Source organism: Pseudomonas sp. NBRC 111133, assembly GCF_001320605.1.
Lineage (GTDB): Bacteria > Pseudomonadota > Gammaproteobacteria > Pseudomonadales > Pseudomonadaceae > Aquipseudomonas > Aquipseudomonas monteilii.
Genome location: NZ_BCBJ01000081.1, coordinates 1 through 56,000, shown reverse-complemented (window position 1 = coordinate 56,000; position 56,000 = coordinate 1). Strand labels below are relative to the sequence as shown.

Sequence of the window (56,000 nt, the reverse complement as noted above, 5' to 3'; positions counted from 1 at the left end):
CGGGCGTTTGCAGCTATTGCTGATTTTGCTGGTGGTGCTCGGGCCGATGATTCTGGCCACCAGCATGTACAAGCTCAAGTTCTGGGTACCGGAAGGCCGCAGCTACCACGGCGCCATGATCGGCAATGGTGAAAGCCGTGCCGATATCGGCGTGGCAGGTGAAGACGAGCGCTGGCAGCTGCTGGTCAGCGCGCCCGAGGCCTGCGCCGAAGACTGCCAGCGCCTGGTGTACCTGGCCCGGCAGATCCAGGTCGGCCTGGGCCGCGATGCCAGCCGCGCCAGCCATGCGTTGGCCGCCGCCCAGCCGCTGAGCGCCGACTACCAGGCGCTGCTTGGCCGTGAGTACCCGCAACTGCAACGTTACCCGCTGGATGCCCGGCACTACTCGCAGAAGGTTGGCGAGCCTGGCCCGCAGCTGTGGATCGTCGACCCGCACGGCAACCTGGTGCTGCGCTACGACGGCAAGGTCAACGGCAAGCATGTGCTGGACGACCTGCGCCACCTGCTCAAGCTGTCCAACATCGGCTAGGAGCCTGCCATGGCCAGACCTGGATTCCGCTTGGCTGTATTCGCCACCCTTCTGGCACTGCTGGTCGTCCTGCTCGGCGCCTATACCCGCCTGACCCACGCTGGCCTGGGCTGCCCGGACTGGCCGGGTTGCTACGGCTTCATCAGCGTGCCCAAGAGCGAGGCCCAGTTGGCCCATGCCGAGTTGCACTTCCCTGATCACCCCGTGGAAGAGGCCAAGGGCTGGGCCGAGATGGTCCACCGCTACTTCGCCGGCACGCTGGCCGTGGTGATTGCCCTGCTCGCCTTCCAGGCGGTGCGCCGGCATGCCCGCGATGGCCAGCCCTATCGCTTGCCTGTGTTGCTATTGGGTGTGGTGCTTGCCCAGGCGGCTTTCGGCATGTGGACGGTTACCCTGAAGCTGTGGCCACAGGTGGTCACCGCGCACTTGCTCGGCGGGTTCACCACGTTGAGCCTGCTGTTCCTGCTATCCCTGCGTCTATCCCGGGCTTTTGCGCCATTGCCCAAGTTGCCGTTGAGCTTGCGCCGGATCGCTGCATTGGCCCTGCTGGTAGTGATCGGCCAGATCGCCTTGGGCGGTTGGGTCAGTGCCAACTACGCAGCGGTCGCCTGCATTGACCTGCCCACTTGTCATGGCCAGTGGTGGCCGGCGGCGGACTTCAGCAACGGCTTTCACCTGACCCAGCATGTGGGCCCCAACTACCTGGGCGGGCAACTGGACAGTGATGCACGCACGGCCATCCACATCAGCCACCGGCTGGGGGCATTGTTGGTGACTTGCGTGCTTTTGATGCTGAGCTGGAAGCTGTACCGCTGTGGCCTTCCCGGCCTGGCGCGGCTGGTGCTGCTGGCGCTGGCCTTGCAAGTGGGCCTGGGCATCAGCAACGTGTTGTTCCACCTGCCGCTGGCGGTGGCCGTGGCACACAACGCGGGTGGGGCGCTCTTGCTGTTGAGCATGGTGCTGGTGAATTACCGCATTCGCGTGGTCGACAAGGTGCGCGTGGGTGTCGGCCACGGCTGGCGCCTGCGGCCGGTGGCCGGCGTGGGCACTTCCCATCACATGAGGAATGATTCGTGGCGACGCTTCTGAGCGCACGGCGGGCCAGCTGGCGCGATTACCTGGAGCTGACCAAGCCCAAGGTGGTGGTGCTGATGCTGATTACCTCGCTGGCTGGCATGTTCCTAGCCACCCGCGCGGGCGTGAGCTGGAGCGTGCTGCTGTTCGGCAACCTGGGCATCGGCTTGTGTGCAGGTGGTGCAGCGGTGGTCAACCATGTGGTGGATCGGCGCATCGATGCGCTGATGGCCCGCACCCACAAGCGGCCGCTGGCCCAGGGCCGGGTCGAGCCACTGCCCGCACTGTCGTTCGCCTTGGCGCTGGCACTGCTGGGCATGGCGCTGCTGCTGGTGTTCACCAACGCCCTGACCGCCTGGCTTACCCTGGCGTCCTTGCTCGGCTATGCGGTGCTCTATACCGGCTTTCTCAAGCGTGCCACGCCACAGAACATCGTTATCGGTGGCTTGGCCGGCGCCGCCCCGCCGCTGCTCGGCTGGGTGGCCGTGAGCGGCCATGTCAGCGCCGAACCCTTGCTGCTGGTGCTGATCATCTTCGCCTGGACGCCACCGCACTTCTGGGCCTTGGCCATCCACCGCAAGGAAGAATACGCCAAAGCCGATATCCCGATGCTGCCGGTGACCCACGGCGAGCGCTACACCAAGTTGCATATCCTGCTGTATACCCTGGTATTGCTGGCGGTCAGCCTGTTGCCGTATGCCATCCACATGAGCGGCCCGCTGTACCTGGCCTGTGCCCTGGCACTGGGCCTGCGCTTCCTGCAATGGGCCTGGGTGTTGTACCGTGGCAGCCGGCCGCACGCGGCGATCGGCACCTTCAAGTACTCTATCGGCTACCTGTTCGTGCTGTTCATCGCGTTGCTCCTCGACCACTACCTGTTGCTGAACCTATGACCCGAACCCAGAAAACCGTCTTCATCCTCGTTGCCCTGGTCGCGCTGATCATGGGCCTGACCGTCAACAAGGTGCTCAATGGCCGCGACCAGCCCAACCCTACCGAGCTGATCGACGCCGGCATCATCCTGCTGCCGCAGAGCCGTACCGTGGCGGATGTGACCATGACCAACCAGGATGGCCAGCCAGTGCAACTGGATGACCTGAAGGGCAAATGGTCGCTGCTGTTCTTCGGCTACACCTACTGCCCGGACATCTGCCCGACTACCTTGGCCCAGTTGCGCCAGGTGAAGAGCGAGCTGCCCAAGGAAGCCGTTGACCGGCTGCAGGTGGTATTGGTGAGTGTGGACCCGAACCGCGACACGCCGAACCAGCTGAAGCAGTACCTGGGCTATTTCGACAAGGATTTTGTCGGCGTGGCCGGGTCGATCGAGGATACCCAGAAGTTGGCCAATGCCTTGAGCATTCCATTCATTCCGGCGGATACCAGCAAGCCGGGGTATACCGTGGATCACAGCGGTAACCTGGCGGTTGTGGGGCCGGATGGGCGTCAGCGCGGGTTCATTCGTGCGCCGTTCAACAACCAGAAGCTGGTGGCGCAGTTGCCCGGGCTTGTGAAGCGGGATTGAGTGGGCCCCAAAAGCTTCGCGGGTAAACCCGCTCCTACAACGATTTGTGTAGGAGCGGTTTTACCCGCGAGGAATCCAGCGCGATGTTCGGCTTAGAACGCCGGAACCACAGCGCCCTTGTACTTCTCGACGATGAACTGCTTCACCTCAGGCGAGTGCAGCGCAGCTGCCAGCTTCTTCATGTCTTCCGAGTCCTTGTTGTCCGGGCGGGCAACCAGGATATTCACGTAAGGCGAGTCGCTGCCTTCGATGGCCAGCGCGTCCTTCTCCGGGTTCAGCTTGGCTTCCAGCGCGTAGTTGGTGTTGATCAGGGCGGCATCGACCTGGGTCAGCACGCGCGGGATGGTGGCCGCTTCCAGCTCACGGAACTTGATGCTTTTCGGGTTCTCGGCCACATCCTTCACGGTGGACAGGATGTTCTTGTTGTCCTTCAGCTTGATCACACCGGCCTTGTCCAGCAGCAACAGGGCGCGGCCGCCGTTGGTGGCGTCATTGGGGATGACCACGGTGGCGCCGGAAGACAGCTCGTCCAGCTTCTTGATCTTGGTCGAGTACACGCCCAGCGGCTCGATGTGCACGCCGGCTACGCTCACCAGTTGGGTACCCTTGGCCTTGTTGAACTCATCCAGGTACGGCTGGTGCTGGAAGAAGTTGGCGTCCAGGCGCTTTTCGGCCACCTGCACGTTCGGCTGGATGTAGTCGGTGAACTCCTTCACCTTCAGCTCCACGCCCTCTTTCGCCAGCTGTGGTTTGACGAAGTTGAGGATCTCGGCGTGCGGCACCGGTGTGGCGGCAACGGTCAGGGTATCGGCGTGGGCCGAGAAGGCCGCGACAGCGGCAGCAACAGCAAGCAGCTTCTTCATCAATCACTCCTTGTGAGGGCCGCGACGGCCCCCGAACGGGTCGGCCGGGCCGACCCCATTGGGGTTACTTACGGGAAAAATGCACGACCAGTTTGTCGCCCACGCTCTGCAGTACTTGAACCAGTACCAGCAGCAGTACCACGGTCACCACCATTACATCGGTCTGGAAGCGCTGGTAACCGAAGCGGATGGCCAGGTCGCCCAGGCCACCGGCACCGACCACACCGGCCATGGCGGTGTACGACACCAGGGTGATGGCGGTGACGGTGATGGCCGCGAAGATGCCCGGGCGGGCCTCGGGCAGCAGCGCGCTGGTGATGATCTGGCGGGTAGTGGCGCCCATCGACTGGGTAGCCTCGATGATGCCGCGGTCCACTTCACGCAGGGCGGTTTCCACCAGGCGCGCGAAGAACGGCGTGGCACCTACCACCAGCGGCGGAATGGCGCCGGCAACGCCCAGCGAGGTGCCGGTGATCAGCACGGTGAACGGGATCATCACGATCAGCAGGATGATGAACGGCAGCGAACGCAGGATGTTCACCACCAGCGACAGCAATGCATACACGCCCTTTTGCTCGAACATCTGCTTAGGCCCGCAGAGGAACAGCAGCACGCCCAGCGGGAGGCCCAGCAGCACGGTGAAGAACAGCGAGCCGAACAGCATGATCATGGTATCGACGGTGGCCAGCCAGATTTCGGCCCAGTCGACGTTGGCAAAGAAATTCAGGGCGTCCATCAACGCAGTACCTCCATATGTACGTCAGCTGCCTTGAAGCGGGCGAATGCCGCTTCCATGTCACCGCCGATCAGGGCGAGGGTGAGCTGGCCATAGGGGACATCCTTGATGCGGTCGATACGCCCGGCGAGGATGCTGTAGTCCACACCGGTTTCGCGGGCTACGGTGCCCAGCAGCGGCGCGTAGGTGGCGTCGCCCTGGAAGGTCAGGCGCACGATGCGGCCCGGTACGTGAGCGAAGTCGTCGCGCTGCTCGCCTTCGTCGACTTGCTCGTCTTCCTGGACAAAGCGCTTGGTGGTGGGGTGCTGCGGGTGCAGGAACACATCGGCCACCGAGCCTTGCTCGACGATCTGGCCGGCGTCCATCACTGCCACGCGGTCGCAGACACGGCGGATCACGTCCATTTCATGGGTGATCAGCACGATGGTCAGCTTCAGCTCACGGTTGATCTCGGCCAGCAATTGCAGGACCGAGGCCGTGGTTTGCGGGTCGAGGGCACTGGTGGCCTCGTCGCACAGCAGGATCTTCGGGTTGGTGGACAGGGCGCGGGCGATGCCGACACGCTGCTTCTGGCCGCCAGACAACTGCGCCGGGTACTTTTTGGCGTGGTCTTGCAGGCCGACACGGGCCAGCAGCTCGGTCACGCGTTTGTCGATTGCGCTGCGCGACAGCTCGCCGGCCAGGGTCAGTGGCAGGGCGACGTTGTCGGCGACCGTCTTGGAGGCCAGCAGGTTGAAGTGCTGGAAAATCATCCCGACCTGCTGGCGGAAGCCGCGCAGCTGGCTGGCGTTGAACGCGGTGACGTCTTCGCCGTCGACGATGATCTTGCCGCCGGAAGGTTCTTCCAGGCGGTTGATCAGGCGCAGCATGGTGCTTTTGCCAGCGCCGGAATGGCCGATCAGGCCGAACACCTGGCCATCTTCGATGGTCAGGCTGGTCGGATTCAGTGCGGGGATTTCCCTACCGGCAACGCGGTAGGTTTTATGTACCTGTTGGAACTCGATCACGTAGCGAACCTTGTGGGGCGCATGAAATTTGGGTCAGCGGTTAGCTGGGGTCGCGCATTTTAGCCTTTTCCCATAGCTGTTCTTAGCATTTATTTCGTAATGCACCAATCCATCGGGCATATCGCGACAACCGGTAATCCTGATTGAACGCTCGGCAAAGCCTGCCAGTCACTAGTTGAACACGCCCGCAACGGGCACGCCTGAAGACTGATGAGGAGAGCCGACCATGCCCAGCAAGAAAACGGACGCGCCCAAGCAGAGTGAAGCCGCTGGCACCCAGACCCCGGACCGGGCCAATACCAATGCCAAGTTGCAGAGCCTGGAAACCTTCCGCAGCGACGCTACCGGCCAGGCCCTGCGCACCAATCAGGGGGTGAAGATTGCCGACAACCAGAACAGCCTCAAGGCTGGCGCACGCGGGCCTTCGCTGCTCGAAGACTTCATCATGCGCGAGAAGATCACCCACTTCGACCATGAGCGCATTCCGGAGCGCATCGTGCATGCCCGTGGTACCGGGGCGCACGGCTACTTCCAGAGTTATGGCAAGCATGCGGATCTGACCAAAGCCGGTTTCCTGCAAGACCCCGACAAGATCACACCCGTGTTTGTACGCTTTTCCACCGTGCAGGGGCCCCGTGGTTCGGGGGATACCGTGCGTGATGTGCGCGGCTTCGCGGTCAAGTTCTATACCGACGAGGGCAATTTCGACCTGGTCGGCAACAACATGCCGGTGTTCTTCATCCAGGATGCCATCAAGTTCCCCGATTTTGTGCATGCGGTCAAACCCGAACCGCATAACGAGATTCCTACCGGTGGCTCGGCCCACGATACGTTCTGGGATTTCGTTTCACTGGTGCCGGAATCGGCCCACATGGTGATGTGGGCCATGTCAGACCGGGCTATCCCGCGCAGCTTGCGCATGATGGAAGGCTTTGGGGTGCATACCTTCCGGCTGATCAACGCCGAGGGCGTGGCCAGTTTCGTCAAGTTCCACTGGAAGCCGCGCCAGGGCGTGCATTCGCTGCTGTGGGACGAGGCGCAGAAACTGGCGGGCAAGGACACTGACTTCCAGCGCCGTGACTTGTGGGAGGCGATCGAGACCGGCGATTATCCGGAATGGGAACTCGGCGTGCAGATCGTGCCGGAGGCCGACGAGCACAAGTTTGACTTCGACTTGTTGGACCCTACCAAGATCATCCCGGAAGAGCTGGTGCCCGTAACGCCCTTGGGCAAGATGGTGCTGAACCGTAACCCGGACAATTTCTTTGCCGAGGTCGAACAGGTGGCGTTCTGCCCAGGCCATATCGTGCCGGGAATCGACTTTACCAATGACCCATTGCTACAGGGCCGGCTGTTCTCGTACACCGATACCCAGATCAGCCGCCTGGGCGGGCCGAACTTCCATCAGATCCCGATCAACCGCCCGGTAGCGCCTAACCACAACAACCAGCGTGATGCCCTGCACCAGCATGTCGTGCACAAGGGGCGGGCGTCCTACGAGCCAAACTCGATCGACGGTGGTTGGCCAAAGGAAACCCCGGCAGCGGCGCAGGACGGGGGTTTCGAGAGCTACCAGGAGCGTATCGATGCGCACAAGATCCGTCAGCGCAGCGAGTCGTTCGGTGATCACTTCTCGCAAGCCCGGTTGTTCTTCCAGAGCATGAGCCCGACCGAGCAGCAGCACATCATCAAGGCTTACAGCTTCGAGTTGGGCAAAGTGGAGCGCGAACATATCCGCGCCCGGGAAGTGAATGAAATTCTCGCCAATATCGATTTGAAGCTGGCGGCGGCGGTTGCAGCGAACCTGGGCCTGCCTGCGCCGAAAGCGGGTACGGTGCAGGTGAAGGGCAGCCAGCTGGCGCAATCACCGGCCTTGAGCCAGATGAACCACCCAGGTTCAGTGGGTATCAAGGGGCGCAAGATTGCCGTGCTGGTGGCTAATGGCGTGGACGCTGCAAGCGTGGACAAATTGGTCAAAGCCCTGGAGGCGCGCAGTGCCCGGCCGATGCTGTTGGGGCCGACCTCGGCGCCGGTAACGGCGACGGATGGCAAGCAACTGCCGGTGGATGCATCGATGGAGGGGATGCCATCGATCATGTTCGACGGGATTGTCGTGCCATCAGGTAAGGCTTCGACGGATGCCTTGGCAGCTAGCGGGCTTGCCAAGCACTTCTTGCTGGAAGGCTACAAGCACCTGAAGGCGCTGGTGTTGACCAAAGAGCTGGCGACTGGTCTGGGGCTCAAGGAGGACAAGGGGTTGCTGCTGGGGGATGACCAGAAAGCCGTGGATGCCTTTGTCAAAGCCGTTGAGGGGCATCGGGTCTGGGAGCGGGAGGCAGCTGCGGAATCTATTCCTGCCTGATAGGGCCCTTTCGCGGGTAAACCCGCTCCTACAGGGATAACGCTAACCCTGTAGGAGCGGGTTTACCCGCGAAGTTTTTTACTGCTGGTGCGGTACCAATACCACTTGGGCCGGCAGCGAACGCTGGATTTCATGTTTCTGCTTCAGCTCGTACTCGCTGTCGATCTTGCGCACGCGCTTCTCCAGCAAGGTCTTCAGCCACGGCGCGTCGCCGGTGCGCGGTACCTGGAACACCACCTCGCAGTCATAGCTCACAACATCGGCCGCAATGTCATCGAGTTGGCGGCGCATGGCCCGGCTATCGGTGGTCTTCAAGGCCACCACCGTGCTTGGCGCTGTCGGGTCGATGATGCGTGCCTTGGGCCTGGCTTCGGCGGCTTTCAAGGCAGCCTCTGCCTTCTCCAGTTCGGCCTTGCGTGCCTGGGACAGTGGGTCGCCACCGGTTACTGCCGGGGCTTGTGGCATCAATGCGCGGGCGCGAGCCAGGGCGGTAGCTGCTGCGTTCACATCGCCCTTTTGCAGGACGATTTGGCTGCGTTGCAGATAGGCTTCGGCCAGCTGACGCTGGTATTGCTCCAGGCGCGCGTCATCAGGCGACTGGGCCTGCAGGGCTGCCAGCTGGTCTTCGGCGGTGGCCAGCTCATTGCTGGCGATGTTTTGTTGCAACTGCTGCCATGCATCGGCTTGGGCAGGTACCGCGGCCTGTTCGACCGGCGCGCTGGAGCAGGCAGCCAGGAACAGGGAAAACGCGGCAACAAGCAGATAACGGGAGGCGAACGGCTTCATTCCTGCGACTCTCTATTTGCGCAAAAAGCGAGCAAGTCTACACCCAGGTGCGCACGCTCGAAAACAGGTCTTACAAACCCTTTACCCGGCAAAAGGTTGCAAGGCGTGCCATCACACGCCCTGTCTTTCAGCGTTTTGGCAGGGCCAGGCTCAGCAAGAATAGCACCGCCGCGCAGACCACGATCGACGGGCCGGCGGGGGTATCCTTGAACCAGGACATGGCCAGGCCACCGCAGACGGCGGTGACGCCCAGTAGGCTGGCGCCCAGGGCCATCTGCTCGGGGGAGCGGGCGTGACGTTGCGCCGCAGCGGCGGGGATGATCAGCAGCGAAGTGATCAGCAACACGCCGACGATCTTCATGGCCACGGCAATGACCACTGCGATCAGCAGCATCAATGCCATGCGCAGGCCGGCAACGGGCAGGCCTTCGACCATGGCCAGTTCCTCGTGCACGGTGACCGCCAGCAGCGGCCGCCACAGCACGGCGAGCAGTAGCAGGACCAGCGCACTGCCGCCGAGAATCCAGGCCAGGTCTGTGCTGCTGATGGCCAGCAAGTCGCCGAACAGGTAGGCCATCAGGTCGATGCGCACATCGTGCATGAAGCTCAGTACCACCAGGCCCAGCGACAGGGTGCTGGGGGCGAGGATGCCGAGCAGGGTGTCGGAGGCCAGCGGTTGGCGTTGCTGCAGGGTCACCAGCAGGATCGCCAGCAGCAGGCAGCCGACGGTTACCGCCAAGGCTGGGCTCACGTCCAGCACGAAACCCATTGCCACGCCCAGCAACGCGGCGTGGGACAGGGTATCGCCAAAATACGCCATGCGCCGCCACACCACGAAAGAACCGAGTGGGCCCGCAACTACTGCCAGGGACAATCCCGCAAGCAAGGCGTAAAGAAGAAAATCAGCCATGCTTGCAGTGCTCTCCGTGAACATGGGTGCCGGGGGCGACGACCGAGCCGTGCAGGTCGTGGCTGTGGTCGTGATGGTGGTGGTAAACGGCCAGGCTCGGGGCGTTCTGGCCGAACAGTTCGACGAAGGCCGGGTCGTTGCTGACTTGCTCCGGGTGGCCCGAGCAGCACACATGGCGGTTCAGGCACACCACCTGGTCGGTGGCGCTCATCACCAGGTGCAGGTCGTGGGACACCATCAGCACGCCGCAGCCGTGGCGGTCGCGCAGGCGGGTGATGAGGTTGTACAGCTCGGTCTGGCCGACCACGTCCACGCCCTGCACCGGCTCGTCGAGTACCAGTAATTGAGGTTCGCGCAGCAAAGCACGGGCCAGCAGCACGCGCTGCATCTCGCCACCGGAAATGGTCTGGATCGGGCTGTCGATGACCTGCTCCGCGCCCACTTCCTGCAACGCCGACAAGGCTGCCGCGCGGTCTACGCCGGGCACCAGGCGCAGGAAGCGCAGCACCGACAGCGGTAGCGTGGCGTCGACCTGGATCTTCTGCGGCATGTAGCCAATGCGCAGTTTCGGCTTGCGCCATACCTTGCCGCGGTGCGGCTTGAGCAACCCTAGCACGGCGCGCACCAGGGTGGTTTTGCCCGCCCCGTTGGGGCCGATCAGGGTGACGATCTGGCCCGGTGCGACCGACAGGTCGATGCTGTCGAGCACTGCCTCGCCGCCAAAGGTAACGCCCACCTGTTCCAGGCGGATCAGCGCATCGCTCATGCCGCGCTCCGGCAATTGCCGCACAGGCCGACCACTTCCACGGTCTGGGTCTCGACCGTGAAGCCCACGCCCTTGGCGCTGTTGATGATGGCTTCGCTGATGCTGCTTTGCTCCAGCTCGATGGCCACATGGCAGGCCCGGCAGATCAGGAACTGGCCCTGGTGCACGTGCTCGGGGTGGCTGCAGCCGATGAAGGCGTTGAGCGAGGCGATGCGGTGCACCAGGCCGTTTTCCAGCAGGAAGTCCAGCGCGCGGTATACCGTAGGCGGGGCGGCGCGGCGGCCGTCCTGCTCGCTGAGCACGGCGAGGATGTCGTAGGCGCCCAGCGGCTTGTGGCTTTGCCACACTAGCTCCAGCACACGGCGGCGCAGCGCGGTCAGGCGCAGGCCCTGGCGGGTGCACAAGGCGTCGGCTTCAGCCAGTGCGCTGTGTACGCAATGGGAGTGATCGTGAGGACGGTTGGCCAGCGGCGTGATGGACATGGGCAGCGACGGTTCTGGATGGAGACGTTATTATGTTACCTGTTTCTGACGACTCGAGTATCCACCGTGTCCCGATTCCTAGCTCTGTTTGTCGCTTTCATCGCATTTTCCGCTCAGGCCGATGTGCGTGTGCTCACCAGTATCAAGCCCCTGCAGCAGATTGCCGCCGCTGTGCAGGATGGCGTTGGCAGCCCTGATGTGCTGTTGCCGCCAGGCGCTTCACCCCACCACTACGCGCTGCGCCCTTCCGATGTGCGGCGGGTAGGCGATGCCGACCTGCTGTACTGGGTCGGCCCGGACATGGAGAACTTCCTGCCGCGGGTGCTGGGCAGCCGCAGCAAGCCCACGGTGGCGGTGCAGTCGCTGACGGGCATGAAGTTGCGTCATTTTGGCGAGGACAGCCACTCCCATGAGGAAGAGGATCACGACGATCATGACCACGATCACCGCCCAGGTAGTCTCGATGCACATTTGTGGCTGTCGTCGGTCAATGCGCGGGTAATCGCGGCGAAAATGGCTGCGGACCTGGCTCAGGTAGACCCGGCCAACGCTGCCCGCTATCAGAGTAACCTCAAGGCGTTCGATGAGCGCCTGGATGCGCTGGATGGTCGTATCAAGGCCCGTGTGGCGGGTATCACCGACAAACCGTACTTCGTTTTCCACGAAGCGTTCGACTACTTCGAGGCCGAGTACGGCCTGAAACACACGGGCGTGTTCAGCGTGGCCTCCGAGGTACAGCCGGGCGCGCAACATGTTGCTGCTATGCGTAAGCGCTTGCAGGAAGTGGGTAAAACTTGTGTGTTCAGCGAACCGCCGCTGCGGCCGCGGCTGGCCGAGACCCTGACCGCCGGGTTGCCGGTACGCCTGGCCGAGCTGGATGCGCTGGGCGGGACAGACCCGGTGGATGGCAAGGGCTATGAGCGCTTGCTGGAGAAGCTGGGTGGTGACCTGGCTGGGTGTCTGGAGCAGTTGTAAGCCTGTTCCGGCCCTTCGCGAGCAAGCTCGCGAAGAAGCAGACGCGGTCTAGAGAGCGAACGGCAGGTGCAAAGCCACCTGCTGGCGCTGCGCCAGACGCACCTCGAACTCGCTCGGGTCATGGATCATCACATCCATCCCGGCAAACGATTCCGCCGCAATCAAGCGCGACAGCCAGAAGCGCACACACCCTACCCGCAACATCTCCGGCCACAGCTCGGCCTCGGCCGCCGTGAACGGCCGCAGCGCCGCATAGGCCGCCAGCAGCGCCTGTGCGCGTGGCACATCGATCGCGCCGTGTTCATCCAGGCACCAGTCGTTCACGGTAATGGCGATGTCATACAGCATCGGGCCGGAGCAGGCGTTGTAGAAGTCGATCACACCGGTCAGGTGGGTGCCTTCGAACATCACGTTGTCGCGGAACAGGTCGGCATGCAGGTTGGCCCGTGGCAAGGCCAGGATCTGCGCCTTGTGCGCGGTTATCTCATCCAGTGCCGGCTGCAGCAGTGCGGCTTGTTGGGCAGTCAGGCGTGGCAGCAGCTCGGCACCCGAGGCCAGCATCCAGTCCAGGCCCCGGTCGGTGCGGCGCTCGATGATGTGCTCGCGGGTGGCCAGGTGAATATGCGCCAGCAGTTCGCCTACCTGGGCGCAGTGCTGGTTGTTCGGCGCCTTGATGTGCTTGCCCGACAACCGTGGCTGCAACAGCGCAGGCTTGCCACACAGTTCGCGCAGGCCGTTGCCGTCGCGGTCACGAAGGGCATAGGGCACCGGCATGTCGGCAGCGTGCAGGGTGTCGAGCAGCTCGATGAAGAACGGCATGTCTTCGCTCGGCCCACGCTCGATCAGCGTCAGGACGAACTCCCCCTGTTCGAGGCTGACGAAGAAATTGCTGTTCTCGGTGCCGGCGGCAATGCCCTGGAAGTCGAGCAGACGGCCCAGCTCGTACGGCGCCAGAAAGGTTTCCAGCTCAGGCCGGGTCACGGGGGTGAAGACTGACATGATGAAAAATTGCCCATACGGGCACTTCCGCCGGGAAGTGCCGGGTTGATGTGAACGGTGCGCGTCAGATTACCACTCGAAGATCTTCCAGGACGGAATCAGCATGTCCGGCTGGTCGGAACGAATGAAATTGCCATCAGAGCCATCGGCGCGTACCAGGAAATAAGGCTTGCCGTTTTTCGGCGTGATCTTGATCGCATACAGGAAGCCGTTCTGCCGGTATTCCTGGATGGTTTTGTCGCCTTCCGTGCGAATGGTCACCTCGGGATCGGCCGAGGGGGCGTCGTCCGCCGCCAGGGTAACGACAGGCATGGTTGCCAACAGGCCGAGCAGTAACAGGCGATTGAGTGTACGCATGATAACCTAGTCCCTTTGTCGTCAATGATTCTGGCTATTCTAGCGCCGGACCCGTCGAAAAGGTTGATTCTGCTCATGAGCCAAGCGCCCCTCGTCCTGGTGGACGGTTCCTCCTACCTGTACCGCGCCTTCCACGCGCTGCCGCCGCTGACCACGTCCAAGGGCATGCCGACCGGTGCGGTGAAGGGTGTGCTGAACATGCTCAAGAGCCTGCGCAGGCAATACCCCGACAGCCTGTTCGCGGTGGTGTTCGACGCCAAAGGCGGCACTTTCCGCGATGCCATGTTCGCCGAGTACAAGGCCAACCGCCCCAGCATGCCGGACGACCTTCGGGTGCAGGTCGAGCCGCTGCATGCCAGCGTGAAGGCGCTGGGCTACCCGTTGCTGTGCGTCGAGGGTGTCGAGGCTGACGACGTCATCGGCACCCTGGCCCGCAGCAGCGCCGCACAAGGGCGCCCGGTGATCATCTCGACCGGTGACAAGGACATGGCACAGCTGGTGGACGGGCACATTACCTTGGTCAACACCATGACCGGAAGTGTGCTGGACGTGGCTGGCGTGCACGAGAAATTTGGCGTCGGCCCGGAACATATCATCGACTTCCTGGCCCTGATGGGCGACAAGGTCGACAACATTCCCGGCGTGCCGGGCGTGGGCGAAAAGACCGCCGTGGGCCTGCTGACCGGCATCGGTGGTGGCCTCAGCGACTTGTACGCCAACCTGGACAAGGTGCCGGCGCTGGCCATTCGGGGCGCCAAGACCTTGCCGACCAAGCTGGAAGAGCACCGCGATGCGGCGTTTCTGTCCTATGAGCTGGCCACCATCAAGGTCGACGTGCCGCTGGATGTCGAAGTGGATGCACTGGTGTGTGGCGAGCCGGACCGTGAAGCGCTGCTGGCGCTGTACACCGAGATGGAGTTCAAGAGCTGGGTCGCCGAGGTGCAGCGTGACGCGGCCAAGGCCGGTGATGACGTGGCACCGGTCGAGGTGCCAGCCGCCAAGGCCGAACCCAAGTACGAAACCATCCTCGACCAGGCCCGTTTCGATGCCTGGCTGGAAAAGCTGCGCCAGGCGCCGCTGTTTGCCTTCGACACCGAGACCACCGGCCTGGACGCCCAGCAGGCGCAGCTGGTTGGCCTGTCGTTCGCCGTCGAGCCACATGAAGCAGCCTATGTGCCCTTGACCCACGATTACGAAGGCGCGCCGGCCCAGCTGGACCGCGAGGCCGTGCTGCTGGCCCTGAAGCCGTTGCTGGAAGACCCGGCCAAGGCCAAGGTCGGGCAGAACGCCAAGTACGACATCAACATTCTGGCTAACGGCTCGCCTGCCATCGAGATGCGCGGCGTGGCCTACGACACCATGCTCGAGTCGTATGTGCTGAACTCCACGGCTACCCGCCACGACATGGACAGCCTGGCGCAGAAGTACCTCGATCACACCACCATCGCCTTCGAGGACATCGCCGGCAAAGGTGCCAAGCAGCTCACCTTCAACCAGATCCACCTGGACAAGGCCGGCCCCTATGCCGCCGAAGATGCCGACATCACCCTGCGCCTGCATCACGCACTGCAAGCGCGTCTGGCGCAGACGCCGAGTGTGCAGCCGGTGCTGATGGACATCGAAATGCCGCTGGTGCCGGTGCTGGCCAAGATCGAGCGCCAGGGGGCGTTGGTCGATGCCGCACTGCTGCAGGTACAAAGTGGTGAGCTGGGTGTGAAGATGGCCGAACTTGAACAGCGCGCCTATGAGCTGGCCGGTGAGGAATTCAACCTCGGCTCGCCCAAGCAGCTGGGCTCGATCCTTTACGACAAGCTGGGCATGCCGGTACTGAGCAAGACGGCCAAAGGCCAGCCATCCACCGCCGAAGCTGTACTCGACGAGTTGGCCGAGCAAGGCTACCCGCTGCCTGAGGTGCTGATGCAGTACCGCAGCCTGAGCAAGCTCAAGAGCACCTACACCGACAAGCTGCCGGGCCAGATCAACCCGCGCACCGGGCGTATCCACACCTCCTACCAGCAGGCAGTGGCAGCCACTGGCCGGCTGTCGTCGAGCGACCCGAACCTGCAGAACATCCCGATCCGCACCGCCGAAGGCCGCCGCATCCGCCAGGCGTTCATTGCCAGCCCGGGCTACAAGCTGCTGGCGGCGGACTACTCGCAGATCGAGCTGCGCATCATGGCCCACCTGGCCAAGGACGAAGGCTTGTTGCATGCCTTCCGCAATGACCTGGACGTACACCGCGCCACGGCGGCGGAAGTGTTCGGTGTGGCCCTGGAAGACGTCACAACCGACCAACGCCGCAAGGCCAAGGCCATCAACTTCGGCCTGATCTATGGCATGAGCGCCTTTGGTCTGGCCAAGCAGATTGGTGTCGACCGCAAGCAATCGCAGGACTACATCGACCGTTACTTCGCCCGCTACCCGGGCGTACTGGCCTACATGGAGCGCACCCGCGCCCAGGCTGCCGAGCAAGGCTTTGTCGAAACCCTGTTCGGCCGCAGGCTGTACCTGCCGGACATCAACGCCAAGAACCCGGCCCTGCGCAAAGGCGCCGAGCGCACGGCGATCAACGCACCGATGCAGGGTACCGCAGCCGACATCATCAAGCGGGCCATGGTCAATGTGGACAACTGGCTGAGCGAGAGCGGGCTGGATGCCCGGGTGATCCTGCAGGTACACGACGAACTGGTACTTGAGGTGCGTGAGGACCTGGTTCAGCAGGTGAAAGATGAAATTCGCCAGCACATGAGCAAGGCGGCGGAACTGGATGTGCCGCTGCTGGTGGAAGCAGGAATTGGCGCGAATTGGGACGAAGCTCACTGATTGAGCGGGGAAAGCTGTGTAGGATCTGCGGCGGAGTGACGCGGATCCTGGCACTGCTCAGTGCCATTGGTGCTGAAGTTTCATGAAACTATCGCAAATAGTTTTCAGGGATTTGGAACTAAACCGGTGAACCGGAACTCAGAGTAACTGAATGGCTGGTGAAGCCCTTCGATGCTCCTATGTTGTGTTAAGTGTTGGCAGATATCTGGACCCCGCCCTAGCGGTCCGGACTTGGACCCCGAACTTCCCCCTCCCCATACGAAGTCCGGGGTTTTTTTTGCCCGGAATTTGACCTAGGCCTGGTGAAGAACCCTGTGGGAGCGGGCGTGCCCGCGAACCTGGGCGAAGCCCAGGCCATGCTCCGCGCTGGATTCTTCGCGGGCACGCCCGCTCCCACAGGGTGGTCGCCCTCGCCTTCAGGCTACCGGCTTGTCTTCCAGCTCCATCCAATCCGCCAGCACCCGGTAGGCGTCTTCCACGCCCAGGCGCTTGGGCGCCGAGAACAGCTGGATGGTCACGCCATCACCCCAGCCCTTGCGGATTTCCGACTGCACTTTCAGCAGGGTGTTCTTGCCCGCGCCGTGGGTCAGCTTGTCGGCCTTGGTCAGCAGGATGTGCATCGGCATGCTGCTGGCCTTGGCCCAGTCGAGCATCATTTTGTCGAAGTCGGTCATTGGGTGGCGCACGTCCATCATCAGGATCACGCCACGCAGGCACTCACGGCTGCCCAGGTAGGCTTCCAGGTGTTTCTGCCAGTGCTGCTTGAGCGGGATCGGCACTTTTGCATAACCGTAGCCCGGCAGGTCGACCAAACGCCGTTCATCGTCCAGACTGAAGAAATTCAACAGCTGGGTGCGCCCGGGGGTTTTCGAGGTACGCGCCAGGCTGGCATGAGTCAGGGTGTTGAGGGCGCTGGATTTGCCGGCGTTGGAGCGGCCGGCGAAAGCCACCTCGTAACCCTGGTCGTCCGGGCATTGTTCGACCTTGGCTGCGCTGAGGGCGAATTTGGCTTTCTGGCAGAGGCCGAGGATGGGGTTCTTGACTTGCATGGGATATCCGATGTGGGTGTTGCCTGACTCTGAAGGCCCGAGCCTGGCAAGCGGTGTCGTTTCCGTTTGGATGGCGGAAGTATATAATGCCCCAGTTTTTGTGTGCTCATTCTCCCAGCGAAGGGGAAGGAGCATGGGGTGTCGAACAATAGCTCGCGCAACAGAACGCAGCGCGGCCCCCAACCCTGAAGGTCGTTCCGCATGGCGAAATGGCTGCTTGCTGTCGGTATGTTCCTGCCGGTTTTCAGCGCACAGGCTACACAGGATCCCGAGGTGTTGTACAACCGCACGTGTGCGGCCTGTCACACCGGGCAGTTGCCACAGGCACCCAGACGGGGTGACCGGGCAGCATGGGAGCCAAGGCTGGCGCAAGGCATGGAGGTACTGGTGAAGCACGTGACCCAGGGTTTCAAGGCTATGCCGCCGCGTGGATTGTGCATGGACTGCAGTGCCGAGGACTACCGTTTGGTCATCCTTTGGATGAGCGGCAGTCCCGATACATAACATTTCACCCTTAGCCGTGTTGGATTAGCTGATGAACAAACTAGTCGTGAGTCTGCTGTTGACCCTGGGTGTCGCAGGTGCGGCCACTGCTGCGCAACCTATCAAAGGCGATGCCGCCGCCGGCCAGGCCAAGACCGCCGTTTGTGGCGCCTGCCACAACCCCGACGGCAACAGCCTGGCACCGAACTTCCCCAAATTGGCCGGCCAGGGCCAGCGTTACCTGGAAAAACAACTGCACGACATCAAGTCGGGCAAGCGCACCGTGCTGGAAATGACCGGCATGCTGGCCGCGTTCAGCGACCAGGACCTGGCTGACATTGCCGCCTACTTCGCCAGCCAGAAAGGCAGCGTGGGGGCCGCCGATCCCAAGCTGGTCGAGCGTGGCCGTGCGCTGTTCAACGGCGGCGACCTGGAAAAAGGAATGCCGGCCTGCACAGGCTGTCACTCGCCGAATGGCGCGGGCATCGCCCTGGCTGGCTTCCCGCACCTGGGCGGGCAGCATTCGCAGTACGTGACCAAGCAGCTCACGGACTTCCGCGAAGGCAACCGCACCAACGATGGCGATGCGATGACCATGCGCACCATCGCCGGCAAGCTGAGCAACCACGACATCGAAGCGTTGGCCAGCTACATCCAGGGCCTGCATTAACTTTCAGTTAATGTTGTAGGCCAATGATGAAAGGGCGGCCGGGCCGCCCTTTTTTCAGTCCGCAGCCGTTACACTACAGAACTCGAGCCCTTCCCGGCCTGTCCTAGTGCAGGTCGCGTCGTGGCGACCCATGACTGCTCAGGAGTAAAGCATGCGTAAACTGATTCTCAGCGCTGCGCTGGTCGCCGCCAGCGTGTTCGGTATGACTGCCGTCCAGGCCGCCGAGCCTGTCGCCGGCAAGGAATACATCGAGCTGAGCAACCCTGTTCCGGTTTCCGTGCCTGGCAAAGTCGAAGTGGTCGAGCTGTTCTGGTACGGCTGCCCACATTGCTACCACTTCGAGCCGGTCATCAATCCATGGGTCGAAAAACTGCCCAAGGACGTCAACTTCAAGCGCGTACCGGCCATGTTCGGCGGCCCATGGGACGCACACGGCCAGATGTTCCTCACCCTCGAAGCCATGGGCGTCGAGCACAATGTTCACGCGGCAGTGTTCGATGCCATCCAGAACCAGCGCAAGCGCCTGACCGACCCTAACGACATGGCCGACTTCCTCGCCACCCAAGGCGTGGACAAGGACAAGTTCCTCGCCACCTTCAACTCCTTCGCCATCAAGGGGCAGGTCAACCAGGCCAAAGAACTGGCGAAAAAGTACGAAATCACCGGCGTACCGAGCATGGTGGTCAACGGCAAGTACCGCTTCGACCTGGGCACCGCTGGCGGGCCGGAAGGCGTGCTGAACGTTGCCGACCAACTGATCGCCAAGGAGCGCGCCGCTAAGTAAGCGGCGTAACCCATGCCCCGCTTCCGAGCCACGCGTGGCATTGGCCTGCACCAGCCGCAGGTCAACGAGCATCACTTGCAGGCTTCTGGCCTGCCCGAGGATGGTCGGCTGCGGCTGCTCAGTTTCAATATTCAGGTCGGCATCAGCACCGAGCGCTACCGGCATTACCTGACCCGCAGCTGGCAGCACTTGCTGCCGCACAATGGTCGGGCCGGCAACCTGCAGAAAATCGGCGAACTGCTGGGCGACTTCGACCTGGTGGCCTTGCAGGAAGCCGACGGTGGCAGTCTGCGCTCGGGTTACATCAACCAGGTCGAGCACCTGGCGCAATTGGGGGCCTTTCCCTACTGGTACCAGCAGCTCAACCGCAACCTCGGGCGTTTCGCCCAGCACAGCAATGGCGTCCTCAGCCGCCTGAAGCCGCAGGTGCTCGAAGACCACCCGTTGCCTGGCCCGGCCGGTCGCGGGGCGATTCTTGTGCGCTTTGGCGAAGGCGAAGATGCGCTGGTCGTGGTGATGATGCACCTGGCGCTCGGCGCCAAGACGCGAGCCCTGCAACTGGGTTATATCCGCGAGCTGATTGGTGGTTATCGTCATCAGGTGCTGATGGGCGACATGAACACCCATGCCACCGACCTGCTGGAACACTCTCCGCTGCGCGACCTGGGCCTGATTGCCCCGCAAGTCGAGGCCACCTTCCCCAGCTGGCGACCACAGCGTTGCCTGGACCATATCCTGCTCAGCCCAAGCCTCACGCTGGAGCGTGTCGAGGTGCTGGCACGGCCAATTTCCGACCACCTTCCCGTTGCAGTCGAGATTCGATTGCCTGATGCATTGACTGTGGATACGCTGCCGGTCTTGAGCTAATTGCCATCACCGTTTGCGGACCCGGGCATGACTGAAGACGCTGAGCGCTGGAAAGAAAAATACCTTAAAAGCATCGAGCAGCAAGAAAAGCTCGAACGCCGGTGGGACGCCCGTCTCGACCTGCTTCGTCGTGGCCTGGTGCGCAGCAGCCTGGCTGCAGAAGGCAGTGACAAGGTGGTGGACGCGTGCATGAAGGAAATGCGCGAAGTCATCCGCAGTGACAACATGGACGCCGGCCTCGCCGGTTTGATCCCGCGCCTTGAAAAGGCGGTGCTGGACTCCGAACAGCGCCGTGAAACCCGCATGAACCAGGTCAGTGATGCGCTCGCCGCGCTGGTTGGCCAATTGCAAGGCCTGTCGTTGCCCAGCGATATCTCGCGTGCGCTGAAAAAACTGGCGAAGAAGCTCGAGGGTGGCGTTGCCCAGTCCCGCGATCTGCCGCCGCTGCTGGGCGAGTTGAGTGGCTTGCAGGGCCGCGCCCTGTCGGCGCGTGGTAAGCCGGAGGATGAGGCCCGGCCCGGTTTCTTGCAGCGCTTGTTCGGTAGCCGCGAGGATGACCCGCAAGGCGAGCCAATACCTGAGCCGGTGGCAGTGCCTGCTGCCGAAGCGCCGCCTCAGGTTGTGCAGCCCCCTCTCGAAGCCCCGCAGCCCGACGATATGGATGCGCTGCAACCGTTGCCGGCCCTTGTCCCTGAAGCCAGCGCAGCGGTCGAACCCGAGCCGGAGCTACAGGGCCCAGCGCTGATCGAAACGGCTGAAACACCCGCCGCCCAGCAACCGCTGCAGGAAAACGTGTCGGAGCCCGACGCGACCGCCAGCGAACCCGTGGCAGCAGCACAATCGACACCCACGCTCGAAGAGACGTTCGGCGAAGACGGCCCTTATGCCCTGCCCTATGCCGTCGAACCCCCCTACAGCCAGGTTGCCTCCCACATCGAGCAGACCCTGATCGGGCTGCTTGATGACCTCAGCCTGCCCGAGCGGCACAAGACCCAGGCGCTGGAAATGCGCGAGCGGGTTGCCCGTGGCCTGAACTGGTACGAGCTGATCCCGGTGCTGGATGACCTGGCTGTGCTGATGCTGGCAATAACCGACAGCGGCCAGCACGAATTCGAAACCTACCTGCAACAGCTCAACGAACGCCTGGAAGGCTTCCAGAGCCACCTGCAGGAGGCCAGCGCCGGCCATGCCGACAACAGCAGTGCTGCCCGTGAACTGGATACCCAGCTGCGCGAGCACGTCGACGGCTTGCAAAGCAGTGTGCAAGGCGCCGCCGATGTGGACAGCCTCAAGCACATCCTGGAAAACCGGCTGGAAGGCCTGTTGGTCACCATGGACGAGCACAAGCTTGAGCGTGATCGCCGCGAGCAGGAGCTGGCAGGCCGCCTGCAAGGCTTGTCGGAGCGGGTGGCGAACATGGAGCATGAAGCGCTCGGTTACCGTGAACACCTGGAAGAGCAACGGCAGAAAGCCCTGCTCGACCCGCTCACCGGCTTGCCCAATCGTGCGGCCTGGAGCGAGCGGGTAGAACGCGAAATACTTGAATGGCAAGAGGCCGGCGGCCATCTGGCCATGGCGATTCTCGACCTGGACCACTTCAAGCGCATAAACGATAGCTATGGGCACCTGGCCGGGGACAAGGTACTCAAGATTGTCGCTGACCAGCTGAGCAAACGCCTGCGTGGTCGTGACTTCATTGCCCGTTTCGGGGGCGAGGAGTTTGTCCTGTTGCTGCCGCAGACGTCACCCGCGGCAGCGGCCCAAATGGCGGAAGTACTGCGCGCCACCGTGGAGGCCTGCCCGTTCCACTTCAAGGGTGAGCGGGTGGTGATCACCACTTCGATCGGCCTGGGGGCGTTTCGCTCTGGCGAGCGTGGCGACCAGGTGCTCAAACGCGCCGATGCGGCGCTGTACCGGGCCAAGGCGCTGGGACGTAACCGCGTCGAGCAGAGCTAGCGTTTGCTGACACTGACTCACGATAAGCGCGGCCATGGGGAGCACGTTATACTGTAGCGCTCATTAACTGAGGCCATTGACGTGCTTTCCACGCTTAAAATAACGCTGATTTCCTTTTTGCTGTTGTCTGTTGCCGGATGTTCGACGGGGTTGCGCATCGACCGCAGCCACCCCTCGGCCAACCAGGATAACCGCATCCAGTTCGTTGTACTGCATTACACCAATGCATCCCTGGAGCGCTCCCTGGCGTTGCTTACCCAGGGTGAGGTGAGCAGCCATTACCTGATCGGCGACGGCCCGGCCACGGTGTATCAACTGGTGGATGAAAACCGTCGTGCCTGGCATGCCGGCGACAGCCAGTGGCAGGGGCGCACCTGGCTGAACTCGTCGTCCATCGGGATCGAGATCGTCAACCCGGGCTTCACCGACACGCCGAATGGCCGGGTCTGGCACCCTTACAGCGAAGCGCAGGTCCAGTCGCTGATCGCGCTGCTCAAGGACATCGTCAAACGTAACAACATCGAGCCTCGGCACATCATTGGCCACAGTGATATCGCACCATCACGCAAGCTGGACCCGGGCCCGCTGTTCCCGTGGAAGCGCCTGGCCGATGCCGGGCTGGGTATCTGGCCTGATGCCAATGCCGTGGCACGCCAACAGGCCTACTTCAGCGTCAACCCGCCAAGCGTTGGCTGGTACCAGCAGGAACTGGCGCGGTTTGGCTATCAAGTCGAGCAGACCGGGGTGCTGGATGTCGCCACCCGCCACGTGATTGCTGCGTTCCAGATGCGCTTCCGTCCGCAGCGTTTCGACGGCATGCCCGATGCGCAGACGGCGGCGATGCTGCAGGTGCTCAACCGGATGCGTTGAGCCTGCAGCGAGGCGCTAAACGGCGAGGATGATTTTTGATCCAGTTGCTATACCTTGGTAATCAACTGGATGCCTTCGATGTCAGCTCTCATTTCTACGCTGCGCCAATTTTTTTACCGTCCCTGGATGCTGGCCACCTTGGCAGCATTGGCCAGCGCAGCACTTTTGCTCACTGCCAGCATCGGCATTGCCCTGCAGCAGATGAAGCAAAGCGAGAGCGAACAGATGAACGCCCAGGGCGAGCGTTTTCTCGACCGCCTCGAGCAGGTTTTCGGCCAGCTGCGCGAAGGGGTCGACCTGCTGCAGGCTCAGCCCTTGCGTGGCTGCAGCCCGGCGATGTTGGCGGCGTTGCAGCAGGTTGGCCTGAGTTCGCGGTTCATTTATGAAGCGGCCTATGTGGATGGTGACGTCGCCTGCTCCAACCGTGGCGATGAGCGGGCATTCGAGCCTTTGCGGGCACCCGACATCCAGGGGCCGACCTACAGCTACTGGTTGAACACCACGACCGAGCCGAACGAGAACCTGGCTGCGTTGATGCTGGGCCGGGGCAAATTCGTGGTCTCCACCTCGCGTGGGCACCTGACCGACGTGGTCGACCTGCCACCGGGCGGCAGCCTGGTGGTGGTGCTGGACAACGGTGCCCGGGCCATACCCGTGCTCGGCCCGCCACAGGTGTGGCCGCCGCCCTCGGCCTGGTCGACCAGCCACAAGTCATTGCTCCAACTCAGTGACCGGCTAATCTACCGCATGCCCACCAAGTCGCCGGATTACCAACTGGTGCTGATTGCCCCACGGGCCAGCCTTCCGCTGAGAATGAATGGCATGCTCTGGCTGCTGTTCCCTGGCAGCGTGTTGGCTGCCTGCTGCATCGGCTGGCTGGTGCTGCAGTTGATCCTGCAACGGCGGTCGATGAGCTCGGAGTTGCAGAATGCCTTGCGCCGTGGAGAGCTGCAGGTGCTCTACCAGCCGATCTTCGAGCTCGACACACGGCGCTGTGTAGGCGCCGAGGCCCTGGTGCGCTGGCGCCGCCCGGATGGCACGCTGACCAGCCCGGACCTGTTTATCCCGTTGGCGGAAAATACCGGGCAGATACGCCAGATCACTGACTTTGTTCTGCAGCGCGTCCTTGAACAGCTGGGGCAGCTTCTGCGCTCGCACCCCAAACTGTACATATCGGTGAACCTCGCCGCCTGCGATGTGATGGTGCCGCGTATTGGCCGGGTGGCGGCACGCCTGCTGGCCCTGCACCGGGTGGCCGCTAGCCAGATTGCGTTCGAGGTGACCGAGCGCGGTTTGATCGACGTGGTGGTGGCTCGTGACAACCTGCAGGCGCTGCGCGCCGTGGGGCATCAGGTGCTGATCGACGACTTCGGTACCGGCTATTGCAGCCTGGCCTATCTGCAAACCCTGCCGGTGGACTGCCTGAAGATCGACAAGGCCTTCATCGATGCGCTGGGCCATGATGCCGCTAGCAGCGGCGTTGCCCCGCACATCATCCGCATGGCGCATGACCTGCACCTGCGGGTGATTGCCGAAGGCATCGAATGCGAGGACCAGGCGGTGTTGCTGAACAGTGAAGGGGTCAATTACGGCCAGGGCTGGCTGTTTGCCCGACCGCTAAACGCCCGGCAGTTTGCCGAGCTGGTAACCCGGGGGCAGCTGCCCCGGCGGGTGGAGCACTGAGTGATCCTGCCCCGGCCACATCGCCGGCGATGAGGCCTGTACAGGCGATACTCAAACTGGCAGCGCCATGTAGAACTGTGTCCCCTGCCCCGGCCGGGAAAACACCCCCATGCGCCCACCATGCAGTTGCACGATTTCCTTGCACAGCGCCAATCCTAGCCCTGCACCGCCCTTCTTGCGCCCTACCTGCACAAACGGTTCGAAAATGCGACCCTGCTGCCCATAGGCAATCCCTTCGCCTGTGTCTTCGACGCTGATGATCACCCGCTCCGCATGCCGCCGCGCATGCAGGCGGATACGCCCGCCGTTGGCGGTATGGCGGATGGCGTTGTGCAGCAGGTTGTCCAGCACCCGATCAAGTTGCGCAACGTCGGCCTGAATACGTGGGAGCGGTGGTTCGAGTGCCTTAATCAGTTCAACCTGCTTGTTTGCTGCCTGTTCGGCAAAACGCAGTTGTGCGCGCTCCAGCAATTCGTCGATGGCACAGGGGGCCAGGTCGAGTTTCTGCAGCCCGCTCTGGTAACGAGAGAAGTTGAGCAGGTCGTTGATCAGCTGGGTAAGCCGCTGCATTTCTTCGCCGATGGTGTCCAGCAAGTCATTCTCGCGTGCCTCAGGCGGAAACTTGACCCGCTCGCGCAACAGCCCGAAGGCCATGTGCATGCCGGTTACCGGGGTGCGCAGTTCGTGGGACGCGCGTAGCACGAACTCACTGCGCACGCGTTCGAAGGCCCGTTGCTCGGTCACATCGTGCAGCACCATCACCGCGCCAAGGATCGGCCCTTGCGGATGGCTCACCGGGGTCAGGCTGTAAGTCAGCAGGCGCGTTTCTTCATCCACCTCCATGGTCAGGTCTTCCGGCGGGCGGTCCAAACTGCCACCGCGCAGCACCTGACGCAGCTGCTGCTCCAGCTCCGGCCGCCGCAGGGCTTCGGCCAGGCTGCTGCCCACGCGGTTATCATTCCAGCCGAGCTGGCGCTGCGCTACCGGGTTGAGGTGTTCCAGGCGACCTTGGCGGTCGATGATCAGCAGGCCATCGTCGATGCTGTCGAGCACGGCCTGCAGGCGCTGCTGCCCGGCCAGCAATTCGTCGACGTTGGTGGCCTGGTGCTTGCGCAAGGCATCGGCCATGAGGCCAAAGCGGCGGGTCAGCTGGTTCAGCTCGGTGGCCTGGGTGACTGGCAGGGTGACGTCAAAGTTGCCCTTGCCCAGCTGGTCGGCTGCTTTGGCCAAGGCTTCGATCGGTTGGCCAAAACGTCGGGCGATGTTGTGTGCAGTAATGAAGCCCAGCACCAGCACCACCAGGCCCGTCAGGCCAAGCACGCCGCTGACCAGCAGGGCGCGGTCACGGCTGTATTCCTCGCTGCGGGTGATGAGGTCCAGCGTCTGCTTGTGGGAATCGATCAGGTCGGTACGCACCTGGTTGAAGGCGGCCCCCAAGGGTTGGTCGACACCCATGCTACGCGCGGGCGCGGGGCTGTCACGGTAGGCTTGCAGGAACGCCTGGTAGTTACTGCCGGCCTTGCTGAAGCCAGTGCGCTCTCCGCCTTGTTCCAGGCCCTGGTTCAGCAAGGCCTGGAAATTTTCTTGCAGCAGCCGCAGGTTTTCCGGGGCCGTGTCTTCATCAAGGATCAGGGTCAACTGTTCGCCAAGGTTCTGCCGCAACTTCAGCCCCACTTCTAGGGCGTGGGTGGTGTCACGCACCAGCTGCTGTTGCACGGTTGCCATCTGCAGCACGCTGACCAGGCCCAGCAGCAGCCCGAGCAAGGCCACCGTGACCAGTGCCGAGATACTCAAGAAAAGCCGCGTGCGCAGCTTCATGGGCGGCCCCTTCATAGGTTGTACTGCTTGCGCTTGCGGTACAGGGTGGAGGCGTCGATGCCCAAGGTTTTGGCGGCCTGGTCGAGGGTGTCGCTGGCAGCCAGCACCGCGCCGATGTGGGCGCGCTCCAGCTCGTCCAGGCTTAGCGCGGCACCCACGCGCGGGGCGTTGCCAGCCGGCTGTTCGCCCATCCCGAGGTGGCTGATTTCCACGCGCTCCTGCGGGCAGATGATACTGGCCCGCTCTACTACGTTACGCAGTTCGCGAATGTTGCCGGGCCAGCGGTAGTTGAGCAGGGCGGTGCGCGCTTCGTCGCTGAAGCCCCGGGCGGGGCGGGAGTATTCCTTGACGAAGCGGGCAAGGAAACGGTCGGCCAGGGTCAGGATGTCTTCACTGCGCTCGCGCAGGGGCGGCAGGTGCAGAGTGATGACGTTCAGGCGGTATAGCAGGTCTTCGCGGAAGCGGCTTTCGCGCACCATTTCTTCGAGGTTTAGGTTGGTGGCGGCCAGGATGCGCACATCTGCACGCCGTGTCACGGGGTCGCCCACGCGCTCGTATTCCTTGTCCTGAATGAACCGCAGCAACTTGGGTTGCAGGGTCAGCGGGAAGTCGCCGATCTCGTCGAGGAACAACGTACCCCCATCAGCCTGGCTGACCCGCCCCAACGTGCTTTCGCTGGCACCGGTAAAGGCGCCGCGGGTGTGGCCGAACAGTTCGCTTTCCATCAGCTCGGCGTTCAGCGACGGGCAGTTGATGGTCACGCAGGCTTTGCGGGCACGTTTGCTCCAGCCATGGATGGCCCGGGCCAACTCGCCTTTACCCGTACCGGACTCGCCAAGAATGAGGATGTTGGCATCGGTGGTGGCGACCTGGCGGGCAGTTTCCAGCACCGCCATCATGGCCGGGCTGTGCGAGTCCAGGCCGTCCTTGGGTTTGCGCATTTCGCCTTCCAGGGCCTCCAGGCGTGCTGAAAGCTGGCGCACTTCCAGCTGCTTGGCGGTGGCCAGGCGCAACTGATCGGGGCTGCATGGCTTGACCAGGTAGTCGGCGGCGCCGGCCTGGATGGCATCCACCGCTGTATCGATTGCCGAATGCGCGGTCACGATCACCACGCGCATCCAGGGTGCCTGAATGCGCATCTGCGCCAGTACGTCCAGGCCGTTGTCCTCGCCCAGGCGCAAATCCAGGAAGCAAAGGTCGAACACCTGGCGCTGCAACAGCGTTTCGGCCTGGGCGGCGCTGTTGGCTGTGGCCACGCTGTAGCCTTCGTCTTCCAGGCAGTAGCGGAAGGTGCGCAGGATCGCGGACTCGTCATCCACCAGCAGAATGCGGCCTTGGTTGTCCTGGGCTGATTCCATTTCCTACGCTCCTTAGGGATAGATCTTCATTTAGTGTGGGAAAAATCGGGCAAGTTGCATGGTCGATTCTGAAGGATTCTGTCCTCTGCATGCTAGCCAATGGCCAATTGACGCCTGGAAGCTGCGTTAACCCGATGATTTGCTTAGAGGCACGGGATGGCACATTGGTTGCGGAGGTTTTTTGTTTTTGCCTACAAAAAACGGCCTCTCGCTTTGTTCCGCCCGTGATGCTGACTTCCAGGGCCGATCGTGCAATTCGCACGACCATACAGGCGGCATCGTGCAGGATACGTCCCTGTCGAACGGTTATGTAACTACTAACTTATTGATTTTAAAGGTATTTTTTAAAATCAAAAGGCTGGCATGCAGGCTGCAATTACCTGTTCAGGTTTGAACAACAATTACAGCAGGAGGAGCCGGCATGAACCGCCAATCCGTCAACCGCTCGCAGAACGTCGCCCTGCCCCTGCGCCAGATGTTGTCTGTCGGCATGGCGCTGCTGCTGACCTTGGCCGCTGGCCTCTTCTATTACAGCTGGCAGACCGCGCGCTTGGCTGAGCAAGTGGCCGCGCAGACTGCGCTGTTGACGCAGATTCAGGCAACCCGTGCCAATACCCTGGTCAAGGCAGCTGACCCATTGCCGGCCGGCCAGGCCTCTGCCTCACCGGCCACCCTGGAAAATGTCGTACCCCAGGACCGTTGGGTCTTCTGACCTGCCGGCCGCACCGATTCTGAAAAAGAAAGGAGAACCACCATGCTGAGCTGGGCTATCACTTTCCTCATCATCGCCATTGTCGCTGCCGTACTGGGCTTCGGTGGTATCGCGGGCGCTGCAACGGGTATCGCGAAGATCCTGTTCATTGTCTTCCTAGTGTTGTTCGTAGCCTCCTTCTTCTTTGGACGTGGACGAGGTTGAAGATGGGCAGGAAGCTTTGTACAGCCCTGGCTGCCGCCCTGTTGTTGGGCGGCAGTGCGGCGGCGATGGCGGCCAATGACGGCCAGGTCCGGGTCGACCAGTTGCTCGGCTCGGACCCGGAGTACCGGGAAACCTGGCAGGACACGATCAAAGGCGAGGAACGCCTGCCCGATTGGGTGGTTAATCTCACCGGCAGTGCCCAGCACCAGATGTCCGCCACTACCGAAGATGGTGACAAGTACCTGGTCGGCCCGTTGTGCGAGGCGCAGGACAACTGCACGTACAAGCGGCTGATCGTTGCGTTCAGCTGGGACAAGGAGGATGCCTACGGGATGCTCGTGGAGGTACCCGAAGGCTTGCCGAGCGACAAGTCGCCTACACGCCATGCGCAATATCGCTGGCTGGGCGACCCTGACGACGGCATGAAGGCAATGCTGCAGGAGCAGCTAAAGCGTGACCCGAACTGGTACTGAGCATTTATTGCCGGTAAGGATGAAAGGTCATCGACTGTCACGTAATAGAAGCTGAACCTTTCTATATTTCAGCCTTCTATGATGCGCCGCCCCGAGGAGGGGCAGCACATGACCAAGGGGCCGGGCTGTTCTGATTGTTGCAGGATCGGAGTGGCCTAGGGGTACAGGGAGTGCCTCCAGCGATGGGCCGGGTCAGGAAAGGCGGAATCGGAAGTATCAGGTCGGCGGTGTCACAGGGATACCTGACCAGACCTGACTTCCGAGGAGCCATGTAGGAATCGCCCTCTTCCTTGCGCGATTTCATCCCTGAGACACATTTTGTCTCGACCGTACATCAAATTTTTTTCGGCCTTGCGGGTCCTTCTTCAAGTGGCATTTCGGCCATTCGGATTGTCGAACAAGCCATCTTTCATGCCCTTTGTGTACCGTCAAATCTGCCGAAATATGGCGGTTTGGTCTTGTTCGGGATTCCGAACGTTATAAATCAAGCACTTGCGAACCCTCTGTTTTGGCATGAAATATTATGCATAATCGGTATGGGGCATGCGCTTCCGGCATTAGATTTCCCCCTTTCCCATCGCAATAGTTGCCGCCTTTTTCGCTGGTCAGAGCGCCCTGTCGCTCGCCTGCGGTGTCCTTACATGAAGTCGCCAGACGGGTGCGCTTGAAGCCAGAGGCCTTGCCAATGGCTCTGTTACGCGTGTTTTCGTCGGGTGCCATGACCACTAGAACAAAGGGTAAAGACATGAAGAAGGCAAAACTTAGCCTCGCCTGGCAGATCGTCATCGGTCTCGTCCTGGGCGTTGCAATCGGCGCGCTACTGAATCATTTCAGTGCAGAAAAGGCATGGTGGATCAGCAACGTCCTCCAGCCCGCCGGTGACATCTTCATTCGCCTGATCAAGATGATCGTCGTCCCGATCGTGATTTCGTCGTTGATCGTGGGTATCGCCGGGGTTGGCGATGCGAAGAAACTCGGCAGCATCGGCCTTAAGACCATCATCTACTTCGAAGTGGTGACCACCATCGCCATCGTCGTGGGCCTGGTGTTGGCCAACCTGTTCCACCCGGGCGCCGGCATCGACATGAGCACCCTGGGTACCGTGGACATCTCCAAGTACCAGGCCACTGCGGCCGAGGTGCAGCATGAGCACGCGTTCATCGAGACCCTGCTGAACCTCATTCCGTCGAACATCTTCGCAGCGCTGATGCGTGGCGAAATGCTGCCGATCATCTTCTTCTCGGTCATGTTCGGCCTGGGGCTGTCGAGCCTGCAGGCCGAGCTGCGCGACCCACTGGTACGCACCTTCCAGGCCGTATCGGAAACCATGTTCAAGGTCACCCACATGATCATGAACTACGCCCCGATCGGCGTGTTCGCCCTGATCGCCGTGACCGTGGCCAACTTCGGCTTCAGCTCGCTGCTGCCACTGGCCAAGCTGGTACTGCTGGTGTACTTCGCCATCGCCTTCTTCGCCTTCATGGTGCTGGGCCTGGTTGCCCGCGTGTTCGGCTTCTCGGTGATCAAGATCATGCGCATCATGAAAGATGAGCTGATTCTGGCCTACTCCACCTCCAGCTCCGAAACCGTGCTGCCGCGCGTGATCGAGAAGATGGAGAAGTATGGTGCGCCGAAGTCGATCTGCTCGTTCGTGGTACCGACCGGCTACTCCTTCAACCTCGACGGTTCGACCCTGTACCAGAGCATCGCGGCCATCTTCATCGCCCAGCTCTACGGTATCGACCTGTCGTGGAGCCAGCAGCTGCTGCTGGTGCTGACCCTGATGGTCACCTCCAAAGGCATCGCTGGTGTGCCGGGCGTATCGTTCGTGGTGCTGCTGGCCACCCTGGGCAGCGTGGGTATCCCGCTGGAAGGCCTGGCCTTCATCGCCGGTGTCGACCGCATCATGGACATGGCCCGTACCGCGCTGAACGTTGTAGGCAACGCCCTGGCAGCACTGGTCATCGCGCGTTGGGAAGGCATGTACGACGCCGCCAAGGGCGAGAAGTACTACGCCTCGCTGATGGCCAACAAGCAGGAAGCCGCAGTGGTTGGCGAAGCCGCCAAGCGCTAAGCCTGATAGCTGTATGACGAAGAGCCCCGACTTGTCGGGGCTTTTTGCTGTCTGTAAGGATCGCGGGCACCTGCACCGGCCTCATCGCCGGCAATGAGGCCGGTCCAGGCAACTTCCGCTATCATTCGGGCATTTTTCAGGGGGAATACGCGGATGCTCAACGGCCTTTGGCTTGGCTTTTTCCTGGTGGCGGCAGTGTCCGCCCTGGCCCAATGGCTGGTGGGTGGTAATGCCGGGATCTTCGCGGCAATGGTCGAAAGCATCTTCGCCATGGCCAAGCTGTCGGTCGAGGTGATGGTGCTGCTGTTCGGCACACTGACCCTGTGGCTGGGCTTTCTCAAGATCGCCGAAAAGGCCGGTATCGTCGAATGGCTGGCCAAAATGCTAGGCCCGCTGTTCGCCCGCCTGATGCCGGAAGTGCCGCCCGGGCACCCTGCCCTGGGCCTGATCACCATGAACTTCGCGGCCAACGGCCTGGGGCTGGACAATGCCGCTACGCCGATTGGCCTGAAGGCCATGCGCGCGCTGCAGGAGCTCAACCCCAGTAGCACCACAGCCAGCAACGCGCAGATCCTGTTTCTGGTGCTCAACGCCTCGTCGCTGACGCTGCTGCCGGTGACCATCTTCATGTACCGGGCCCAGCAAGGCGCGCCAGACCCGACCATGGTGTTCCTGCCCATCCTGCTGGCCACCAGTGTCTCGACCCTGGTCGGCCTGCTGTCGGTGGCGGTGATGCAGCGCCTGCGCCTGTGGGACCCGGTGGTGCTCGCCTACTTCATTCCCGGCGCGTTGCTGCTGGGAGGCTTCATGGCGTTTCTCGGCACCCTGTCGGCCGCCGCGCTGGCCAGCCTGTCGTCGGTCCTGGGCAACCTCACACTGTTTGGCGTGATCATGCTGTTCCTGGTGATTGGCGCACTGAAGCGGGTGAAGGTGTATGAAGCCTTTGTCGAAGGGGCCAAGGAAGGCTTCGATGTGGCCAAGAACCTGCTGCCCTACCTGGTGGCGATGCTGGTGGCGGTGGGTGTACTGCGTGCTTCAGGCGCCCTGGAGCTGGCCCTGGACGGTATCCGCCATGCGGTGAACTGGCTGGGCCTGGACACCCGCTTCGTCGAGGGCCTGCCCACAGCACTGGTCAAGCCGTTCTCTGGCAGCGCAGCGCGGGCCATGCTGATCGAGACCATGCAGACGCAGGGTGTAGACAGCTTCCCGGCCCTGGTGGCGGCGACCATCCAGGGCAGTACTGAAACGACCTTCTACGTGCTGGCCGTGTACTTTGGCGCGGTGGGTATCCAGCGCGTGCGCCACGCGGTCGGTTGCGCACTGCTGGCCGAGTTCTCAGGCGTGGTCGCTGCGATCTTCGTCTGCTACTGGTTCTTCGCCTGAACCTTGCGTTGTGCCTGGCTGGCCTGGTCGACGGTCCAGGTCACAATCTGCCCCACCAGCTGGTCGCTGGCCTGGCCGAAACCGGCGACCACCGCTGACACCTGCTTGTCGGCCAGCGGCTGGCGGATCTCGAAACGCTTGCTGGCGAGGATACGCTGGTTGCGGCCCTGAACCAGCCGAGCGTCATAGCGAATCACCACCTCCACCGCGCCGCCCGGGCGGTACTCACTCTGGAATGCCTGCAGCTCGCCAGCCAGCTCGTAGTCGGCCTGCAGGTTGCTGTCGTCGGCGCTCAGGCGCTGTACCTGGCCATCACGCTGGAAACCATCGAGCAAGCGGTTGCGCAGCAGCACCGGGGCCGCATCGCTCCAGCGCGCACCTTTGTAGCTGCTGACCACATCGCCCTGTGGAATCACGGCAATGCGCGGGCCGGCCAGCACCTCACTGGCCAGCGGCTTGTTCAGCCGCAATGACCAGTCCAGCGGCGCTGCCGTGCGGCTGGGCTGGTTAACCGGCAAGCGATAGAGGTCGACGGGTTCGCTCTTGGGCAGGATCGAGCAGGCACTGGCCAGGCTCAGCGCGGCCGCCAGGGCCAGCAGGCGCAGCGACGGTTTCATGGCTGGAACTCCTTGTTGTTGTCGCGGCCGAGCAGGTAGCCGCTGGGGTCGGCCTCCAGTTGCCGGGAAATACCTTTGAGTGCGTTAAGGGTTTCGCGCAGTTCGCGAATGGCAGGGGTGAGCTGGTTTAGGCCCTGGGCGCCGTCGCCGATAGCCTCGCTGTTGTTTTTCAGCAGATTGTTGATGGTGGCAGTGCTTTCGGCCAGCGACTGCATGGCCTGCTCGGCGCTGCCGATCGCCTGTTTGCCTTCGCTGCCCAGCAGGCCGTTGGCATTGCGCATCAGCGCCTGCGTTTCGGCCAGGGTGGCGCTGGCCTGCTTGCCCACCTGCACCAGTTGCTCGATGGCCTCGGCGATGCTGCCGTGCTGGCCGGCGAAGGCACCGGTGGTCTTGTCGAGGTTGGCCAAGGTGCTGCTGAGGTGGCCGATATTGTCTTCGGAGAACATCTGGTTGGCGTTGTGCAACAGCATGTTGATGTTGGTGACCAGGTCGCTGCTGTCATTGAGCAGGCGCGAGATGGGCGACGGCGAGGCGATGATGACCGGCAGCTTGCCGTCCTTGCCCTTCAGCTCGGGGCTCTGTGGCGTACCGCCGCTGAGCTGGATGAACGCGTTGCCGGTCACGCCGGCCAGGGTCAGCTTGGCCTGGGTGTCTTCCTTCACCGGGGTATCCCCGCTCAGGCGAACGCGGGCCAGTACCCGGCGCGGGTCTTTCGGGTCTAGGCGCAAGGTGGACACATCGCCCACCTTGATGCCGTTGTACTGCACCGGGCTGCCACGGGACAGGCCGGAAACGGCCTCGTTGAACACCACTTCGTAGTCCTTGAACGCGTCGTCGACACTGGACTTGGTCAGCCACAGGCCAAACAACATGGCGCCGGCTACCACCAGGACGGTGACCAGGCCGATTAGTACGTGATGGGCTCGGGTTTCCATTGCTCAGCGCTCCTGCCCGGCACGGGTGGCGGCCTGCTCGGCTGCACGCCCGCGGGGGCCATGAAAGTATTCTTGAATCCAGGCGTCGTTGGTCTGCTCGACTTCAGCCAGCGGGCCGGCCACCAAAACCTTCTTTTGTGACAGCACCGCGATGCGGTCGGTGATGGTGTACAGGGTGTCGAGGTCGTGCGTGATGAGGAACACCGACAGGCCAAGGGCATCGCGCAGGGTAAGGATCAGCTGGTCGAACGCGGCAGCGCCGATCGGGTCCAGGCCTGCGGTGGGTTCATCGAGGAACAGGATGTCAGGGTCCAGTGCCAGGGCTCGGGCCAGCGCGGCACGTTTGATCATGCCCCCCGATAACGAAGACGGGTACTTGTCGGCGGCGGATATCGGCAGCCCGGCCAGGGCCAGCTTCACGCCGGCCAGGTGTTCGGCGTCGGCGCGGGACAGCCCGGCGTGCTCGATCAGCGGCAAGGCCACGTTCTCGGTAACGGTCAGCGAAGAGAACAGCGCGCCCTTCTGGAACAACACGCCAAAGCGCCGCTCGACCAGAGAGCGTTCCTCTTCACGCAGGCCGGCGAGGTCCTGGCCAAACACCTTGATCTGCCCTTCATTGGGCCGGCGCAGGCCAATGATGCTGCGCAGCAGCACCGACTTGCCACTGCCCGAACCGCCTACCACGGCGAGGATTTCGCCGCGGTACAGGTCCAGGTCGAGGTTTTCATGCACCCCCTGGCGGCCGAAGCGGTTGCAGATGCCGCGCGCCTCGATAACGGTTTCCTGGCCACTCACCAGCCCATCTCCATGAAGAACAGGGCAGCCACCGCGTCCAGCACGATGACCACGAAAATCGACTGCACCACTGCCGATGTTGTATGCGCGCCTACCGACTCGGCGCTGCCACTGACCTTGAAGCCTTCCAGGCAGCCGATGGCCGCAATAAGGAAGGCGAAGAACGGCGCCTTGGCCAGGCCCACCAGGAAGTGCTGCACGCCGATGTCGCTTTGCAGCAGTGACAGGAACATGGCCGGTGAGATATCCAGCGTCAGGGCGCATACCACTGCGCCACCGACAATGCCGCAAATCATCGCGACGAAGGTGAGCAGTGGCAGTGAGATCAGCAGTGCAAGTACCCTTGGAACCACCAGCAGTTCCATCGGGTTCAGGCCCAGGGTGCGGATGGCGTCGATTTCCTCGTTGGCCTTCATCGAGCCGATCTGCGCGGTGAACGCGCTGGCGGTGCGGCCGGCCATGAGGATGGCGGTGAGCAGCACGGCGAACTCGCGCAGGAACGAGAATGCCACCAGGTCGACCGTGAAGACCGTTGCACCGAAGTCGGCCAGCACCGTGGCGCCGAGAAAGGCCACCACCGCCCCCACCAGGAAGGTCAGCAAGGCGACGATAGGAGCCGCGTCCAGGCCGGTCTGCTCGATGTGGGCCACAACCGGGGTAATGCGCCAGCGGTGTGGTTGCAGGGCACGACGCAGCAAGGTTTCGAGGATTACGCCGACAAAGCCCAGCAATTGCATGCTGTCCTGCCACAACGTGCCGACGGCGCAGCCGATGCGTTCCAGCAGCAACATCAGCACATTGCGCTCGGGTTCCTTGACCGGGATGCAGTAGTCCTGCACCGAGCAGTAAACGTTCTTGAGCAGCGCACGGCTGGCTTCGGGCAGGTCTTGGGTGCAGTGGGACAGGCGCTCGGAACCCAGCAGTTCGGCCAGCAACGAGGCGCCCGCAGTGTCCAGGCGGCCCAGCTGGCTGAGGTCGGCGACGGTGTCGGCAGGGTATTGCGCGCGCAGTTGCTCGCTCTCGCGCCTGAGGCTGGCGTAGTGCGCCAGGGTCCAGTCACCGGTTATGCGCAGGCAGGGCGGTTGGCTGCTGGCGTCCAGGGTGGCGCTGGGGGGGGTCATAGGCTCCATGCAATTGACTCGGCGCTAAGGCTTAGGGGCTGATCATAGCGCAGCAGGCATGGGCTGTTTGGTGATTATGTGCTGTCTGTTGGGTTTGGAGGCCGCAAAGCGGCCCCCTTTCAATCACTGTGCCGGTGCGTCATCGACCACCTTGAAGCGCAGCACGCCAATCACCTGGCCATCCTCGGTCAGCACCCGCACCTGCCATTTGCCCACCGGGTTTGGCGGGAAGTTCTGCTTGTGGGTCCAGGCTCGGTAGCCTTCCTTGCGTCCGCCGTGGATGTCCAGGGCAATGCGGTCGACCTCTTTGCCATCTTTTTGCCACACGTGGTAAATCCGCTCGTTCAGGCCGCGTGGTGCGTTGATGGCGGTGTAGGCGTACAGGCCGCTGTTGCGAATGCGGCTGGCAGCAATTTCGTCCAGCGAGTCGCCCGGTTGGCGATTCAGCACTCCGGTGCTCACCGCCACTTCGGTCATCCACAGGGTGGCCGGCGGTACCCAGGAACGCAGCAGCCAGCCCCCGGCACCCACGGACAGGGTAACCAGCACCAGGGCGATGCCACGCCGCCAGGTGTTGATCGGGAAGCTGCTGGCCAGGCTGGGGAACGACAGGGCCATGGCGGCGATCAGCGCCAGCTTGAAGCTTTGCGCGGTGGTCAGGTGCAGGATGATCGGCAGCGCGGTCAGCAGGGCGGCAAACAATGTCAGGGTATGCAGCGCCAGGAACAGCCAGCGCCGAGGCGCCAGCCACTTGTAGTACAGCGGGTCGGTGATCGAAATCAGGCCTGCGGCGCCGAGCAAACCGGTAAACACCAGCTGGCCGCTGTTCCAGGTGGTGGTGATGAAGAAGAACGGCAGCACGAAGAACAGCGTTTCCTGGTGGATCATCTGCGTCGCGTAGCGCAGCAGCGGCTGCGGGATTTCGCGATTGAAGGTGCGGGCGAAGAGGCCGGTCAGGGTGTTCTCCAGCATCAGCCAGACCCAGCTGACCAGCATGAGCACAGCTACCCAGCTGGCCAGGCCGGCCTGGCGGTCGACCAGGATGAAACTGCCGATACCAGAGAGGAAACCACAGAGCGCGATGATGCCGGGGTAGCGTTTGAGCAGTTCGATGATGCGTTGGACGATATGGGGGATTTGGGGCATTGGGTCTGCAACAGGAGAGGATTAGGTGGCTGTGCCGGCCTCTTCGCGGGTAAACCCGCTCCCACAGAGTCTCCACAGGTTTTGAGGTTGTGGTGATCCTGTGGGAGCGGGTTTACCCGCGAAAGGGCCGGTACTGGCAAAAGGATACCGCCGATTCACCGCTGTCGTGTAGCACCACTGGGCCGTTCAGGGCCATGCCGTCGCCAACGCAGCAGACCCGCCGCCAGGACCAGGCCCATCAGCAAGGCGGCCAGCCCGTACAGCTCGTCATAGCCGAGCAATGGCTTCTCGATACGCAAGTAACCCTCTTCCTTCAGCAACGCCTTCAGCGCCTCATTGGCCTGCTCCAGGCTAACCTGCCGCAACTTGCGCACCGGGTTGGCAAAGCGCCCGTCGGTGTAGTCGTTCAGTGCCCCCCAGTAGTAGTCGGCCAAGGCGCTGTTGCCCTGGGTGCTCCAGCTTTCCTTGGCAACGCTGGCGTCCTTGACGCGGGCGAAGGTGTCCGGGTCGAGGCCTTCCTTGCGCAGGTGCTCGAACAATGCCTGCATCACCTTCACCGCCTTGTCGATGTCATCGCGTTCCAGGTCGGCATTGAGGCTGAGCAGGCCGGTATCGCCAAAGCTTTCACGCTGCACCGATGGCCCGTAGGACAGCCCGTTGCGCAGGCGTAGCTGGTCGTACAGCGCCCAGTCCATGTAACGTGACAGCAGGTCGAGCGTGGCCTGGTGGTCGTTGTCAAGCACCGGCTCGATGAACAGCCAATGCAGCTTGACGCTATCGCCCAACCAGCCCCGGGTCAGGTCGCGGCGCTGCTCGGCCTGATGGGTGATGCTTTCCAGGTTGCGGCGTTCCTCCGGCTCGGTGGCTGGCAGTTCGCCAAAGGTGCGTTCCAGGTAGGCTGGCAGCAAGCGATCGAGGCCGCCGACCATGATCAGGGTCATGTTGTTGGCGGCGTACCAGCGGTCACGCAAGGCTTGTACCTGCTCCAGGGTCATGTCGTCGATATTGGAGCGCTCGGGGCATTTCAGGCCCAGCTCGGTCGCCAGCTGGTCACTGGCAGGGTGGCCGATATCCTGGCGGTCGAGCCAGCGCTGCAGGTGCCCATAGTGGCCGCCATCCTCGCGCTCGATGATGCGCTTGGCGGTGGCCAGGGCTTTGGCATCGATACGGGTGTCGCGGATTACCGCCAGCAGCAGGTCGAGCACTTTGCGCTGGTTGCGTGCGGGGGCTTCGATGACAAACGTGGTGTCGGCGCTGCTGGTGTAGGCATTCCACTCGCCGCCGAGCGATTGCAGGCGCTCTTCCAGGCCGCCCTCGCCGGTTTCGTCGATGCCGCTGAACAGCAGGTGCTCAAGCAGATGCGGCAGCTCTTTCTGTTCGCAATCGAAGTCGTCCAGGCCCACCCCGACCACCAGGCGAATCGCCACATGGTCGCGTTCGTAGCCGTTTTTCAGAATGACCTGCAGGCCGTTGGGCAGCAGGTAGCCCTCAACCCGCGAGCGGTCGAGGGCCAATGAGGGCAGGCTGCAGATCAGCAGGCAAACGAACATCAGGCAACGCATGGGCGAGCTTCGGTCCTCAGGTAGGCATTCACGGCAGACGGGCTTCGTCCGGCACGCTGTCGAGCATCAGCCCGCCGGTGTCGGAGCCGCCCAGTACCACATAGGCACTGCTGCAGAACAAAGAGTTCAACCGCTTCATGTCGGCGATCAGCTCCAAGTGTAGCGAACTGGTTTCGATGCTTTGCACCACCTTACGCTGCAAGCGGCTGACGTGGGCATGCGCCAGGCGCCGTTCCTGGGCGCGAAAACGGCGTTTTTCCTTGAGTAGCAAACGGGCGCTTTCCGGGTCGGCGCTAAGGAATACCGACAGGCCAAGGCGCAGGTTGGCTAACAATTGCTCTTGCAGCCCGGTCAGTTCTTCCAGCCCCACCTGGGAAAACTCCCGGCGCTGGCTGGTTTTCTGCTGCTGGACCTTGCGCAACATGCGCTCGATGAGGTCGCAGGCGAGCTTGAGGTTGATGGCCAGCTCGATGATCTCGGCCCAGCGACGGTTGTCCTGCTCGCTGAGGTCTTCGCGCGACATCTGCGCAAGGTAGAGCTTGATGGCGCTATAAAGGGCCTCGGCATCTTCACCCAGGGCGCGAACCTGCTGTGGCAAGGCGGTCTGGGTGCCGCGCAGGGCACCCAGCATGGCTTCAAGCAGGCTGTCGACGATATCGCCCAGGCGCAGGGTTTCGCGGGCAGCGTTGGCAAGCGCCAGGCTGGGTGTTTCCAGCGCCGAGGCGTCGAGGTGGCGCGGGCGGATCTGGCCGTTGCCGTTTTCCCGCTCGGGCAGCAGGCTGTTGCACAGCCGGCCCATCAGTTTGACCGTGGGCAGCATGAGCAGGCAGCGCAGGGTGTTGTAGAGCAGATGGAAGCCGATGACCAGCTCTTGCGGGCTGAAGCTGAGCGAGTCCATCCACTCCACCAAGGGGTGCAGCACAGGGATGATCAGCAGCAGGCCGATCAGCTTGTAGAGCAAGCTGCCCAACGCCACGCGGCGCCCGGCAGCGTTCTGCATGCTGGTGCTGATAAAGGCCAGTAACCCGCTACCGATGTTGGCACCGACCACCAGGCCGATGGCCACTGGCAGGCTGATGACCTCGGCACCGGCCAATGTTGCGGTAAGCAGCACGGCGGCGAGGCTGGAATAGGAAATCATGGCGAACATGGCGCCGACCAGGGCGTCGAGCATGATGTCGCCGGTCAGCGAAGCAAACAGCACTTTAACGCCTTGGGCGTGAGTGATTGGCGCAGCTGCCTGCACGATCAGCTCCAGTGCCAGGATGATCAGGCCAAGCCCAATACCGACACGGCCCAGCTGGCCAGCCCGTGTCTGCTTGCGCGAGAGGAAGAAGATCACACCCAGGAATATCAGCAAGGGTGATAGCCAGGACAGGTCGAAAGTGAGTACCCGGGCCATCAGCGCGGTACCCACATCGGCACCCAGCATGATCGCCAGGGCCGGGGTCATGGCCATCAGGCCCTGGCCGACGAAGGACGTGACCAACATGGCCGTGGCGTTACTGCTCTGCACCATGGCCGTGACCAGTATGCCGGCAATGAACGCCAGCGGGCGCTTGTCCATGTTCTGGCTGATGATGCGCCGCAGGTTTGAGCCGAACACGCGCAGAATGCCAGTACGTACGATGTGGGTGCCCCAGACCAGAAGCGTCACGGCCGAGAGTAGGTTGAGCAGGGTCAGCATGGCGAAAGCCCCCTGTTGCACTGGCCCAGTGGGCCAAGAAAAGAAACGTGAGCGTTTGAAGAATTTTCGGTGCTCACTCAAAGCTTTAGTTGTTTTGCGCAGCTGTCGCCAGCTTCGCATGGCTGTCATGTGTTTGAAACCGATCAGACATGAAAAAGGGCCCTGCGAAGGGCCCTTTGTGTTTTGCGCTTCCTGGTCTTATTGACCCGGAATGTCCTTGCGCAGTTTCACCGGGTCATGCTCTTTGCCTTCCTTGCGGGCCAGGGCGGTGCGCATGCGGATGTTGATGGCCTCCACCGCCAGCGAGAAGGCCATGGCGAAGTAGACGTAGCCCTTTGGCACATGCACGTCGAATGCTTCGGCGATCAGCACGGTACCGACCACGATCAGGAATGACAGCGCGAGCATCTTCAGCGACGGGTGCTTGTCGATGAAATCGCTGATGGCGCCGGCGCACAACATCATCACCAGCACGGCAACGACGATGGCGGCAATCATCACCGGTACGTGGGAAACCATACCCACCGCAGTAATGACCGAGTCCAGCGAGAACACGATGTCGATGATGGCGATCTGGATGATGGTGTAGAAGAATTTGCCGCCCGCACCTTTCGGCTCCTCGGCGTTTTCGTCCTCGCCTTCCAGGCCGTGGTAGATCTCTTGCGAGCTTTTCCACAGCAGGAACAGGCCACCGAAGAACAGGATCAGGTCACGTCCGGAGATGCCTTGGCCGAATACCACGAACAGGTCGGCGGTAAGGCGCATGACCCAGGTAATCGATAGCAGCAGCATGATACGGGTGACCATGGCCAGGGCCAGGCCGAAGATCCGGGTGCGCGGCTGCATGTGCTTGGGCATGCGGCTGACCAGAATCGAGATCATGATGATGTTGTCGATACCGAGGACGATCTCAAGCGCGGTAAGGGTGAAAAAGGCAACCCAGATTTCCGGGCTGGTCAGCCATTCCATGTGTTTTCCTTCGAACGATAAAGGCGACGCGCCCCTGTCGAGGCGCGTCGCGTCAGACTAATACGTGTTTATTAAAGACTACTGAACAGCGGGAAAATGCCCATCAGCAGCGCGGCGAACATTATGCACAGGCATACCAGCACTGCCCACTTGAGCGTGAAGCGCTGATGATCGCCAAACTCGATGCCGGCCAGGGCCACCAGCAGGTAGGTCGACGGCACCAAGGGGCTAAGCAGGTGTACCGGTTGCCCGACGATCGATGCACGTGCCATTTCCACCGGGGTGATGCCGTAGTGGCTGGCGGCTTCGGCCAGTACCGGCAGCACGCCATAGTAGAACGCGTCGTTGGACATGAAGAAGGTGAACGGCATGCTCACGATCGCGGTGATCACCGCCAAGTAAGGGCCCAGTGCTTCCGGGATGACGGCCAGCAGGCTCTTGGACATGGCATCCACCATGCCGGTACCCGACAGGATGCCAGTAAAGATACCGGCGGCGAAGATCAGCCCGGTCACGGCCAGCACGCTGCCAGCGTGGGCGGCGATGCGATCCTTTTGCTGCTGCAGGCACGGGTAGTTGACGATCATCGCGATGCTGAAGGCAATCATGAACAGCACGGGCAGCGGCAGCACACCGGCAATCAGTGCGACCATCAGGGCAGCAGTCAGGGCACCGTTGAAGTACAGCAGCTTGGGCCGGCGCGCGTCAGGGTACTGCGAAACGGTGATTTCGCTGTGGTCGATGTCGTCAGTTGGCAGGTGCAGTTCACCCAGGCGGGCACGTTCACGTTTACCGTACATGTAGGCGATGGCCAGAATTGCCAGCACGCCGAACAGCATGGCCGGGATCATCGGTACGAAAATGTCCGACGGGTCTACGTGCAGGGCACTGGCGGCGCGGGCGGTCGGGCCACCCCACGGGGTCATGTTCATCACCCCACCGGCCAGGATGATCAGGCCGGCCATGATCCGCGGGCTCATACCCAGGCGGCTGTACATCGGCAGCATGGCGGCGCAGCAGATCATGTAGGTGGTGGCGCCATCACCGTCGAGCGAGACCACCAGGGCCAGCACGGCGGTACCGACAGAAACTTTGAGCGGGTCGCCCTTGACCAGTTTGAGGATCTTGCGTACGGCCGGGTCGAACAGGCCGGAGTCGATCATCAAGGCGAAATAGAGGATGGCGAACATCAGCATCACACCGGTTGGCGCGAGCTTGCTGATGCCCTCTAGCATCATGGGGCCGATCTTGGCGGAGAAACCGCCGAACAGGGCGAACAGGATCGGTACCAGAATCAGCGCGATCAAGGCCGACAGGCGCTTGGTCATGATCAGGTACATGAAGGTGATGACCATGGCAAAGCCGAGGAAGGTCAGCATGGCAATACTCCAGGCGTGGCGCGGCGAAAGGAATGTCGATTCGGGCGGATCAGCGCGTCGGGCGCTGCGCAGGGAGCATGCGGAGGGGAGCTACAGAAAGGCGGGCACAGGAATACATCAGAATCACCATTGTTGTTGTTGATTGGGCCGGGCTCGGCAATTACCGGGTGCCCTGGCTGACCGGTCTTGTGCCGGTAGTGGGGGCTATCCTATGAGCGCAAGCTTTCAGCCAGCTTTCGCCGAAGCAAAGGCGACGAGAGGTAGGTGATGCAGTATGTAACCGAAGGGGGCTGCCATTGTGGCGCCTTGCGTTACCGGCTGGTGGGTGACCTGACAGACATCGCCCACTGCCATTGTTCGATTTGCCGGCGGGTAAGCGGAGGGTTGGTAGTGACCTGGCTCACCCTGCCCCGCTCCGGGTTTCAGTGGTTGGCGGGTGAGCCGAGCTGCTATGTGGCGCCGGCCAGTTGCAGCCGGTACTTCTGTGGGCAGTGCGGGGCGCATGTGGCGCTGATGACTACCCATAGCCCGGAAACGGTCGATGTGACGGTGGCGACGCTGGATCACCCGGAGCGGGTCAGGGCCAACCGGCATATCTGGGTGGGTAGCCGGTTGCCTTGGTTGCATCTGGATGAGGATTTGCCTTCGGAGGCAGAGGAAAATCTCTAGGCCTTGTGTAGCCTGTGCGGGCCTCTTCGCGGGCTTGCCCGCGAAGAGGCCCGTAGAGACAACACTTACAACTGCAGGCCACCCGCAGCCTTGTGCAGTGCCCGCAAATGTTCGCCAATCTGCTTCACGTTGGCTTCGACAGCCGCAATTTCCTTGGCTCGCGACGGCTCCAGCAGCGCCCTCACCTCTTTGTCCAGGCTGGTGCTCAAACGCAACAACTGTGCCTGGCGTTCGCTGCTCACCTGCTCAAGGTGCTTGCGCTCCTCGGGCTGCGGCAGCCCGTAGCCCTTGGCATCGAGCAGTTCTGCCGGGCGGCTGAGAAAGCCGCTGTTGGCGAGCATCTGCTTGAGGGTCGCATCGGCCTTGCTGACGCTGCCATCTTTCAAGGCAGCGGCATTCAGGTAGCGCTGCTTGACCTCGTCCTGGGCCAGCAGCAGTTGCCGGCGCAAGCTGGCCTGTTCGAGCAGCAGTAACGCGGCGCTGGTGCGCAGGTCGGCTTTGGCAAACCATGGGCGGCGCTGCTCGGCATCCAGTGCCAGCCAGTCTTCGACCAGGGCCTGCTTGATCGGCAGCTGTTTGCGCAGCACCTCGAACATGGCCTGGTAGCGGTCGCGATAGGAATCGAACCGGTAGCCCAGGCGCAGCGCCTCACGCGGGTCATCCAGCACGCTGGTGTCTGCCAATCCCCTGCCCTTGAGCACCGCCAGCAAGCCGTTGGGCATGATGCTGTCGAGGTCGTTGAGGCGTGGGTTGGCGGTACCGCTGCGCAGCAATTTCAAAGACTCCACGGCACAGTTGTTGGACAGGAACCAGTAGTTGCCGTCATAGCTCCAGTGCATTTCGGCGGCCTGGCGTACCAGCTCCTCGATTTCGTTGCGGCTGAGCTTCAACGGTACTGAGGCAAGGCTGCGCAACTCGGTCTTGGTGTATTCGTCGATTACCTGGCCCAGCGGCAACACGAATAGCCGCGAGGGGTAGTTGCCGACCAGGCCGTCCCAGCTGGACAGCTGTACATCGTTGACGAAGGCGCGGTACGACAGCACCAGGCTCTGGTCGAGGTCCAGGCGGCAGTCCGGCCCGCGCGGGCGGCCCGGCTTGCAGATCACCAGGCGCAGCATGCTGTGGCCCCAGCGGCTGACCAGGTTCTGGTTGGCTTCAGCCAGCAGGTAGTCCACTTCATAGACCCGCTCAGGGTCGATTTCACCCAGCGGCTGGCGGGCAAAGTCGCTGCCGGCATTGATGAACGGCAGGCCCTTGGCGCAGGTGTCCTGTTGCGGTGCCCAGCCGAAGTGCTCGCGCAGGTACTGGTTCAGCGCCGGGCGGCGGCAACCGTAGCTCGGGTCGAGGAGGAAGTACTCCATGTTGACCGCGATAAACTCCTTGGGGCTGCTCAGCTCATAACTGTCTGGGCTGCGCACGAACTGACCATTGTGCTGCTCGCGCTCGCCACGACGGCCTACGTACTGTTGCCAACCCGCCAGGTCGAGCAAGCGCGGGTCGTCGCTAAGGGTGAAGCGGCGCTCGGCCTGGCCCCGGCACGCTTCGGGCAGGCCGATTTTGCCCAGCGTGCCTTGCTGGCGCTTGCAGCGGGCAATCAGCGAATGCTCGGCAGTGGGCCACAGGCGGGCACGGTCGTAGATATGGGTAAGCTCGTGCAGCACGGTGGCCAGCAATTCTTCGCGCGCTGTGCCATGGGGGCGGTGGGTGCGTTCGGTAGCAGCACTGCCGTCGGTGAGTCCGGGCAGCAGGCGTCGATTGAGCTCAAGGGTGGACACCAGCGATGCCTGGCCGTAGGCATCCGCCGGCATGCTGTCGCTCCAGCTGACCCGCACGCGGCGGTCCAGCTGCTGCTTGAATCGGGGAGGCAGCTTGCCCAAGGCCTCATCGAGCAGGGCCTGGGTGGCTTGGGTTTGCTGCGGGTCCAGGCCGGTTGCCTGCAGCTGAAGCTGCAGGTCGGCCAATACGGGCGTGCCGGGCAGCGTCAGGGCGCAGCCGAGCAGCCAGGCACGCACGCGTTTCACAGTGCGAGGATGGCTTCGGCCAGTACCTGGTCGCTGGCGCCACGCGCTTCTGGCACGCGCTCGCGCAAGGTGTTGAAGGCCGCCTCAAGCTGGGCGCCGCGAATGTCACCGTTGCTGGCGACGAAGCTGGCAGCGTCGTCATGGGCTTCGCGCACCACTTTGGAGTCGCGAATCGAGGTGGTGGTGTCCGAGGTGAAGTCGATCGAGCGGCCAAAGGCACGCACGATGATATTGCTGGTGGCCACCAGGGTCTGTGCCTGGGCCAGGTCGGCCAGCAGCAGCATGCCGAGGGTAGCGGCAATCAGCGGTTTACGCATGGAGCATCTCCGAAAAATACAGGGAGTCAGATGTAGTTATTGGACGAGAATTGCCTGCGCCAGTTCCAGATCGCCGACGGCGTGCCGTGCACAATTGTGGCGTAATGATTCCAGCGCAGCTTCCAGCCGCACACCGCGGATCTGGCCGTCGCTGGCCACGAAGGCCGCTGCATCGTCGCGCGCCTGGCGGACCAGTTTGCGATCGAAGGGTGCAGTGGTGACCTGGCTGGTGACATAGCCGGTAATGACCAGGCTTTGCGTGGTGGTATCCATGGCATGGGCGCTGGCCATGCCTGCAACGGAAAACAGCAGCGGCAACAGATAACGCATGGGCTCTACAACAGCTGGAAAGATGGGGCGCAAAGGCTGGATGACTGTGCTGGTAGTGACCAGCACAGCCAGAGGGCTCAGCTGGCGTCAGAGAGCCAGGATGGCCTGGGCCAGTTGGGCATCGCTGGCCTGCAACGCGGGTGCTTGCGAGCGGATGTGCAAGAAGGCGCTTTCCAGTTTGGCACCGCGGATGTCGCCATGGCTGCCAACAAAGGCAGCGGCATCGTCGCGGGCGGCCTTGACGATCTTGTCGTCTTTGAACGAGGAGGAAATATCGGAAGTTGCATCGGTGGACGCGGCTACCGCGCCAACGACGGCGTCGGTGGTGACAACGAAGCTGGTGGCGTTTGCGGTGCCGGCCAGGCTCAGCATCAGGGCGGCGCCAATCAGGTATTTACGGGACATGATCGTGGACTCCTGGACTAGGGTCGGGTGGTTCTGCTTATCGGACGCTCGCACAGCTCGTCACGGTACTTTAACAGTGGGTTCTACCAGACTGTGAAGCCAAGCGTATCACGCGCCGGTGTTTCCGGATGTTAATGAAAAGCGCGCCAACAAACTGTACCTATATGTTTTTTGGATTATCAAAACTGTACCTGTTCGTTTGAGAGAAGCTCTAGCATGCGGCCTGGATGCAAAAAACCCGTTGCAGTTACCTGCAACGGGTTTTGGGAATTCGCGGTGCCGGCCGAAGCCGGCAAGCCGGTGCTTAGCGCCAGAAAGGCTTGCTCAGCTCTTCGTAACGTTGCGACTCGCTGATACCAGCGTCGGCCAGCAGACGGGCGTCCAGGCGAGCCAGTTGACGGCGGCTAGCCATACGGCGCTGCCACAGCAGCAGGGTAGACAGTGCGCGCAGCGGCAGCGAGGCGTTGGATTGCTGGGCGTTGCTTTCAAAAACCAGACCGGAACTGAGGGTACGTTCCATGATGCTTCATCCTTCCGCTTATGGCGGGATTAGGTAGTGATTTAACTGATGCCAATGATCCTCCTCTGTCGTCCATAACAGTAGATACAGTTCAGTTGAAAGACGATGGCTCAGTTAACTGTGTAACCCTACTGTTGCACCCGAAACAAGCGCAACTGTACTGGTCTGCACGGTATTGGTGCATTTTTGGCTGACAGGATGATTTCACGAGGAAGGGACTGGCAGAAATACCAGTACAGTAGAACAGTTTTTAATGATGATTGTGAGAGTGTTGCGGCAGCGGGCTTGCCCGCGAATCAGGCGACAAGCAGGATGGCATCGGCTGTTCCGGTATTCGCGGCTAGAGCCGCTCCTACAGGGAGCGTGACCGGAACAGCACACGCTGTTCCGGATCACGAATTGATCAGCTCGCCAGCATGCGCCCGGTTTCTTCCAGGTTTTCGTGCCAGCTCAGCGCTTCACGCAAAATGTGCGGGGTATGGCCGCCACGCTGGCAGGCACGATCGAAGTAATCGTTCAGCGCAGCGCGGTAGTCTGGGTGCACACAGTTGTCGATGATCGCCCGTGCCCGCTCACGTGGTGCCAATCCACGCAGGTCGGCCAGGCCCTGCTCGGTGACCAGGATGTCCACGTCGTGCTCGGTGTGGTCGACATGGCTGACCATCGGCACCACGCTGGAAATCGCGCCGCCTTTGGCAATCGACTTGGTGACGAACACAGCCAGGTGGGCGTTACGGGCGAAGTCACCCGAGCCACCAATCCCGTTCATCATTTTGGTGCCGCACACGTGGGTGGAGTTGACGTTGCCGTAGATATCGAACTCCAGTGCGGTGTTGATACCGATGATGCCCAAGCGACGCACCACTTCCGGGTGGTTGGAGATTTCTTGCGGGCGCAGCACCAGCTTGTCCTTGTAGCGCTCCAGGTTGCCGAATACGTCGGCATTACGGCGAGTGGACAAGGTGATCGAGCTGCCCGAAGCGAAGCTCAGTTTGCCGGCATCGATCAGGTCGAAGGTGGAGTCCTGCAGTACTTCGGAGTACATGGTCAGGTCTTCGAACGGCGATTCGATCAGGCCGCACATTACGGCGTTGGCAATGCTGCCGATACCGGCCTGCAGCGGGCCGAGCTTGTTGGTCATGCGGCCAGCTTCAACTTCTTTTTTGAGGAAGTTGATCAGGTGGTCGGCAATGCCCTGGGTTTCGTCATCCGGCGGCAGCACGGTGGATGGGGAGTCCGGCTGGTCGCTGATGACGATGCCGACGATCTTGGCCGGGTCGATCGGGATGGCGGTGCTGCCGATACGGTCGTCGACCTTGACCAGCGGGATTGGCGTGCGGGTCGGGCGGTAGGTCGGGATATAGATGTCGTGCAGGCCTTCCAGGTTGGGGTTGTGCGAGAGGTTGATCTCGACAATCACCTGCTTGGCGAAGATCGCGAAGCTGGCCGAGTTGCCTACCGATGTGGTTGGCACGATGTGGCCTTGCTCGGTAATGGCCACGGCTTCGATGACGGCGATGTCCGGCAGTTTCAGCTGCTGGTTGCGCAGTTGCTCGACGGTTTCCGACAGGTGCTGGTCGATGAACATCACCTGGCCGTCGTTGATGGCCTTGCGCAGGGTGCTGTCGACCTGGAATGGCATGCGGCGAGCCAGCACGCCGGCCTCGGTCAGTTGCTTGTCCAGGTCGTTGCCCAGGCTGGCGCCGGTCATCAGGCTGATTTTCAGTGGCGACTGCTTGGCACGTTCGGCCAGTGCATGCGGTACGGCTTTGGCTTCGCCGGCGCGGGTGAAACCGCTCATGCCGACGGTCATGCCGTCCTCGATCAGACCAGCGGCATCAGCCGCACTCATTACCTTGCTGTGCAGGGAGGACAAGCGGATACGATCACGGTACATGGATTGTTATCTCGGGCTACTGAAACTACTGCAGCGCAGTCTAGAGATTTCGCCCATTGCCGTCCCACGACCATGGTCGTATGAGAAGGCTTGAAGTAGAGCCGTTGATCCGGATCAATAAAAGAAAAGCCCCGGCAGATTCTGACCGGGGCTTCCTTTATATCAGCTGGTTTTCAGCCGTGGGTATCAGTCCACCGCCTTGACCATGTCTTCGATCACTTTCTTGGCGTCACCGAACACCATCATGGTCTTGTCCAGGTAGAACAGTTCGTTGTCCAGGCCGGCGTAGCCGCTGGCCATGGAGCGTTTGTTGACGATGATGGTCTTGGCCTTGAAGGCTTCGAGGATCGGCATGCCGGCAATGGGCGATTTCGGATCGTTCTTCGCCGCCGGGTTGACCACGTCGTTGGCACCCAGCACCAACACCACGTCGGCCTGACCGAACTCGGCGTTGATGTCTTCCATTTCGAACACTTGGTCGTAAGGTACTTCGGCCTCGGCCAGCAGTACGTTCATGTGCCCGGGCATGCGGCCTGCCACTGGGTGGATCGCGTACTTCACGGTTACACCGTTGTGGGTCAGCTTTTCGGTCAGCTCCTTCAGCGCGTGCTGGGCACGGGCCACCGCCAGGCCGTAACCCGGCACGATGATCACGCTGTCGGCGTTGCTGAGCAGGAAAGTGGCGTCGTCGGCCGAGCCGGACTTCACCGGGCGCTGCTCTTTGGAGCCTTGCGCCGCACCCGTATCGGTGTCCCCGCCGAAGCCGCCAAGGATGACGTTGAAGAACGAACGGTTCATCGCCTTGCACATGATGTACGAAAGGATGGCACCGGACGAACCGACCAGCGAACCTGCAATGATCAGCATCGAGTTGTTCAGCGAGAAACCGATGCCGGCCGCAGCCCAGCCCGAGTAGCTGTTGAGCATCGACACCACCACCGGCATGTCGGCTCCACCGATCGGAATAATGATCAGCACACCCATGATGAAGGCCAGAACCAGCATCAGGGTGAAGGCACTGTAGTGGCCGGTGAAGGTGAACAGCAGGCCCAGGGCAATGGTGGTCAGGCCGAGGATCAGGTTCAGCTTATGCTGGCCGGCGAACTGTACCGGTGCGCCCTGGAACAGGCGGAACTTGTACTTGCCCGACAGTTTGCCAAAGGCGATTACCGAACCGGAGAAGGTAATGGCACCGATTGCAGCACCCAGGAACAGCTCCAGGCGGTTGCCGGTAGGGATAGGGTCGCTGATGGCGGCAACGATGCCCATCGACTGCGGCTCCAACACGGCGGCGATGGCAATGAACACCGCAGCCAGGCCGATCATGCTGTGCATGAAGGCGACCAGCTCCGGCATCTTGGTCATTTCGACGCGCTTGGCCATGATCGAACCGGCGGTACCACCAACCAGCAGGCCGACGATTACGTAGCCGATGCCGGCAGTAGCAAGCTCTGCCCCCAGCTTATAGACAAGGCCGACGGTTGTGAGGATGGCGATCCCCATGCCGATCATGCCGAACAGGTTGCCGCGCCGCGAAGTGGTCGGGTGCGACAGGCCCTTGAGCGCCTGGATGAAGCAGATCGACGCAACCAGGTACAGAAGTGTTACCAGATTCATGCTCATGCTTACTTCTGCCCCTCGTTCTTGGCTTTCTTCTTGAACATCTCAAGCATGCGGCGGGTGACCAGGAAGCCACCGAACACGTTGACCGCAGCCAGGGCCACGGCCAGGGTGCCCATCAGCTTGCCTGCCGGGGTAACGGTCAGGGCCGCGGCCAGCATGGCGCCGACGATAACGATTGCCGAGATGGCGTTGGTGACCGCCATTAATGGGGTGTGCAGTGCCGGGGTGACGTTCCAGACCACGTGGTAGCCCACATAGATGGCCAGCACGAAGATGATCAGGTTGTAGATGCCGTGGGAAATCAGCATATCTTCCATTGTCGTGCTCCTTAGCCGTTCTTGCGGACGACCTGGCCATCGCGGCACATGAGGCAGGCCGCGACGATGTCGTCTTCGAGGTTGATGACCAGTGCGCCGTCCTTGTCGAACAGCAGCTTCATGAAGTCCAGCAGGTTGCGTGCATACAGCGCCGAGGCATCGGCACCCACCTGGGCTGGCAGGTTGGTCGGGCCGACAATGGTCACGCCGTTTTCCTGCACCACTTGGTCAGCAACCGTCAGCGGACAGTTGCCGCCCTGGGCAGCAGCGAGGTCGATGACCACCGAGCCGGGCTTCATCTGCGCGACGGTTTCGGCGCTGAGCAAGGTCGGCGCCTTGCGGCCGGGGATTAGTGCGGTGGTGATGACGATATCCGCCTGCTTCGCGCGCTCATGCACGGCCTGGGCCTGGCGTTGCATCCAGCTGGCCGGCATCGGGCGGGCGTAACCACCCACCCCTTCGGCGCATTCGCGCTCCTCATCGGTCTCGTAGGGCACGTCGATGAACTTGGCGCCCAGCGACTCGATCTGCTCTTTCACCGCCGGGCGTACGTCGGACGCTTCGATCACTGCGCCCAGGCGCTTGGCCGTGGCAATGGCCTGCAGGCCGGCAACGCCCGCACCCAGAATCAACACGCGCGCGGCCTTAACGGTACCGGCAGCGGTCATCAGCATGGGCATGAAGCGCGGGTAGTGATGGGCCGCCAGTAACACAGCCTTGTAACCGGCGATGTTGGCTTGCGACGACAGCACGTCCAGGCTTTGCGCCCGCGATGTACGCGGTGCGGCTTCCAGGGCGAAGGCGGTAATGCCGCGTTCGGCCATTTTGCCGATGAGTTCGCTGTTGAAGGGGTTGAGCATGCCCACCAGAAGGCTGCCACTGTTGATCAGGGCCAGTTCCTGGTCGTTGGGGGCGACCACTTTGAGTACCAATTGGGCGCCGTAGGCGTCGGCGGCATTCCCCATGGAAGCACCCACGGCCTCATAGGCACTGTCCGGAATGGCGGCGTTAAGCCCTGCCCCCCGTTGGACGGTGACCTGATGGCCCTGGCCAATCAGTTTCTTGATGGTTTCCGGGGTCGCAGCGACCCTTGTCTCACCGGTCTGCGTCTCGAGAGGAACACCTATGTGCACGACTTTTCTCCTGCGGTGACCTTTTGTCTTTGTAAAAGCCAGCACACTTCGGATGGTGCGCTGGGGCGGCTGTGGAGCGCCGATCCGCCAGTTCCCGGGCGGGCGAAGCATTTTGCAGACGAACCAAGGGGCCTTCAACCGGTTCTGGAGCGAAACGAAGTTAAAACTACAAGTCACCCTGTGACCGCTTGTCGCAGTAATAAGGCTGTAGCCCGTCAAACATGGGCTATTGGCAGATTAGGAGAAAAAAACAAAAATTTTTCGGTCATTTCGCTTACGGCACGGTAAGTGTCGCAAAATAACCCGCAAGCCCGCGTGCTTAGCAGGGTTAAAGGGTATTTTCTGGCTTGCATAACAGTTTACGCATATGCGACAAATACATACATCTGTAGGTGTTTAAAATAATTGACTACAGGGTCAACTTGTCGCATTGCTCATTTTCTTGCGGTGTAGGCGTGGGCCTGGCTTACCAGCCAGTCCCGGAAGGCGCGTAGTGATGCCGACTCCACCTTGCGCTCAGGAATCATCAGATAGTAGGCCTTGTCGCTATCGAGGGCATGCCTGTTAGCGACCACCAGCCTACCCTCCTCCAGTTCGCGCTGGATCAGGAACGGCGGAATCAGCGCGATCCCCATTTCATGGATGGCCGCCTGGGCGAGCATCGAGAATAGTTCATAACGCGGGCCTGTCATGTCGCGCTCCACATTCATCCCCAAGCTGCCGAACCATTGCCGCCAGGCATAGGGGCGCGTGCTTTGCTGCAACAGGGGTAGTTGGGCGACGCGCTGTGCTTCAAGCATGCCCTGCCCGGCCAGCAATGCCGGGCTGCAGACGGGGACCGGGTTTTCCCCCATCAGCCGGTGAGACTGGGTGCCGGACCAGTCGGCATCACCGAAATAGATCGCGGCATCGAACGAAGTGTCGGCGAACAGGAATGGCCGGGTTCGGTTGGTGAGGTTGACCGTGACCTCCGGTTGGCGTTGCTGGAAGTCCTTGAGGCGCGGAAGCAGCCATTGAGTGCCGAATGTAGGCACCACCGCCAGTTCGATTACGCTGGCCCCCTGCTGGCCCATCACAGACAAGGTATCGCGCTCCACGGCGTCCAGTTGGGCGGCAACCTGACGGCTGTAGGAAAGGCCGGCTTCGGTCAGCTTCACGCCGCGGCGCGAGCGGCGGAACAGTTCCACATTGAGAAAGGCCTCCAGGCCGCCAACTTGGCGACAAACGGCGCCCTGGGTCAGGGCCAGTTCCTGGGCGGCCTTGGTAAAGCTCTCGTTGCGTGCTGCCGCCTCGAAGCAAACCAGGGCAGCGGTACTGGGGATCTTGCGGCGCATGTACGTCAACCTCACTTGTAAGGCTGTCAATATGGCGTTTTGCCGATTTACGAAGTGACAAACTATCACTAATTGGTGCGCAATCCTCGTTTGTCCCGGCGGCCGATCAGGCCTAGGCTCAAAGGCACAAGAAACTGCCCCCTATTTCGAGGATTTCGCTCATGGCCGGTAAAGCAAGCTTCAACTGGATCGACCCGCTGCTGCTGGATCAGCAGCTCACTGAAGAAGAGCGCATGGTGCGTGACAGCGCTTATCAGTTCGCCCAGGACAAGCTGGCCCCTCGTGTACTTGAAGCGTTCCGCCACGAGCAGACTGACCCGGCGATCTTCCGCGAGATGGGTGAAGTCGGCCTGCTGGGGGCCACCATCCCGGAGCAGTATGGTGGCAGCGGCCTGAACTACGTGTGCTATGGCCTGATTGCGCGTGAAGTGGAGCGTATCGACTCGGGCTACCGCTCGATGATGAGTGTGCAGTCGTCGCTGGTCATGGTCCCGATCAATGAGTTCGGTACCGAAGCACAAAAGCAGAAATACCTGCCCAAGCTGGCCAGTGGTGAGTGGATCGGTTGTTTCGGCCTGACTGAGCCTAACCACGGCTCTGACCCAGGGTCGATGATTACCCGCGCCAGGAAGGTCGATGGCGGCTATCGGCTGACCGGCAGCAAGATGTGGATCACCAACAGCCCGATCGCTGATGTGTTTGTGGTCTGGGCCAAGGACGATGCCGGTGATATCCGCGGCTTTGTGCTGGAAAAGGGCTGGGAAGGCCTGAGTGCGCCGGCTATCCATGGCAAGGTTGGCCTGCGCGCCTCGATCACCGGTGAAATCGTCATGGACAATGTGTTCGTGCCCGAAGAGAACATCTTCCCGGATGTGCGCGGCCTCAAAGGTCCGTTCACCTGCCTGAACTCAGCCCGTTATGGCATCTCCTGGGGGGCGCTGGGTGCTGCGGAAGCCTGCTGGCACACTGCGCGTCAGTACACGCTGGATCGCCAGCAATTCGGTCGCCCGCTGGCTGCCAATCAGCTGATCCAGAAGAAGCTGGCCGACATGCAGACCGAAATCACCCTGGCACTGCAGGGCTGCCTGCGCTTGGGGCGCATGAAGGACGAAGGGACGGCTGCGGTGGAGATCACTTCGATCATGAAGCGCAACTCCTGCGGCAAGGCGCTGGATATTGCCCGCATGGCGCGTGACATGCTGGGTGGTAATGGCATCTCCGACGAGTTCGGCGTGGCCCGTCATTTGGTCAACCTGGAGGTGGTCAACACCTACGAAGGCACGCACGATGTGCATGCATTGATCCTGGGGCGTGCGCAAACCGGTATCCAGGCCTTCTATTAATAAGGAGCCAGCCCATGGGCGCGCTATCACATCTGCGGGTGCTGGACCTTTCGCGCGTGTTGGCCGGCCCTTGGTCTGGCCAGATTCTCGCTGACCTGGGCGCTGACGTGATCAAGGTCGAGCGTCCAGGCAGTGGTGACGATACGCGCGCGTGGGGCCCGCCCTTCCTGAGGGATGCTGCGGGTGACAATACCAGCGAGGCGGCTTATTACCTGTCGGCTAACCGCAACAAGCGCTCGGTGACCATCGACTTCACCCAGCCTGAGGGGCAGCGCCTGGTGCGTGAGCTGGCAGCCAAGTCCGATATCGTCATCGAGAACTTCAAGGTGGGCGGTCTGGCTGCTTATGGTTTGGACTACCAGAGCCTGAAGGCGGTTAATCCACAGCTTATCTATTGCTCCATCACGGGGTTTGGCCAGACCGGGCCCTACGCCAAGCGTGCGGGTTACGATTTCATGATCCAGGGGCTGGGCGGGCTGATGAGCCTGACCGGTCGCCCGGAGGGCGAGGAAGGTGCAGGGCCGGTCAAGGTGGGTGTGGCGCTTACCGACATCCTTACCGGGCTGTATTCCACGGTGGCGATGCTCGCTGCCCTCGCCCACCGGGATCAGGCCGGGGTGGGGCAGCATGTCGACATGGCGCTGCTCGATGTACAGGTGGCCTGCCTGGCGAACCAGGCCATGAATTACCTGACGACGGGTAACTCGCCTCGCCGCTTGGGCAATGCGCATCCTAATATCGTGCCTTACCAGGATTTCCCAACGGCGGATGGCGACTTCATTCTTACCGTGGGCAACGATGGCCAGTTTCGCAAGTTTGCAGAGGTGGCTGGGCAGCCGCAATGGGCGGACGATCCACGCTTCGTGACCAACAAGCAGCGGGTGGCCAACCGGGCTGAGCTGATTCCACTGATCCGCCAGGCCACGGTATTCAAGACAACAGCCGAATGGGTTAGCCAGTTGGAGGCTGCCGGCGTGCCGTGCGGGCCTATCAATGATCTGGCGCAGATGTTCCAGGATCCCCAGGTGCTGGCGCGGGGGCTTGCGGTGAGCATTGCGCATCCGCTGGCGGGTAGCGTGCCGCAGGTGGCCAGCCCTATAAGGTTGTCGGAGACGCCAGTGGAGTATCGACGGGCTCCTCCGCTGCTGGGTGAGCACACTGAGGTGGTGCTTGAGGAGGTATTGGGGCTGGAAGCGGGTGAGGTGCAACGTTTGCGCGATGCAGGCGTGCTCTAGAGGCGCGTGATGCTATTGAAAAGCGGGGTGGCCGCCAGGCCGCCCCGCTTTGCTTTTCAGCGATGTTAAG

At 62.1% G+C, this 56,000-nt stretch carries 52 protein-coding genes and 1 pseudogene (1 of these 53 running past the window's edge); 22 read left to right on the top strand and 31 right to left on the bottom strand.

The window, feature by feature from the left end:
- The 4 genes in view from APH36_RS19070 to APH36_RS19055 are tightly spaced (at most 9 nt apart) and all read left to right on the top strand, a layout consistent with a single transcriptional unit that may run on beyond the window.
- Nucleotides 1–529 carry the 3' portion of a hypothetical protein gene (locus APH36_RS19070; protein ID WP_060499834.1) on the top strand. The gene continues 53 nt to the left of window position 1, outside the view, so the window shows 529 of its 582 coding nt (coding positions 54–582); its start codon lies beyond the left edge, outside the window; it ends in the stop codon at nt 527–529.
- A 9-nt stretch (nt 530–538) separates the two neighbouring features.
- On the top strand, nt 539–1,618 hold the full coding sequence (locus tag APH36_RS19065) for a heme A synthase (protein ID WP_060499833.1): 1,080 nt from the start codon (nt 539–541) through the stop codon (nt 1,616–1,618).
- Complete coding sequence (gene cyoE, locus APH36_RS19060; RefSeq protein WP_060499832.1) at nt 1,603–2,496, top strand: heme o synthase; 894 nt, start codon at nt 1,603–1,605, stop codon at nt 2,494–2,496. Before APH36_RS19065 ends, cyoE begins: the two co-directional genes overlap by 16 nt.
- Nucleotides 2,493–3,125, top strand: a complete 633-nt coding sequence (locus APH36_RS19055; RefSeq protein ID WP_060499831.1) for an SCO family protein — start codon at nt 2,493–2,495, stop codon at nt 3,123–3,125. The genes cyoE and APH36_RS19055 overlap by 4 nt, the downstream gene beginning before the upstream one ends.
- Before the next feature lie 92 nt (nt 3,126–3,217).
- Here the strand turns inward: APH36_RS19055 and APH36_RS19050 are convergent, their stop codons facing one another.
- The 3 genes from APH36_RS19050 to APH36_RS19040 form a co-directional block, all read right to left on the bottom strand.
- Entirely contained in the window at nt 3,218–3,988 is a 771-nt protein-coding gene (locus APH36_RS19050) for a MetQ/NlpA family ABC transporter substrate-binding protein (protein ID WP_016712836.1), read from the bottom strand.
- Nucleotides 3,989–4,052: 64 nt separating this feature from the next.
- The gene (locus tag APH36_RS19045; RefSeq protein ID WP_010951513.1) at nt 4,053–4,724 is read right to left on the bottom strand and encodes a methionine ABC transporter permease; all 672 of its coding nucleotides are present in this window, start codon (nt 4,722–4,724) and stop codon (nt 4,053–4,055) included.
- Nucleotides 4,724–5,731, bottom strand: a complete 1,008-nt coding sequence (locus tag APH36_RS19040) for a methionine ABC transporter ATP-binding protein (RefSeq protein WP_060499830.1) — start codon at nt 5,729–5,731, stop codon at nt 4,724–4,726. Before APH36_RS19040 ends, APH36_RS19045 begins: the two co-directional genes overlap by 1 nt.
- A gap of 226 nt (nt 5,732–5,957) precedes the next feature.
- Between APH36_RS19040 and katE the strand changes: the two genes are divergently transcribed.
- Nucleotides 5,958–8,093: a catalase HPII gene (gene katE / locus APH36_RS19035; protein WP_060499829.1), complete on the top strand. Its 2,136-nt coding sequence runs from the start codon at nt 5,958–5,960 to the stop codon at nt 8,091–8,093.
- A gap of 78 nt (nt 8,094–8,171) precedes the next feature.
- On the opposite strand, the gene APH36_RS19030 is transcribed toward katE, so the two are convergent.
- From APH36_RS19030 to zur, 4 genes are all read right to left on the bottom strand, one after another.
- Nucleotides 8,172–8,879 carry a PA5502 family lipoprotein gene (locus APH36_RS19030; protein ID WP_060499828.1) on the bottom strand — a complete coding sequence of 236 codons (708 nt, stop codon included), beginning with the start codon at nt 8,877–8,879 and terminating at the stop codon, nt 8,172–8,174.
- Nucleotides 8,880–9,006: 127 nt separating this feature from the next.
- Nucleotides 9,007–9,789, bottom strand: a complete 783-nt coding sequence (gene znuB / locus APH36_RS19025) for a zinc ABC transporter permease subunit ZnuB (protein ID WP_060499827.1) — start codon at nt 9,787–9,789, stop codon at nt 9,007–9,009.
- Entirely contained in the window at nt 9,782–10,555 is a 774-nt protein-coding gene (gene znuC / locus APH36_RS19020) for a zinc ABC transporter ATP-binding protein ZnuC (RefSeq protein WP_016712841.1), read from the bottom strand. Before znuC ends, znuB begins: the two co-directional genes overlap by 8 nt.
- Nucleotides 10,552–11,037 (bottom strand): zinc uptake transcriptional repressor Zur, encoded by a 486-nt coding sequence (gene zur / locus APH36_RS19015; protein WP_003253002.1) that lies wholly within the window; start codon nt 11,035–11,037, stop codon nt 10,552–10,554. The genes znuC and zur overlap by 4 nt, the downstream gene beginning before the upstream one ends.
- Nucleotides 11,038–11,055: 18 nt before the next feature.
- Between zur and APH36_RS19010 the strand changes: the two genes are divergently transcribed.
- The gene (locus tag APH36_RS19010; RefSeq protein ID WP_060499826.1) at nt 11,056–12,012 is read left to right on the top strand and encodes a zinc ABC transporter substrate-binding protein; all 957 of its coding nucleotides are present in this window, start codon (nt 11,056–11,058) and stop codon (nt 12,010–12,012) included.
- A gap of 48 nt (nt 12,013–12,060) precedes the next feature.
- Here APH36_RS19010 and APH36_RS19005 read toward each other — a convergent pair whose 3' ends face one another.
- Nucleotides 12,061–13,011, bottom strand: coding sequence for a homoserine kinase (locus tag APH36_RS19005; RefSeq protein WP_060499825.1), 951 nt, complete (start codon nt 13,009–13,011; stop codon nt 12,061–12,063).
- Between the two features lie 69 nt (nt 13,012–13,080).
- Nucleotides 13,081–13,368: a DUF2782 domain-containing protein gene (locus APH36_RS19000; RefSeq protein WP_013970316.1), complete on the bottom strand. Its 288-nt coding sequence runs from the start codon at nt 13,366–13,368 to the stop codon at nt 13,081–13,083.
- A 75-nt stretch (nt 13,369–13,443) separates the two neighbouring features.
- Between APH36_RS19000 and polA the strand changes: the two genes are divergently transcribed.
- The gene (gene polA / locus APH36_RS18995) at nt 13,444–16,191 is read left to right on the top strand and encodes a DNA polymerase I (protein WP_060499824.1); all 2,748 of its coding nucleotides are present in this window, start codon (nt 13,444–13,446) and stop codon (nt 16,189–16,191) included.
- 416 nt (nt 16,192–16,607) lie between these two features.
- On the opposite strand, the gene yihA is transcribed toward polA, so the two are convergent.
- On the bottom strand, nt 16,608–17,240 hold the full coding sequence (gene yihA / locus APH36_RS18990) for a ribosome biogenesis GTP-binding protein YihA/YsxC (protein WP_019099202.1): 633 nt from the start codon (nt 17,238–17,240) through the stop codon (nt 16,608–16,610).
- Nucleotides 17,241–17,441: 201 nt separating this feature from the next.
- Here yihA and APH36_RS18985 point away from each other — a divergent pair, with 201 nt between their 5' ends.
- The 7 genes and pseudogenes from APH36_RS18985 (at nt 17,442) to APH36_RS18955 (ending at nt 24,553) form a co-directional block, all read left to right on the top strand.
- A complete protein-coding gene (locus APH36_RS18985) occupies nt 17,442–17,744 on the top strand; it encodes a cytochrome c5 family protein (RefSeq protein WP_016712845.1) in 303 nt (100 codons plus the stop codon).
- Between the two features lie 31 nt (nt 17,745–17,775).
- Nucleotides 17,776–18,393: a cytochrome c gene (locus APH36_RS18980; RefSeq protein ID WP_016712846.1), complete on the top strand. Its 618-nt coding sequence runs from the start codon at nt 17,776–17,778 to the stop codon at nt 18,391–18,393.
- Between the two features lie 151 nt (nt 18,394–18,544).
- Nucleotides 18,545–19,177: a thiol:disulfide interchange protein DsbA gene (gene dsbA / locus APH36_RS18975; protein ID WP_060499823.1), complete on the top strand. Its 633-nt coding sequence runs from the start codon at nt 18,545–18,547 to the stop codon at nt 19,175–19,177.
- 34 nt (nt 19,178–19,211) lie between these two features.
- Nucleotides 19,212–20,044 (top strand): annotated as a pseudogene (locus APH36_RS18970) (endonuclease/exonuclease/phosphatase family protein).
- A gap of 27 nt (nt 20,045–20,071) precedes the next feature.
- Nucleotides 20,072–22,000: a GGDEF domain-containing protein gene (locus APH36_RS18965; protein WP_060499821.1), complete on the top strand. Its 1,929-nt coding sequence runs from the start codon at nt 20,072–20,074 to the stop codon at nt 21,998–22,000.
- 81 nt (nt 22,001–22,081) lie between these two features.
- Nucleotides 22,082–22,870: an N-acetylmuramoyl-L-alanine amidase gene (locus APH36_RS18960; RefSeq protein ID WP_060499820.1), complete on the top strand. Its 789-nt coding sequence runs from the start codon at nt 22,082–22,084 to the stop codon at nt 22,868–22,870.
- A gap of 78 nt (nt 22,871–22,948) precedes the next feature.
- Nucleotides 22,949–24,553: an EAL domain-containing protein gene (locus tag APH36_RS18955; RefSeq protein ID WP_060499819.1), complete on the top strand. Its 1,605-nt coding sequence runs from the start codon at nt 22,949–22,951 to the stop codon at nt 24,551–24,553.
- 51 nt (nt 24,554–24,604) lie between these two features.
- Here the strand turns inward: APH36_RS18955 and APH36_RS18950 are convergent, their stop codons facing one another.
- Entirely contained in the window at nt 24,605–26,386 is a 1,782-nt protein-coding gene (locus APH36_RS18950; RefSeq protein WP_060499818.1) for a KinB sensor domain-containing domain, read from the bottom strand.
- Nucleotides 26,383–27,729 carry a sigma-54-dependent response regulator transcription factor AlgB gene (gene algB, locus APH36_RS18945; protein WP_060499817.1) on the bottom strand — a complete coding sequence of 449 codons (1,347 nt, stop codon included), beginning with the start codon at nt 27,727–27,729 and terminating at the stop codon, nt 26,383–26,385. The genes APH36_RS18950 and algB overlap by 4 nt, the downstream gene beginning before the upstream one ends.
- A gap of 421 nt (nt 27,730–28,150) precedes the next feature.
- Here algB and APH36_RS18940 point away from each other — a divergent pair, with 421 nt between their 5' ends.
- The 5 genes from APH36_RS18940 to APH36_RS18925 all read left to right on the top strand — a co-directional run bounded on the left by APH36_RS18940 (nt 28,151) and on the right by APH36_RS18925 (nt 32,575).
- Nucleotides 28,151–28,441 (top strand): hypothetical protein, encoded by a 291-nt coding sequence (locus APH36_RS18940; protein WP_060499816.1) that lies wholly within the window; start codon nt 28,151–28,153, stop codon nt 28,439–28,441.
- A 42-nt stretch (nt 28,442–28,483) separates the two neighbouring features.
- Nucleotides 28,484–28,645 carry a DUF1328 domain-containing protein gene (locus APH36_RS30960; RefSeq protein ID WP_003252966.1) on the top strand — a complete coding sequence of 54 codons (162 nt, stop codon included), beginning with the start codon at nt 28,484–28,486 and terminating at the stop codon, nt 28,643–28,645.
- A gap of 2 nt (nt 28,646–28,647) precedes the next feature.
- Nucleotides 28,648–29,118, top strand: a complete 471-nt coding sequence (locus APH36_RS18935; RefSeq protein ID WP_060499815.1) for an inhibitor of vertebrate lysozyme family protein — start codon at nt 28,648–28,650, stop codon at nt 29,116–29,118.
- A 745-nt stretch (nt 29,119–29,863) separates the two neighbouring features.
- Complete coding sequence (gene gltP, locus APH36_RS18930) at nt 29,864–31,192, top strand: glutamate/aspartate:proton symporter GltP (protein WP_060499814.1); 1,329 nt, start codon at nt 29,864–29,866, stop codon at nt 31,190–31,192.
- Between the two features lie 153 nt (nt 31,193–31,345).
- A complete protein-coding gene (locus APH36_RS18925) occupies nt 31,346–32,575 on the top strand; it encodes a nucleoside recognition domain-containing protein (protein ID WP_060499813.1) in 1,230 nt (409 codons plus the stop codon).
- Here the strand turns inward: APH36_RS18925 and APH36_RS18920 are convergent.
- The 9 genes from APH36_RS18920 to APH36_RS18880 all read right to left on the bottom strand — a co-directional run bounded on the left by APH36_RS18920 (nt 32,557) and on the right by APH36_RS18880 (nt 42,786).
- Nucleotides 32,557–33,192: an ABC-type transport auxiliary lipoprotein family protein gene (locus APH36_RS18920; RefSeq protein WP_060499812.1), complete on the bottom strand. Its 636-nt coding sequence runs from the start codon at nt 33,190–33,192 to the stop codon at nt 32,557–32,559. The genes APH36_RS18925 and APH36_RS18920 overlap by 19 nt on opposite strands.
- The gene (locus tag APH36_RS18915) at nt 33,189–34,127 is read right to left on the bottom strand and encodes an MlaD family protein (RefSeq protein ID WP_060499811.1); all 939 of its coding nucleotides are present in this window, start codon (nt 34,125–34,127) and stop codon (nt 33,189–33,191) included. The genes APH36_RS18920 and APH36_RS18915 overlap by 4 nt, the downstream gene beginning before the upstream one ends.
- A gap of 3 nt (nt 34,128–34,130) precedes the next feature.
- Nucleotides 34,131–34,922 (bottom strand): ABC transporter ATP-binding protein, encoded by a 792-nt coding sequence (locus APH36_RS18910; protein WP_060499810.1) that lies wholly within the window; start codon nt 34,920–34,922, stop codon nt 34,131–34,133.
- A complete protein-coding gene (locus tag APH36_RS18905) occupies nt 34,919–36,052 on the bottom strand; it encodes an ABC transporter permease (protein WP_060499809.1) in 1,134 nt (377 codons plus the stop codon). Before APH36_RS18905 ends, APH36_RS18910 begins: the two co-directional genes overlap by 4 nt.
- A gap of 114 nt (nt 36,053–36,166) precedes the next feature.
- Nucleotides 36,167–37,189 carry a DUF5924 family protein gene (locus tag APH36_RS18900; protein WP_060499808.1) on the bottom strand — a complete coding sequence of 341 codons (1,023 nt, stop codon included), beginning with the start codon at nt 37,187–37,189 and terminating at the stop codon, nt 36,167–36,169.
- Nucleotides 37,190–37,344: 155 nt separating this feature from the next.
- Nucleotides 37,345–38,751, bottom strand: a complete 1,407-nt coding sequence (locus tag APH36_RS18895; RefSeq protein WP_060499807.1) for a pitrilysin family protein — start codon at nt 38,749–38,751, stop codon at nt 37,345–37,347.
- A 28-nt stretch (nt 38,752–38,779) separates the two neighbouring features.
- The gene (locus APH36_RS18890; protein ID WP_060499806.1) at nt 38,780–40,438 is read right to left on the bottom strand and encodes a Na/Pi cotransporter family protein; all 1,659 of its coding nucleotides are present in this window, start codon (nt 40,436–40,438) and stop codon (nt 38,780–38,782) included.
- A 198-nt stretch (nt 40,439–40,636) separates the two neighbouring features.
- Nucleotides 40,637–41,407, bottom strand: coding sequence for a TerC family protein (locus tag APH36_RS18885; protein ID WP_060499805.1), 771 nt, complete (start codon nt 41,405–41,407; stop codon nt 40,637–40,639).
- Nucleotides 41,408–41,478: 71 nt separating this feature from the next.
- On the bottom strand, nt 41,479–42,786 hold the full coding sequence (locus APH36_RS18880) for a CitMHS family transporter (protein ID WP_016712867.1): 1,308 nt from the start codon (nt 42,784–42,786) through the stop codon (nt 41,479–41,481).
- Between the two features lie 267 nt (nt 42,787–43,053).
- Here APH36_RS18880 and APH36_RS18875 point away from each other — a divergent pair, with 267 nt between their 5' ends.
- Nucleotides 43,054–43,455 (top strand): GFA family protein, encoded by a 402-nt coding sequence (locus tag APH36_RS18875; RefSeq protein ID WP_060499804.1) that lies wholly within the window; start codon nt 43,054–43,056, stop codon nt 43,453–43,455.
- Nucleotides 43,456–43,520: 65 nt separating this feature from the next.
- On the opposite strand, the gene APH36_RS18870 is transcribed toward APH36_RS18875, so the two are convergent.
- The 10 genes from APH36_RS18870 to APH36_RS18825 form a co-directional block, all read right to left on the bottom strand.
- Entirely contained in the window at nt 43,521–45,476 is a 1,956-nt protein-coding gene (locus APH36_RS18870; protein WP_060499803.1) for a DUF4105 domain-containing protein, read from the bottom strand.
- Nucleotides 45,473–45,793, bottom strand: coding sequence for a DUF2388 domain-containing protein (locus APH36_RS18865; RefSeq protein ID WP_012316830.1), 321 nt, complete (start codon nt 45,791–45,793; stop codon nt 45,473–45,475). The genes APH36_RS18870 and APH36_RS18865 overlap by 4 nt, the downstream gene beginning before the upstream one ends.
- A gap of 36 nt (nt 45,794–45,829) precedes the next feature.
- Nucleotides 45,830–46,123, bottom strand: coding sequence for a DUF2388 domain-containing protein (locus APH36_RS18860; RefSeq protein WP_016712870.1), 294 nt, complete (start codon nt 46,121–46,123; stop codon nt 45,830–45,832).
- Nucleotides 46,124–46,210: 87 nt separating this feature from the next.
- Nucleotides 46,211–46,528 (bottom strand): DUF2388 domain-containing protein, encoded by a 318-nt coding sequence (locus tag APH36_RS18855; protein ID WP_060499802.1) that lies wholly within the window; start codon nt 46,526–46,528, stop codon nt 46,211–46,213.
- A 304-nt stretch (nt 46,529–46,832) separates the two neighbouring features.
- Entirely contained in the window at nt 46,833–47,048 is a 216-nt protein-coding gene (locus tag APH36_RS18850; RefSeq protein WP_003256968.1) for a DUF1127 domain-containing protein, read from the bottom strand.
- A gap of 403 nt (nt 47,049–47,451) precedes the next feature.
- A complete protein-coding gene (locus APH36_RS18845; RefSeq protein ID WP_016712872.1) occupies nt 47,452–48,945 on the bottom strand; it encodes an acetyl-CoA hydrolase/transferase family protein in 1,494 nt (497 codons plus the stop codon).
- A 186-nt stretch (nt 48,946–49,131) separates the two neighbouring features.
- Nucleotides 49,132–50,568: an NAD(P)(+) transhydrogenase (Re/Si-specific) subunit beta gene (locus APH36_RS18840; RefSeq protein WP_060499801.1), complete on the bottom strand. Its 1,437-nt coding sequence runs from the start codon at nt 50,566–50,568 to the stop codon at nt 49,132–49,134.
- Nucleotides 50,569–50,570: 2 nt separating this feature from the next.
- A complete protein-coding gene (locus APH36_RS18835; protein ID WP_016484308.1) occupies nt 50,571–50,885 on the bottom strand; it encodes an NAD(P) transhydrogenase subunit alpha in 315 nt (104 codons plus the stop codon).
- Between the two features lie 11 nt (nt 50,886–50,896).
- Nucleotides 50,897–52,018, bottom strand: a complete 1,122-nt coding sequence (locus APH36_RS18830) for a Re/Si-specific NAD(P)(+) transhydrogenase subunit alpha (protein WP_028699520.1) — start codon at nt 52,016–52,018, stop codon at nt 50,897–50,899.
- Nucleotides 52,019–52,452: 434 nt separating this feature from the next.
- Nucleotides 52,453–53,352 (bottom strand): LysR family transcriptional regulator, encoded by a 900-nt coding sequence (locus APH36_RS18825; RefSeq protein WP_060499800.1) that lies wholly within the window; start codon nt 53,350–53,352, stop codon nt 52,453–52,455.
- A gap of 161 nt (nt 53,353–53,513) precedes the next feature.
- Between APH36_RS18825 and APH36_RS18820 the strand changes: the two genes are divergently transcribed.
- Nucleotides 53,514–54,695 (top strand): acyl-CoA dehydrogenase, encoded by a 1,182-nt coding sequence (locus APH36_RS18820; RefSeq protein WP_016712875.1) that lies wholly within the window; start codon nt 53,514–53,516, stop codon nt 54,693–54,695.
- 14 nt (nt 54,696–54,709) lie between these two features.
- Nucleotides 54,710–55,930 carry a CaiB/BaiF CoA-transferase family protein gene (locus APH36_RS18815; protein ID WP_060499799.1) on the top strand — a complete coding sequence of 407 codons (1,221 nt, stop codon included), beginning with the start codon at nt 54,710–54,712 and terminating at the stop codon, nt 55,928–55,930.
- Nucleotides 55,931–56,000: the final 70 nt, after the last annotated feature.

What these genes read in the sequence shown, in the direction of transcription:
- APH36_RS19065 (WP_060499833.1), top strand. Translation starts at nt 539, where the DNA reads ATGGCCAGACCTGGATTCCGCTTGGCTGTATTCGCCACCCTTCTGGCA.
- APH36_RS19055 (WP_060499831.1), top strand. Translation starts at nt 2,493, where the DNA reads ATGACCCGAACCCAGAAAACCGTCTTCATCCTCGTTGCCCTGGTCGCG.
- APH36_RS19050 (WP_016712836.1), bottom strand. Translation starts at nt 3,988, where the DNA reads ATGAAGAAGCTGCTTGCTGTTGCTGCCGCTGTCGCGGCCTTCTCGGCC.
- APH36_RS19045 (WP_010951513.1), bottom strand. Translation starts at nt 4,724, where the DNA reads ATGGACGCCCTGAATTTCTTTGCCAACGTCGACTGGGCCGAAATCTGG.
- katE (WP_060499829.1), top strand. Translation starts at nt 5,958, where the DNA reads ATGCCCAGCAAGAAAACGGACGCGCCCAAGCAGAGTGAAGCCGCTGGC.
- APH36_RS19030 (WP_060499828.1), bottom strand. Translation starts at nt 8,879, where the DNA reads ATGAAGCCGTTCGCCTCCCGTTATCTGCTTGTTGCCGCGTTTTCCCTG.
- znuB (WP_060499827.1), bottom strand. Translation starts at nt 9,789, where the DNA reads ATGGCTGATTTTCTTCTTTACGCCTTGCTTGCGGGATTGTCCCTGGCA.
- znuC (WP_016712841.1), bottom strand. Translation starts at nt 10,555, where the DNA reads ATGAGCGATGCGCTGATCCGCCTGGAACAGGTGGGCGTTACCTTTGGC.
- zur (WP_003253002.1), bottom strand. Translation starts at nt 11,037, where the DNA reads ATGTCCATCACGCCGCTGGCCAACCGTCCTCACGATCACTCCCATTGC.
- APH36_RS19010 (WP_060499826.1), top strand. Translation starts at nt 11,056, where the DNA reads ATGGAGACGTTATTATGTTACCTGTTTCTGACGACTCGAGTATCCACC.
- APH36_RS19005 (WP_060499825.1), bottom strand. Translation starts at nt 13,011, where the DNA reads ATGTCAGTCTTCACCCCCGTGACCCGGCCTGAGCTGGAAACCTTTCTG.
- APH36_RS19000 (WP_013970316.1), bottom strand. Translation starts at nt 13,368, where the DNA reads ATGCGTACACTCAATCGCCTGTTACTGCTCGGCCTGTTGGCAACCATG.
- polA (WP_060499824.1), top strand. Translation starts at nt 13,444, where the DNA reads ATGAGCCAAGCGCCCCTCGTCCTGGTGGACGGTTCCTCCTACCTGTAC.
- yihA (WP_019099202.1), bottom strand. Translation starts at nt 17,240, where the DNA reads ATGCAAGTCAAGAACCCCATCCTCGGCCTCTGCCAGAAAGCCAAATTC.
- APH36_RS18985 (WP_016712845.1), top strand. Translation starts at nt 17,442, where the DNA reads ATGGCGAAATGGCTGCTTGCTGTCGGTATGTTCCTGCCGGTTTTCAGC.
- APH36_RS18980 (WP_016712846.1), top strand. Translation starts at nt 17,776, where the DNA reads ATGAACAAACTAGTCGTGAGTCTGCTGTTGACCCTGGGTGTCGCAGGT.
- dsbA (WP_060499823.1), top strand. Translation starts at nt 18,545, where the DNA reads ATGCGTAAACTGATTCTCAGCGCTGCGCTGGTCGCCGCCAGCGTGTTC.
- APH36_RS18965 (WP_060499821.1), top strand. Translation starts at nt 20,072, where the DNA reads ATGACTGAAGACGCTGAGCGCTGGAAAGAAAAATACCTTAAAAGCATC.
- APH36_RS18955 (WP_060499819.1), top strand. Translation starts at nt 22,949, where the DNA reads ATGTCAGCTCTCATTTCTACGCTGCGCCAATTTTTTTACCGTCCCTGG.
- APH36_RS18950 (WP_060499818.1), bottom strand. Translation starts at nt 26,386, where the DNA reads ATGAAGGGGCCGCCCATGAAGCTGCGCACGCGGCTTTTCTTGAGTATC.
- algB (WP_060499817.1), bottom strand. Translation starts at nt 27,729, where the DNA reads ATGGAATCAGCCCAGGACAACCAAGGCCGCATTCTGCTGGTGGATGAC.
- APH36_RS18940 (WP_060499816.1), top strand. Translation starts at nt 28,151, where the DNA reads ATGAACCGCCAATCCGTCAACCGCTCGCAGAACGTCGCCCTGCCCCTG.
- APH36_RS30960 (WP_003252966.1), top strand. Translation starts at nt 28,484, where the DNA reads ATGCTGAGCTGGGCTATCACTTTCCTCATCATCGCCATTGTCGCTGCC.
- APH36_RS18935 (WP_060499815.1), top strand. Translation starts at nt 28,648, where the DNA reads ATGGGCAGGAAGCTTTGTACAGCCCTGGCTGCCGCCCTGTTGTTGGGC.
- gltP (WP_060499814.1), top strand. Translation starts at nt 29,864, where the DNA reads ATGAAGAAGGCAAAACTTAGCCTCGCCTGGCAGATCGTCATCGGTCTC.
- APH36_RS18925 (WP_060499813.1), top strand. Translation starts at nt 31,346, where the DNA reads ATGCTCAACGGCCTTTGGCTTGGCTTTTTCCTGGTGGCGGCAGTGTCC.
- APH36_RS18920 (WP_060499812.1), bottom strand. Translation starts at nt 33,192, where the DNA reads ATGAAACCGTCGCTGCGCCTGCTGGCCCTGGCGGCCGCGCTGAGCCTG.
- APH36_RS18915 (WP_060499811.1), bottom strand. Translation starts at nt 34,127, where the DNA reads ATGGAAACCCGAGCCCATCACGTACTAATCGGCCTGGTCACCGTCCTG.
- APH36_RS18905 (WP_060499809.1), bottom strand. Translation starts at nt 36,052, where the DNA reads ATGGAGCCTATGACCCCCCCCAGCGCCACCCTGGACGCCAGCAGCCAA.
- APH36_RS18900 (WP_060499808.1), bottom strand. Translation starts at nt 37,189, where the DNA reads ATGCCCCAAATCCCCCATATCGTCCAACGCATCATCGAACTGCTCAAA.
- APH36_RS18895 (WP_060499807.1), bottom strand. Translation starts at nt 38,751, where the DNA reads ATGCGTTGCCTGATGTTCGTTTGCCTGCTGATCTGCAGCCTGCCCTCA.
- APH36_RS18890 (WP_060499806.1), bottom strand. Translation starts at nt 40,438, where the DNA reads ATGCTGACCCTGCTCAACCTACTCTCGGCCGTGACGCTTCTGGTCTGG.
- APH36_RS18885 (WP_060499805.1), bottom strand. Translation starts at nt 41,407, where the DNA reads ATGGAATGGCTGACCAGCCCGGAAATCTGGGTTGCCTTTTTCACCCTT.
- APH36_RS18880 (WP_016712867.1), bottom strand. Translation starts at nt 42,786, where the DNA reads ATGCTGACCTTCCTCGGCTTTGCCATGGTCATCACCTTCATGTACCTG.
- APH36_RS18875 (WP_060499804.1), top strand. Translation starts at nt 43,054, where the DNA reads ATGCAGTATGTAACCGAAGGGGGCTGCCATTGTGGCGCCTTGCGTTAC.
- APH36_RS18865 (WP_012316830.1), bottom strand. Translation starts at nt 45,793, where the DNA reads ATGCGTAAACCGCTGATTGCCGCTACCCTCGGCATGCTGCTGCTGGCC.
- APH36_RS18860 (WP_016712870.1), bottom strand. Translation starts at nt 46,123, where the DNA reads ATGCGTTATCTGTTGCCGCTGCTGTTTTCCGTTGCAGGCATGGCCAGC.
- APH36_RS18855 (WP_060499802.1), bottom strand. Translation starts at nt 46,528, where the DNA reads ATGTCCCGTAAATACCTGATTGGCGCCGCCCTGATGCTGAGCCTGGCC.
- APH36_RS18850 (WP_003256968.1), bottom strand. Translation starts at nt 47,048, where the DNA reads ATGGAACGTACCCTCAGTTCCGGTCTGGTTTTTGAAAGCAACGCCCAG.
- APH36_RS18845 (WP_016712872.1), bottom strand. Translation starts at nt 48,945, where the DNA reads ATGTACCGTGATCGTATCCGCTTGTCCTCCCTGCACAGCAAGGTAATG.
- APH36_RS18840 (WP_060499801.1), bottom strand. Translation starts at nt 50,568, where the DNA reads ATGAGCATGAATCTGGTAACACTTCTGTACCTGGTTGCGTCGATCTGC.
- APH36_RS18835 (WP_016484308.1), bottom strand. Translation starts at nt 50,885, where the DNA reads ATGGAAGATATGCTGATTTCCCACGGCATCTACAACCTGATCATCTTC.
- APH36_RS18825 (WP_060499800.1), bottom strand. Translation starts at nt 53,352, where the DNA reads ATGCGCCGCAAGATCCCCAGTACCGCTGCCCTGGTTTGCTTCGAGGCG.
- APH36_RS18820 (WP_016712875.1), top strand. Translation starts at nt 53,514, where the DNA reads ATGGCCGGTAAAGCAAGCTTCAACTGGATCGACCCGCTGCTGCTGGAT.
- APH36_RS18815 (WP_060499799.1), top strand. Translation starts at nt 54,710, where the DNA reads ATGGGCGCGCTATCACATCTGCGGGTGCTGGACCTTTCGCGCGTGTTG.